Here is a 57,499-nt window from a genome sequence, read left to right on the forward strand (position 1 = left end):
TGCTGAGTAGGCTTTCATTCACCCTGATTTTACCGCCCCCGGACCATGTCTATAAGATTCAGATAACACGACAAGTAGTCTGACGCCGGGGGAGATTCCGAGGCGAACAGATGCGTGAAGATCTGTTTCTCCTCGAAAATATTTGAATCTGAATGCCGACCAACTGATTCGAAGGGCTCCTTGTCTCGCGGCGAAGCTTTGCCTCGCCAGCTCCTAAGCGGACATCTCCACAGGATCGGCCGTGGCGCCGCTTTTCTTTTGACAGCGGTATTCCGTCGCCGACATCGAGAATTGCCTCCTGAACACTTTCGAAAGCCGCTCGCCATTCGTCAGTCCAACCCTGCGAGCGATCTTGTCTATCGGCAAGTCGCTTCTGGCCAACAGTTCACAACTGAGATCGAGGCGCGCTCGCAAAAGATATTGCGACGGTGTCACTCCCATCTCGCGCTTGAACAGACGCAGGAAGTTCCGCTCGCTCATCGCCACCGTACGAGCCGCGTCGCCTATTGAAACCGGGCGTCCGCAATTTCGCTCGAGCCAGCGCGCGGATTCCTGTGCCTTTTCCGCCTGCGTGTTCGTTCCCATGGTGCTCAGCATGGTCGTCAAATTCTGATCTTTGGAGACGGTGAAGTGATCGGCAACTGCTGTCGCGATGTCGTATCCGAGGTCCCGCTTCACGAGCGCGAGCGAGTTGATCAGCGCATCGCCGCCTTCGGTCGACGCCGCGACGTTAGACGTCTCCGGACTCCAGATGCCCGGATCGACCGAAGCCCAATCGCGGCGAGAAATGCCCGCTGCCGCCAGCAGCAAGTCGCCGTTGCCGAGAGGGTTGACGACGCCGGTCTGCGAACATGCTATGGTCAATAACCCAATGAGCACCTCGTCGGCGGCTGCACGCTTTGCGCCGGGTCCGCCCGCAATATACAGTGCGTCGAAGCCTTGGAACCGCTGGCCGCCCAGGCGCTCGGTCCAAACGCAAACGGATGACGAACAGGCTATCATCCCACCGCAGGCAGAGACCAGACGGACGCTGTAAGTTGCGTTTCTTCTCAGACTGCGAGACTGAATCTCGTTGGCGATATGAAGCACCTCGGCAAGGGTGCCCGCTTCCAGCAGCGAAAAACCGTCGTACAACAAAATTCCTATGAGCTTGACCGCGCGTTCTTTAAATCGGTGGAAAATACCGTTATCTCCTGCATCGCCTAAGCTAGTAGCGTGGGACATGCCGTTACCTCCATTTTGCTTCGGTTCTAGATCGCTGCTCTGGCTTGCGTTGGAACGCTGTGGAAAGCGTATGACCTCGTGAGCTTAGTGCCATATTCGATCCACCATTGCCGTGGTGTCCGCCAAAAGCATGTTTCTGGCCGAGAACGTCGCTCCCAGTATCAACAAGACCAAAACATCGTCTCATTTCTTTAGCGCTGAAAGTGAAAACCATAAAGCCGCTCATCAGGGTTTCCCGACCCACTGGACTTGCTGAGCGATAGACCGATCAGACGGCGAATGCTTCAGCAAGGAAACGACCGGTCAACACCTTGCTGAAAACAGTCATGCATGTAGTCTGAAAATCCCCGCTAGATACCCTTTCTCATGAGCACCCTGAGCTTTGGCTTTGGCTTTGGTTGCCTTCGAATAAACAAAAGTGCGTTCGCGTCACGCGTGACTTCGCCACCGCCATACGACCAGACATGGAGTCGCTTCATGAGCTTCAGCACGAGATATTCGCAATACTATGATCTTTTCTATCATGACAAGAACTACAAGGCGGAAGCGTCGTTTGTCACCGGATTGCTCGGGCGGTACGGAATAGTTGGAGGTCACGTGATGGATCTAGGTTGCGGCACCGGACGCCACGCGGCGGAATTCGCAGCCGCGGGATTTTGTGTTTCTGGCGTTGACATGAGCGCCGATATGCTTGCCCGAGCCGCTGCCAGGTGTACCACTCTGCCAGGCGCAGTAGCGAAGCGACTGACGTTTCAGCAAGGCGACGCGCGGATCGTCCGCACGAATGAACTCTACGACGCAGTCGTCTCGCTCTTTTATGTTGCGAGCTATCAAACGACCAACTCCGATTTCATGGCGATGTGTCACACCGCTGCGACGCACCTGCGGCCATCAGGACTGTTCGTGTTCGATTGCTGGTACGGTCCCGCGGTCCTCGCCGCTCCGCCCGACGTACGCATCAAACGCGCCTCCAGCGAAGAAACCGCGGCGATACGAATCGCCGAGCCCACGATGCGTCCTCATGACAATACTGTCGCGTTCAACTACACCGTCCTGCTAACGGATTTGAAAACGCAGTCGGTCGAGACCGTCCTCGAGACGCATGTGATGCGCTACATGTTCAAGCCCGAGATCGAACTGATGCTGGACCTCAGCGGATTCGAGGTCCTGGACAGTTTGAAGTGCATGGGCGGCGAGTTGAGCGCTACCGATCTCTCAGCGACCTTCGTCGCGAGAAAACGGTGATGCTCGGAAACAGCCTGAGCGAGAAAACGTCGGAAAATACAACGAATGGCATGTCATAGCCAGCCTCGTCGATGAGTCGAGGCTGAACCGCCAGGCAGTCCTGCGCTGGCTAAGCGCATCGCGTCAAAGCGGCTCGCCGAAAGCCGCGTGCGACCACCTGCCACCCGGATCAAGTGTTTGTTCCGTTGCGTGACGGGCCATATTTGCTGCGGCGAGCAGTCGGTCAGCACCGCGCTGAACTTGACCTGCTGTTGCGGAAACTTCGCGAAAAGGCGGTGGCCAGCGTGTCGCGCACCACGTCCACCGTGTAGTCCTGCTGTGCTTCGGTGAGCGCGAGACCACTCGGCAGATACAATCCCCTGCGACTCATGCGTTCGGCAATCGGGAAATTCTCTCCCTTGAACATCCCTTGCTTGAGAAAAACCGGCTGTTCGTGCATCGGCCAGAAGAACGGCCGCGCGCTGACACCTGCCTCCGCCAGCATGGACCGGAGCTCGTCGGCATCAAAGGGCAAGCTGTCGTCCAATACCATACCGAAGACCCAATAGATATTCTCGGCATATGGCAATGCCACCGGCGCCATCCCGATTCCCGGCACTCCCCGCAAAAGGCTTTCGTAGCGGCGGCCCAACTCGCGCTTTCGCGCGACGTGCGCATCTAGCTTCTCGAATTGCGCTAGCCCGACAGCCGCCTGGAGGTTGCTCATCCGATAATTCCAGCCAAGCTCTTCGTGGACGAATCGCCTCTCAGGCTTGAAACACAGGTTTCGCAAACTTCTCGCGCGCGTAGCCAGCTCGTCGTCGTCGCAGACGATCATGCCCCCTTCCCCCGTCGTGATGTGCTTGTTGGCGTAGAAGCTGAAGCACGATATATCGCCGAAACTGCCGCACTTCGCTTCGTTATAGGTTTGTCCGATTGCCTGCGCAGCATCTTCGATCACAACGAGGCCGTATTTCCTTGCGATATCCAGCAACGGAGCCATATCCACCGGCAGACCGAAAGTGTGCACGGCCATGATCGCCCGCGTCCGGCTCGTGATAGCGCTTTCGATCTTCGTCACGTCCATGTTCCACGTATCCGGACTTGAGTCGACCAGTCTCAAGCGGGCACCGGTGCGAACAATGGCCGATGCGCACGATATGATCGTGTGCGTGGGGATGATAACTTCGTCGTCGGGACCGAGCCGCAGAGCCACCGCCGCCACGTCCAACGCAGCGCTGCCGTTCGCGACGGCAATCGCGTGTCTGCGGCCGACGTAACCCGCCATCGCACGTTCGAAACGCTCGACGAACGCCCCGTCCGAAGAAATCCACCCGCTTTCAATGCATTCGTTCAGATAGACGCGCTCCTTTCCGTCGAGCAGGGGTTCGTTGACCGGGATCATCGCGCGCCGTCCTTAACTTCAAGCTCGACGCCTGGGCCGTTACTCGCTTCACTGCATCGGCTCAGGTGTGCGGACGCGAAGCGCAATTTTTCCTGCTCTCCCATATAGGGCCCTTGTTTGACTTCGAAGAAAGACGCGTCCTCAAGCATCTCGAAGCCGTGACCACCCGACGCCAGCAAGATGACATCGCCCGCGTACAGTACACGGCTCGACAGGTAGTCCTTATCGGGCGTATAGAACTTCACCAGGACACGGCCACGCTTGACGAAGAGCACCTCTTGCGTCCATTCGATCTGCCGCACCAACTTGCAGTGAAGATGCGCGTCGATCACTTTTCCGGCGGGATGTTCCATGTACGCGAGTTGCTGAGGAAACTCCTTCGGAGTAAAGAAACTCACACCACTTCTCGAGAACGAATCCCGGATGATCATGGCGAGCGTTTCACCTTCGAACGAGACTACTTCGACATTCGAGTCATGAACGACCTCTGCGTTGCCCGTTATCGGTAGAGCTTCCATTTTTTTTCCTCGAAGAGAGCCGGTAGTATCCCGACACACCGAACCTTCCGGGAGCAGGGCCGCTTACGACATAAATTGGCCCACGGAGGTCCTTCATGCGTCCCCGAAGCATAGGATCGGTTCGGCGGTCACACGGTCAGATGGCCGAATACGGAATGAAGTTGGCTGACCGGGGTATTACGTTGCAGCGTCACCTCGCGCATCTTTATATCCTCGGCAACGACCGCGCAGAGGTGCACACGGACCGCGCCAATATATTGGCACCGTCCGCCATGACCTTGAATGGTCCATATGCATTGCTAAGCTGATGAAACCGCACGTCGTAGCCCTTTGAATCAAGTGGCGGGGCAACTCACGTTCCGACCGACGTGTCTCTCTCGACTATTGGCCATTCACATGAACAGAAACTCTCGCATCTATGTCGCCGGACATAAGGGAATGGTCGGCTCGGCTCTCCTTCGGCGCCTTGCCAGTTCCGGATATGATCACGTGATCACGGCCTCGAGACAGTCGCTCGACTTGCTGGATCAGCGCGCCGTGATGGATTTTTTCGCTCGAGAGCATATAGACGTCGTCCTCCTGGCCGCAGCCAAAGTCGGCGGAATTCATGCCAATTCGACTCAGCCGGCTTCGTTTCTCTACGAGAACCTCGTCATCGAAACCAATGTGATTCATGCAGCATTCAAGAGTCACACGCAGAAGCTCGTCTTCTTCGGTTCATCGTGCATCTATCCAAAGCTTTGCCCTCAGCCCATAAAAGAGGATTACCTGCTCACGAGCGCTCTCGAACAAACCAACGAAGCCTATGCCATCTCAAAGATCGCGGGTCACAAGCTTTGTGAAGCGTATAACAAGCAATACGGAACGCGCTTCATATCGGTGATGCCTACGAATCTTTATGGCCCCAACGACAACTATGATCTTCAAGGCAGCCATGTGCTGGCCGCGCTCATCCGCAAGGCGCACGAGGCAAAGCTGAACGGACTCGAATCGCTCCCGGTATGGGGCTCCGGATCGCCGAGACGGGAATTCCTTCATGTAGACGATCTGGCGTCCGCGGTTCTCGTCCTGCTGAGCAACGACCTGGTCGAGGGCATGTTCAATGTCGGATATGGAAAGGACATAGCGATTGCCGACCTCGCACGACTGATCTGCGATGTCGTCGGTTTTTCTGGATCGCTGAGATTCGACTCGTCGAAGCCCGATGGGACGCCGCGAAAGTTGCTCGACGTATCGAAGCTCGCCGCTCTGGGTTGGGCGCCCACGATTACGCTCAGAGAGGGCATCGCATCAACCTACGCCGACTTCGAGAATGACGTGCAGCGTACCGGGCTCGCCAGCGCCTGACGAATTCACGCGGCGTGCGCGATCCTGCACCACGGATTGAAGTCCCGCCCCTGGTATCCAGGGTACCCGTCTGCCGACTGCGGTTCCTGTCCCTCGATGCCAGCAAATCATGTCACTTTCAAGGCCACGACAGGTCATTCCGGTTAGAGCGGCTTGATCAACGCATCGGCCTGGTCCGTTGAACCGGATGAATTGCACCGGATTCGCCGCGATGGATCGGAGTACTTCCATTTCAATGGGCGCGCCTGCTTGTTGTATTGACAGATATAACGCATGAGCTTTTTGTTGAGATCCTTGGTGCTGGTGAACACGCCAAGCGCAATGTCGTCGCGCTGGATGCGTGCAAACCAGTTCTCGACCTGACTCAGCCATGACGAATACGTCGGGGCGTAATGTATCGACACTTTCGGATGGTCAACCAGAAATGTTTGAACGGCGTTGGTTTTGTGGCTGCTCACGTTGTCGCAGATCACGTGAATCTCCTTTCCGCGCGGCTGTGCCCATACCACCTCCGTGAGGAACGCAACAAACTGGGCACTGGTATGGCGTGGCGCGGTTTTGCCCAGCACCTCGCCGGTGGCAACGTTCAATGCGGCGAACAGGCTCAGGGTGCCGTTGCGTTTGTATTCAAAGCCATGGCTCTCGGCGCGTCCAGGCGAGAGCGGCAACATCCGGTCCTTGCGATCCAGCGCCTGGATGGCTGTCTTCTCGTCCACGCAGAACACCACCGCATGCAACGGCGGATTGAGGTACAGCCCGATCACGTCGGCTGCCTTCGCCTCAAAATCGGGATCGTTGGACACCATGTGGGTATCGAGACGATGTGGCCGAATGTCGTGCTTGCGCCAAATACGCTGCACCGTCACGAAGGCCATGCCCAACTGTGCCGCCAGTTTGCGGCTGCTCCAGTGTGTCGAGCCGTCGGCCGGCTTACGTCGCAGTGTGTAGTCGAGCACTCTCGCTTCAAGGACCGCCAGGTCAGGTCGCGGTGCCCGGCCTGGATGTCTGCCGTACAACCCAGCCAAACGCTCACAGGTGAAACGCATTTGCCATGTTGTAATGAAACGCGAATCGCAACGCAATTCCGCCATGATCGCCGCACGCGAGGCTCCTTCGTCGAGCAGCAAGATCAACCGCGCACGCCTCACCTGGCCAACGGCCATCGTGCGGCTGCGCTGCATCGACATCAGCTCTTCGCGCTCGGTTTCACTCAGATTCATTTTGCCCATGCACTATTAGCTCAGTGCAATTTCATTGGTTCAATGGACTAGTCCTTGATTCGACTGCTCAAAGCCCGGGATATCGACCTTTCTAGCGCGTCTCGCGTCAGAAGTTGGGCGGCTGCTTTCATTGCCCGCTCGATGCTCATGCGTTTGCGGCGATACGTCTGCTCTGCGTTTGCCAACGCATCGGCGATGGACCTTACATCCGCGGAAACAAAGCATATGGCGTCGTGAATCTCCGTCATGCTCATCGGGGGAAGTTCGGTGGAAATGACCAATCTTCCCGACGCGACATATTCGACAACCTTGAAAGGAAAGACCCCGTTACCCATTTTCTCTATCGAAACATGCGGGTTCACCAGCACGTCACAGTCGGAAATCAATTTGAACAAGACTCTTTCGTCCACCCGACCGTGGAAGTGCACCGGGTAATCTTCGGCGGACAGCCTGACGAACTCGCGTGCCAGCGGACCCGTTCCGCAGACGTGAAACATGAGGCGTCCGCCGGACTTCCGGATCAGGTCGAGAACCACGTCAGCACCCTTCTCGACGCTCAGCCCACCGAAATAGCCAACCATCGTTCTAGCATCTGCCGTTCGCGAGAATGGACGACGCTGTCCACAAGCTTCAATGAGATCGTCCGACACCACGCCCGGACACAGCACCACGGGACAACCGCTGCGTTGATGTTCGCGTGTCGATAAGTGATCGTTAACCGCAAGACATAACGATGGAGCGGGTAACACGTATCGCCATGCGATGAAGTCGAGCAACGGCTTCGGATGCCAGCGGCGACGAGAAAGCAGCCAATCTTCGAACTGGAGGATCAGACGCGCACCGAACCGGTGCGTCAGCACGCGAGCGAGCATCGACTCGAACGCGTACGCGTTATAGATCCATACGGCTTCGGGCTTGCCGACCTTCGCTATCTCATCGCTCAGCGCCAAGACTTCGAAAAGGTTCAGCAGCTTGCCGATGGGCCTTACAGGGTAGCAGCGAAGCGAAATCTCCCGAATGCGTTGCGTGCCGATGACGGAATCCCGACATTTTCTACGTGACCATCCTGCCTCTATGTGGCCCGTATTGATCAAAAGAACATCCTCGGAAAGTTGCGATGCCAACGCCAGAAAAAACTCCACCTTGCGTGCGGCGCCCAGATTCACATTCGCCCCACGGTTAGAGGCGCTGTAAGGCGCTATGAAAACAAGCATTTCTGCTGCTCCACGTCAGCGACTCCTGCTTCAGTGCCAGGCAAGTCAACGCCACGTGATCGACGCGTGGACAAATAGGCGCCGAGAGAGCACCCGTAGATGTCCCCAAAGCAGAGCATCAGAGTCGTCACCAGTGGATACTGCTCGAACAGGTTGACGTCCATGCAGGCTGCAATCGTGATCCCAACGAACACCACATAGCGAACCGACTGACGCCTCGAATGACGCGGACGGATGCGCCAGAAAAACGCCGTCGCACCCGTCGCGAAAATTAGCATACCCACAATTCCGATTTGAAACTGCATCGTCACGAAGGCGTTATCGATGAGCAGATTGAACCGGTATTGCTCAGGGTCGACGCCCGCACGCTGGAGGAGCATGACGGCTGTGTTCGTGCCTACGCCGAGGCCCCGCCCCAAAAAGAGTTCTCCCGGAGTTGCCTCTGACAACTGCTCCGCTATCTTCCCGAGGTTGGATAAACGACCGCCTTCGTCGAGTTGATCAGTCAGCACATCACCGCGGCCGACCGCTTCCACCATGTGAGAATAGCCAACGATTGCGAGCAAAATAGCAATCGGTAGCGCAGTCACCACCAGCAGCATCCGATCATTACGGCTCAGCCGTCCCCCAAGCGTTTCCCAAACTACTACGCCGACGATGGACGCGATACTGAGCATAGCGAATCGCGTGCCCGAAGAGACGGCAATCGCGACTGCGAGGGAGAGCAATATAAGCCGATACAACAGCCGGGCGCGGTCCAGAACGAGCACCATGCTTGCAAGCGAAATCGCATACATGCCTGCTAGCGCCGCGTTACTGAACAGGCCCGTGTACCGATCCTGCATAAATAGAACTTGTTGTATTTGTCCGAGTTGTATCCATTGTCGCAGGACAACGTAAAAGTCCAATGCGGCAAGCGCGAGCAATGCGAGGACGAGGGCCGTTTGTCCCTGCTTCTCGGCCGGCAGCAAACTCGCGAACAAAAACAGGCCGAATGACGCATGAATCAGCAGAACCCAGCGCAATCCCGCAGGTAGGAAGAACAATGGCGTCCAACCTGCGATGAACGGCACGAGTCCCACCGATACGATGCAAAGAATCCACGTGAAGAACATCAGAATAAACGTACGCATTCCCCCCCGAAAGCGATTCAAACCGAGCGCAAGAGGCCACCCGACTCCGATCAAGGCGATGCTCGCGTCCTTCACGTACTTGACAGCACCTGCGTCATCCATGGCGGCCGAATTTAGGTTCCAGACGTTGATTGCTCCGGTGCCGAGCGCGCCAAGCGCCTGATCCGCGTATTGAGCCAAGCCTGCCGCGAAGACCGTAAAGACTGCGAGTGAAAATACGAAACGCGGCGACATTCCACACGCTCCTGAGTTACATGCCGACTCGGCCAAACTTCGTCCTTACTCGTGATGCTCCAACGCCCTGTAGCCAGCCAGCGTGATCAGCGCATCCCGCTTGGCGATCTGATAGTCGGACAACACCATTTCCCTCACAAGAGCGCCGAACGTCACGGTCGGTGCCCATCCCAGCTTCGCGTGGGCTTTCGACGGATCGCCGAGCAAGGTCTCGACCTCTGTCGGTCGAAAATAGCGAGGATCCACTCGCACGATGACCGTCCCGGGCGCGACCCGGCATTCCCGGCCGCTCACACTTTCGACGATCCCGACTTCATCGACTCCGCTTCCGTCAAACCGAAGCTTGATACCGAGTTCGCACGCCGCCTGCTGAACGAATTCGCGCACGCTGTATTGCACGCCAGATGCAATGACAAAGTCTTCCGGCTCGTCCTGTTGCAACATGAGCCATTGCATCTGGACGTAATCGCGCGCGTGTCCCCAGTCGCGTTTCGCCGACAAATTGCCAAGGTAAAGGCAATTCTGCGAACCGATTGCAATACGTGCGAGGGCGCGCGTAATTTTGCGCGTAACGAACGTCTCGCCCCGAACGGGCGATTCATGATTGAACAGAATGCCGTTGCAAGCGTATATGCCATACGCCTCGCGATAGTTGACCGTGATCCAGTACGCGTACATCTTCGCTACCGCATACGGACTGCGCGGATAAAATGGCGTGTTCTCCCGTTGCGGCACTTCCTGCACGAGTCCGAACAACTCCGATGTCGACGCCTGATAGAACCGGGCGGTCTTCTCGAGGCCCAGAATTCGCACGGCTTCCAGCATGCGCAGCGCACCCAGGCCGTCCGCGTTCGCCGTGTACTCAGGCTCTTCAAATGAAACCGCAACATGGCTTTGCGCGGCGAGGTTATAGATCTCATCCGGTTGCACCCGCTGAATAATTCGCAAGATGCTCGACGAGTCGGTCAGGTCACCATGGTGAAGATGAAAGCGGCGCTGCGATGCATGGTCATCCTCGTATAAATGGTCGATGCGATCCGTGTTGAAGAGCGAGGTGCGCCGCTTGACGCCATGCACTTCATATCCTTTGTCGAGCAGGAATTGAGCAAGATAAGAGCCATCCTGGCCTGTGATACCGGTGACCAGTGCAACCTTGTTCGACATGGTTCCTTCTCCTTGTTTTGATACTTCGCTGTGTGCGTGATACTTCTTGCGATTCGTTCAGGCTGTCCTGACATTGGACTCGCCGCCGCTTTTGCCGTACCCGTCCGACCTGCCGTAGCCTGAACCGTATCGCGCCTTGTCGAGCGGAACGTCGGTAAAGAGAGTTCCTGCCACGTTCACGCCACTACTGCGCAACCGGTTGAGCGCCTCATACAGTTCGTCCACCGGATGCCGACCGTGCCGAACGACCAGCAGCGTTGTACCGGCCTGCCGGCCGATCAGCGTTGCATCGGTGACAGCAAGCACAGGCGGCGTATCGACGACGACAGCGTCATACCGCCGCGATGCAACATCGAGTATCTCGCTCAGTCTCCGGGTCGTAAGCAAGTCCGCGGCGTTTGGCGTCTCGCCCCCGCGCGGGATCAGGTCGACGCCATTCATGACATCGCGCACGACCACGTCGTCAAACGCCGCACCTTTTAGCAACTCGGTCAAGCCGGGGCCGCCAGCCGGGTTGAAGGATCTGTGTATGTCGCCCATGCGCATGTCGGCATCGATCAGGAGCACCTTTTTCCCGCCTGTCGCCAACACGATTGCAAGATTGGCCGCGACAAACGACTTTCCTACCCCAGGACGGGAACTTGTGATCATCACGACATTGTTCCTGACTTCCGATCCGATCGATTGCAACGCTGTTCGCAAGCTTCGCACGCCTTCGACCGCGACATCCCCCGGCCATACCGCAGCAAGCACATGTATGCCCGGAGCCTTGCGGCGTATTGCCTCCTGCAAACGAATTTGCCGTTCGCTGTGCGGCACGACAGCGCAAACGGGTATTCCAAGGGCTGCCTCGATCTCGGCGCTTCGCTCGATTCCACCAGACACCGCCTTGCGAAGGAACGCGGTGACGATTCCCAGTACAAGCCCAAGCACGGCAGACAACGACAATAGTACCTGCCAGTTAGGCTTGCTCGACTTCTCGGGGGGCACCGCGAGATCGACAATGCGCACGTTGCCTACGTTGCCCGCCTTGACGACACGAAGCTGTTGCGCACTGTTCAGGAGATTCGTATAGAGGTCTGTGTCGACCTGAACGTTGCGCATCAGACGCACTGCGTTTTGTTCCTTATCCGGCAAACTGGCAACACGCTGGCTCAGCGCTTCGCGGTCTTGTTGCAATCGGGCGATCTTCGAGTCCACCGCCGTAAGTAGCGGGTAACCCTCCTTGTAATGCTGCGAGATGTCGTCGCGCTGCTGCAAGAGGCCGCGCAAGGCGGTATCGAGATCGACAACCTGTTGCAGCAACAACCGGCTTTCCACACTCAGATCGACGGTTCCATTGCTATTACGAAAAGCGTTGTACTTATCCTCGGCTTGCTGTAATTCGTCCCGCAGCTTCGGCAATTGACCCTCGAGGAAGAGAAGCGAGTGTTCGGCCTCGGACGTACGCCTTGCGAGATCCTGAGCGAGATACTGCTGAGCAACCGCATTGACGATGTCCGCAGTGCGCACCGGGTCGGGTCCCTCCAGGGCAACACCGATCATGCCAGTTTGCGACTTTCTTTCTGAAATGACCAAAGCATCTTTCAGCGCGAGGATCGTGGCCTCTATCGAACTTGACTTCAGTGTAAATTCACCGCCGGGAGAAGCGGATAACTTATTGACGAGAAGATGCACCTTGCCGTCGCCGAAAGGCACCACCAGCTCGTGGCCGACTTCTCCTGTTCCAAGCGTTTTGCCGTCAGGTGCAATCAACTTGAAGTACGGGGCCTGTCTCGCCTTTACGATGAATTCGTGGCCGATTGCAGCATGAGGAACATCGAATTTCGATACTTCGATCGACTCGTCGCTCCAGGCGAACTGCCGCAGTCCAAACAGGGGTTTCATGCTGGCGGATCCGCTGCGCAGTCGCGCGATCCAACGGCCAATAAGTGGGAAGTACCGAGGTTGCGCCGTAGTTTGGAGATTCAGTTGCTGCACCGCCTCGCCGACCACCATGCGTGAGCGAATGAGTTCCATCTCGGCGTCTGCACTGGCTTTCACCCTCGAATCGAATATCGAGGCAAGCCGGCCCAACGCTTCGGCTTCGGGAGAGCTGGACGCGGGTGTGCCAATCTGTATGAGCGCATCGGCCCGGTACAAGGTCGGATGCATCAGGCCGTACAACGATCCCAGCGCGAGAACGCCGAGCGCAATCATGCCGATTAGACGCCAGCTCTCGCCGATTGTGCGAAGGTAATCCGAGATGGAGATCTCGTCGCCCTGCAGCGGACCATCGCGCGTGATCTGTTTCCTTGAGGCCATGGTTTCTCGGGTGGAGTGCTTTGCGCCCGCCAGCGGGATAACGCCAGGGGCAACCAGTTACGGGAGCGACGACGCGACGCATTGACCGTGCGTCCATTTCGACAGGTACTCTGCTACGACTTCAATGACTGAAATTCGAGAATGCGGAACATTCGCCGCCGCAGTCTATTTTAGATAAGCCTGCTGCTTGCGCCGTGTCGAGACCGAAATCGCCAAGATGTTGTCGGGCTCGATAGGACGGTCGTTTAGAATGAAACGATCCACTGGCCAGTAGCGTGACCCCTGGTGTCGTGAGTTGGAATTTCGTTTCATTAATTGGTTTTGCTGCCAGCGGTGACGAAGTGCTGCTTGAAGAGGCGTTCAGATTCTCGCAGGCCGTCCTTCGTCAGCACCACGGATTTCGCTTTGTTGACCGGATCGGCAATGAGCCCTCGTTCATGCAGTCGGTTGAGAGTCTGCGGTGGACTTGATCAGCTTTGCCCCAGATGCGGGGTCGGTCCTAAGTCTCGAACGGCCGGTTGCCGATCATCACGACGTGGTGTGCGCCATGGACAGTAGCTCGTAGTTCCAGCATGTTCCGCGGACTTACAGCAAAACGCAGGACATCGCTTCCCGACACGAGCGTTCCAACCGGAGCGCTCGTACTATTACGCGAAAGCTGCAGCAGATAGAGACCGGACGACGCGCTCTCTACGCGGTTCGCATCGCGTGACACCAGCACCATGACTGCATGCCCTTCTTCGTCCTTCGGGCAGGAAATCTCAGTGTCGAAACTGCCGCCATCGAAATGCACGGTGTAGAGGCCCAATCCACCGATCCGATGCCTGGCATCCTCCAATGCGCGAAGCGCTCCACTGCGTATCGTCACATCGTCGGTGAAAGTGGTGGCAGGCAGGGTGTAGCGAGGCTGCGGTTCTTTGAAAACACAGTCCGATGACTGGACGGATCCGACAGGGCCGTCAGATCGAACGACCGAAACGCCGAAAGACTGCTGGATGTTGACACCGGAAACGCAGGACGAGACGTCGAGTTCTCCTATGAACGCCGGGACGAGGACGCCATGACCAAGATAGGGATCGTCCCATCCGGCGCCAACGGCACCGGTTCGCTTGCGATGGTCGCGATAGCCGACGCGTTCCATATAAACGCCGTTGAAGACAGCCGATTGGCATGCATCAACCAGCACCGCTGGACGCGGCGAGTAAGCGTGCGTTATTTGCATGAAGACATTGCTATTCGAAGGGCGCGCATAGCGCGCCATGACGCGTATGCAGAATCCGCAAATGCCCCGATAGGGATACGCCCTGGCCGGTGAGGCGGCATTAGTCGGCGCGCTGAGTCTGCGCTCGCTGTTGATTGACTTGAAGAACGTGGCATCGAACCATTGATCGATCTTGCGCTCATCGTCGCCATAGACGCGGTCATAGATGTTACGTACGTTGATGATGGTGCACTTGTCCGCGAAGCCGCCTCGTTCGTTGTAGTCGTCGTTGCGATCGACCCATTGCCCTCCGACAAGAACAGGGACGCCCGTGCGCAGCGCCTCGATATTGCTGAACGTGCACTGTTCCAGCACAGCCGCATAGATACCCACCCCGCAGCCGATAAAGTGAAGTCTGTCAAAGATGCAGCCTGCGAGCGTCGCGGACAGGGCGCCAAAAGCCATGAAGCAATCCACGCATGTCAGATTCTCGAGCCCTGCATCCATCGCCGTGTCGAATTGATCGAGCAAGCCGAAAGTGACTGGCTGCGACGCGTCCGCCATGCCGTAGCGATAGTTGCCCTTCACCACGGCGTTATGTCCATATAGTTTGACCCCCGGCCATACGCCTACGCAATAGGGCTGTCGCATGGCAGGCTCAGACGGGAGTCTGCTGCCTTTTCCCTGCTTAACCGTGCCATCGTCGTGACAAGGGATGGCCAGCGTTCCGCGCGCGGCTGCAAGGTAGAACGTGCCGTTATCAAGCACAACGCACTGAGTCCGGCCCGTCGATGCATAGAGCGATCCTGCGAATGCGACGGCGCGATTGATCGCGTCACCGTCATCCGTCGTGCCGTCACCGCGTGCACCGAACCATCGGGCATGGATGTCGCCCTCGAATACGCGCTTCCAACGCTTTCCGCTCTTCGAAACCAGCACTGTGCCACCATTGTCCCGGCTCAAGACGTCGGTAGGATCGAGCCAATAATATGCAGCATCCAAATCGCGTTCGCCCGCAGCGTGCTGAAAAACGAGCAGTCTCGTAAGCGGTCCGCCGTAGTCACGCAAGCTGGCGTAGCCCTGAATCGGACCTTGCGCAAGCACAAATTCAGCGAGGTGTCGGATTTCGGTGTATGCGAGCGAAGACCTGCTGACTATCACCCTGTCGTCGGGCGACAAGTCGCTCACGGGCTGCATCGAGGTCGAACCACTCTGCGTGTGCGACGGCTGCAGTCCCGATGCCTGCCGCTGCGCCGCTTGTGCAGATGCGCCAGACAGGCCGAAGCAGGCGGCCACGATTCTCCTCAAGGCTCCACGTCTGTTTTTGAGCGCGTCTCCCGCCAACCGCAACTTTTCCTGGAAGTCGGCCATACGTTCAGAAGGTGGGTGTGAGAGTCACGAAAGCGGACCGAGCGACGCGTGCGCAAGAATCTGCTTCCTGCAGAGGCCGATATAGACGCCATAGTCGGCGATGATGCTCGCAATGATGGACGACCAGACCACCCATTCCACTGTGCCGAACTTCAAGAGCAGACATACCTTGAGCGGAATGGATACCGCGCTAAAGATCAGCACGGCAAGCAACTGGGGGCGTAATTCGCTCATTCCATTCAGAAAGATGGTGAAAGCGTTTCCCATTGCTTCGACCACCGCCAGCATCCCCGCCGCGCACAGCAATGGGAAAGGTACAGTCAGGTGATTGCCCGTCCAAACCTTCAGAAGCCAGGGGGAAGCTGCCAGAATCAGCGCGCTTGTCAGCACCGCGATGCCGCCCGTGACGCCCATGGAGACCTTCAGCGTGTGCCTGATGAACATCTTCTCACCGCGCGAGTGTGCGTCGGCATAGAGACCCCAGAGCGGCCCCGACAGCATGGCCATCCCGACGGTGATCGCCTGGAACAACCGCTGCGCAACGGCCAGTCTCGCCACTTCCTTCGCGCCGAGAATGTTTGAAACGATCAGGGGATCGCATGCGCTGCCGCATATCATGCCAAGTTGAAGAATCAGGAACATGCCGCTCGTCCGCAGTAGCAGCCTCGAGTCTTGCCACCCCGTTCCCAGCCATATGCCACGATGAACGCGAAAAATCCGCTCCCGGCGAAGACGCCAAACGAGAATCAACGTCGTGCCGACCTGCATGCCATAGGTAGAAAGCACGAGATACGGCAACGGTGCGCGATAGCGGTTGCAGAGATAAAGAAGCGGTAGCGAGAAAAAGTATCCGATCGCAGCAGCGATATGTGGCTCCCATGCTCGCTGAAGACCATAAAAAACCTTTCTCACGCCGCTTAGTGGGATGTTCACGCAAAACAGCGTGATGAAAACCACGGTTGACTCCACCGCTTCTCTTGTGACGTCTGCCGATTCGATCTTGAGCAGCCTTTGGAAGTCCAGCAACCTCACGGCACCAACGAGCACAGCCCCAGCGGCTGCGCCGATCACCACGAGCAGCAGTACGCCGCGAGTCGCAATCGTCTGCAGTTTCTCTTGATCGCCGCTCGTTTTCGCGTCCGCAACCAGGTTGACGAGGCCATTCGCCACGCCAAGGTCAAGCACCGACAACATCACTGCGAGGCTTGATATTGTCATCCAGATGCCAAAGCGCTCTTGCCCGAGATACGGAAGCGTCAAAGAGACCGAGAGCAGCACTACCGCAAAGCCCATCGCGGCACTCACCGCATTGCATGCAGCGGAACGCGCGGCGCGCACATAGCGATCCCTGTCGCGCCCTTCCGAGGCTCCGATACCAAACGGCAAGCGACGAAAACAGAGCCGCAGGATGGAGACCGGTGCGCGCACGAAAAAATTATCTGCAAGCGGCATTGGAGCGTGTGATCCTCTGACGCTGCTCTTCCGCGAATGAGATGTCCCGGAAAGGGCAGCAACGGTTGAGCGTAAAATCGCGCTGACGAACTCAACTTCCTGCGACAGCCATCCTGCACGCGTATGCTAAAGCAGAAATGCTTACGCGACCTGCTTGCTCATCAACGCGATATAGTTCTGCGCGACTCTGGAGATATGAAACCGATTGTTGAAACACTGCTTTGCCGAACATTGCATCGCAACCTTCTCGTCGTCCGACAGCATTGCCCATTGCGTCAGAAGGCGGGTGATACCCTCTCGCGTGTCGTCGTCCACGAACCCGGCTCCATCGGCAACGACCTCTTGCCAGATTCCGACCTTGTCGGTCAAGAGCACCGGCACGCCGCACGCTAGTGCTTCGGCCACCACCACGCCGAAGTTTTCCTGATGCGAGGGCAAAACCATGACGTCGGCAGCGCGCAGCAGGGACCACTTGTGCGCCCCCGTTACCATGCCAGGCCAGCTAACACGATCCGCGATGCCGAGCCGCACGGCCTCGCGACGCAATCTCACCCCGAGTCCATGATCATCGGGGCCTGCGACGACGAGGCGATAGTCGGTGCTCAAGTTCTGGAGATCGTGAAACGACTGGATTAGCAAGTCGCAGCCCTTCTTCTCGTGAATTCGCCCGAGAAAAAGGATAATCTTGCCCGGCGTCGCTAGCGAATGCCGCTGCGCAACGTCCAACGTTTCCGTCGAAGGTGGCGGTGCCGTGCCAATCATCATCATCAGCTCTTTCGCCCTGTACAGCGGAAACGCCAAGCGCGCCAGTTCGCGCTCACTGTCGGTGGTGAAGAGAACCCCCTTCGCATTGCTGATGACATGACGCTCCACAAATATCCAATAGACTAGCTTCTTGGCATGTTTCAACGGGCGGCCGATGTTGAACCACGGATCGAGCATGCCGTGCGGCATCACGAAATATGGGATCTTTTGCGGAAGAAGCGAGAGAACGGCCGCCGCGCTGTGGAACTGCCATATGCCGTCTACGATAATTGCATCGTACCGGTTTGCATGCTGTGTCAGCCACCCAACAAGCCTGAAGTTGAGCGCGTATTTTCCAGCGTGGTGGCCTAGCCTCACAACCAGATCGAAAGCATTGTCGTCCGATTTGTCAGCATCAATAGATGAGTCAAGACAGACAATGTCGATAGTGTGTCCGGAAAGCCGGAGCTCCGTCGCGAGCCGTTTGAGCGCCTCAGCAGGACCACCATACCTTCGCTCGATTGACGAGATAATGTGAAGGGTTCTCAACGCGGGATCTCCGGCTGACACTGACATTCATCATAACGCGCATGCGCGGTTCAACTCTTCAATTCTTCGCTTAACGTAGGGCGATCGACTTGCGTTCTCGCCGCCCTCATCTTCTCCCTGACTTTCAGAACGATGAAGTACTCATAGACCGACTGCAGCGTCGCATACACCAAGCCCGGGTGTCCGTCGAGGAAGCCTCGACGAACCAAGTAAAGTAAAACGAACTTGATCACCGGGCGGCATGGAAGTTGGTAGAACAGGCGCTTTTGATGATAGCGGCGAGTCTGGAAATCGGCCGCAAACAGCGCCTTGGAAAGGCTGAACTTGTTGCCGTTCGCCTTATTGCGAAGGAACTGATCTGCTTCCAGCGAACTGTAGGCGTTATGCCGTGAAAGCCAGTGCGATAGCCCCTTGCTGAAAGGGAAGTGATCGAGATAGCCGTCGAGCCGGCCAGTCTTGCCATCCACCACGGTGACGGGATTGACGAGCCGTTCATAGTGGATATGCTGGGGCCTGAAAAGCCGAACGAAGTACGGTGAAGCCTGCACGTGCCTGAGCCACCTGTCATTGAAGAAGTCGCGGCGTCTAATCTGAAACGCCACCGCATCGCCGGCGTTCGAGACCGCCTTTTCAATCTCCGGCACGAGCAATGGGGGAACGCGCTCGTCGGCATCCAGATACAGCACCCATTCGTGCTTGAATGGGATGTTTTTCAATCCCCAGTTCTGGTGAGTGGACCAGTCGTCGAATGGTCTGGAGATCACGTTCGCGCATACCGAGCGAGCGTACGCGACGGTCCCGTCTGTGCTGAGCGAATCAAATACGTGGATGTCGTCGGACCACCCGATGACGGTCTCAAGACAACCGGGCAAATCCTGTTCTTCATTCTTCGTCAGCACTAGTACAGACACTTTGCTCATTGGGCTCTCCGTGCTTGACTCTAAGAGAAATCTTCCTTGCTGGCATGCCGGCATACACAGTCCACTCATCCAGCAGACTCCGCGTTACCACTGATCGCGCGCCTACAACCGCTCCCGGCGCGATATGAATGCCAGGGCAAACGAAGACTTCAGAGCACACCCACGCGTCCGATCCCACAATAATCGGCTTTGCAGTTAGCTGAAACGTCGGATGGTTGTAGTCGTGACTTCCTGTACAGAGCTGCGCGCCCTGCGATATCGTGCAACGCTCACCTAAGGTGATGCGTTCGATGGAATACAAGTTCACTCCATTGGCAACGCCTGTAAAGTCGCCGATCGAAAGATTCCATGGCGCCCAGATGCGCACACGCGGATAGACGTGAACACCTGCGCCTATAGTGGCCCCGAATAGTCGCAGAACCCAGCGACGCCACGCATGAAAGACACGCGGCGTCGGCACGAAGAAAACGATATAGATGACGCCCCAAAGAACCCTCAGAAATCTGTTCGACAACGAAAATGAAGGTCCCTGTCTCGAATTCACGCCTTTCAGGATTATGCTCGGACGAACGCCTTGCCGGTTGATTGCATCTTTAGGCATAGACTCCTCTCTCAACGGACCATCGTAGCGTCCACACGGCTCAATACCCGCGGTTGGCGGAAAGCATCAAGCTTTTGGCGGGGTGCTGCCGGCAGCGTGCTGATTGACACATCGCATCCCCAGCAGCAGGAGCATCATAGTCGGATTCGCCCCACCTCCCGTCGGCAAGACTGACGTGGCAAGCAGTTGGACATTCGCGACACCGAAGAGGTTGAGGTTTTTGTCCACCACGCCATCGGCGGGGCAAGCACCCATGCGAGTCGAACCTGTCGGATGGAAGATGCCTTCTGCGTTATCGATGTTGGCCCAGATTTGCTGTGGCTCGATCGATTTCCATACGCCAAGCGAGGCGAATTTGCTCGTTCTCCAGGTTCTTCTAAATAGTTCTGATGTCTCGATTACGTTTTCCTTGTCTTCCTTGGACAACCTCCAGTTGATCTCAGCGAGTGGCAAGCCAAAGCGGTCGCAGCACGTATCGCTGAGAGTGATACGATTGTTGGGAGATGGAAGCTGCTCAACCACCGCATGGACAATCAGGCGCGAGTGGGCGGGAAACAGTAGACGTTTGTTCACGAGCCTCCACCACATGGCGCGCGCAAGCCAGGGGGTATTCGCAATCAAATCGAAGATTACTCGTGGCGGCGGTGACTTACGACGCTGTACATTCCGGAATATCTCCCGTAGCACATCAAAGCCACCGGGTTTCTCAACCTCGAACCCGATGTGGCAGAAACCTGGCGGCAGATGCCGCCGCGCCTCCGCTTGTGGCGCTAGCTCGAAACGAATATTGCGCATTGAACCGGCGGCGCCGAATCGAAAGCCGACGATCTTATTTAGCAAAGCGGTTTCGGAGGCGACGATTTCCGCTACTTCTGCGGAAATATGATCCGTGAAGTTATGACCGAGCGCAGACGTAAGGGCGGAGACGGCTCCATTGTTCTGACGGTCGATTAGCAATGCCAGACGGGTTGTTTCGATCGCGCCAGCGGCGACGATGAGCTTCCTCCCCGAAATAGCTAGCCTGTCACCATTTGGCGATACCGCTTCCAGTCGGACGCCTTCAGTCTGAGTTTTGATTTTGACAACGTGAGCATTCAACCAGACCTGAAGGTTGGCTGCCGCAGCGACGTCAGCGTCCAACAACGCCGCTACATTGCGCTTCCGGAATTCTGGCCACTTGGCGAGACGATTGACATGGGTCCCACCGAGCTCGAACGGAAAGGAGACGTCGGAATACGGGCCCGGTTCCAGGGAGAATAGCCGCTCGACGTCATCGATGAAAGGGGTTAGTTCATCGAGTGAGATCGGCCAGTGGGCATTGCAGAGATCAGAGTTTTGGAAGGGAATGAGGGCACCGCCCCATCGCATCGAGGTACCGCCCAGGCATCGGAAACGTCCGTGCGAGGCACCCTTGTAGAACATCCCCTGCTGGACGACTTCATTGAGCGGATGCGTGTCCTCTTCCTGGCGCAATCCGCCGGTTTCCAGGCAGATGACGGTTGCGCCTGTCTTCCGCGCCAGTAGTACGCTGATCGGTAGGCCGACGGTTCCCGCGCCGATGACTATGAAATCGGCTGCCCGCGAAATCGCGCCCTGCCCGCCCAGGTCATTGAGCATCGGCCGTTTCCTCCACGAGCCGGGCATATTGCTGCAGCCTGGCCAACTGCTTCGTGCTCACGATGATTGCGCCATTGGTATTGCGAAGTAGTGCCCGACGCAGAACCTCTGTCACTGACAGCGGCGACCCCTCCTTGCGGGACGCGGAGACATAACCATAAGTGATCTGGAAGGGCTTGCGGTAGCAGGTCAGTACGTCGGCCTCGCGACCGGTGAGACTGTCGTGGACCTGAATGAAGCGGGTCAGTTCGGAGCCGGCAGCGAGGAACGGTTCGACCTTATCCGTAGTTAGCGCGAGGCCGAAAGTACGGACCGTTCCGTCGCGTAGGAGACTCTCGAGCCATTTCAACCATTCATCAGTATTGAGCAGGGAAAGTTCAGGCTCGTGCAGCGCGTAGATGTCGATAGAGTCACGCTTCAGACGACGCAAACTGCCCTCGAGTGTTCTCTTCGCTCGGGCGACTGAGAAATCCACCGTTGGACCCGAGATGGTCTTTATGAAGCGCCCTGTCGCCTTGCGAACAAAAACAGCGGCTCCGCTTTGCTCCTCGCCGCCGGGCGAATAGATACCGACTTTGGTGGTGACAGTGACCTCCGGTCGTGCTTTGAGAACGTGGCCAAGATCGCGCTCGGCCAAGCCAAAGCCATAGTAGGGGGCCGTGTCGAAATGGGTGAACCCGGCGTCCACCGCTGAGAATAATAGTCGTCGTCTTGCTTTTTCGGAGCCACAGTTGAAAAGACTGGCGGTGCCGAATATGAATCTCGAAAGTACGATGGGAGTCCCGGTCAACTGAACGCTTTGCACGATTAGCTCCCGCTGAATGCTGGTCAAGCCCGCGCCTTGAATTGAATGACGAGAATGTTCTACCCACGATCAGCGTTACCCGCGGCAATAAGACGTCAGTTCCTTAGTAAGGTCTGTGCGTAGTCCGCCAGATTAACCGTGTCAGTATCTATGGCATGGTTGTACGAGCTCTCCGTCAAAGCCGCTGTATACCGAGCACTATGGGTTAGCACAGCGTGTTCACGCGATTGCATGTAGCGAACTTGAATCTGGTCGACGTGAAAGGAATATAAGCGCTGCGCCCTGATGCCCCCGGCCAAGACGGAAATTGGCAAGAAGTTGTCGGCTTTCGCCCACCGCGAGTGGCAAGAGACCGGCATCAGGCCTCCTGCGCCCACACGACTTGCGATCATATGTCCTGGCTGGCGAAGCCCATCTAGGCGAGGCACGACAAGCATTTGTCCGACCGGGCAATTTGATATCTGCGATCTTCGAATCAAAAGGCGAACGCGCAGCTTTGACACAACGCGAATACGAATGCGACTGCGAGCAAGCCACGGAACGATAGCCTCGATCAGAGTCCGAACGCATGGGTCGTACATTCCCGTGCCCAACGCAGACTTGATCTTCTTTTTCCCAGGATGTGGATTACTCAATGAAAGTGCTGATAATCTCGCTCAACTATGCCCCAGAGGTGACAGGGGTGGGAAAGTACTCCGCGGAGCTTGCGGAGTGGCTCGCATTACAGGGGCACACGATACGCGTGATAACCGCGTCTCCATACTATCCTGAGTGGCGCATCAAGGCTGGCTATAACGCGTTGACGTACTCGACTGAGCAAATCAACAACGTTTCCGTCATACGCGTTCCCTTCTGGTGCCCCAAGCGCCCGTCGGGTCTGAAACGCGTGCTACATCTGATGAGCTTCGCGGTCTTCGCGAGTCCGGCCGCTCTGTGGCAGATCGCGTGGCGTCCGCACGCCGTGTGGCTCGTAGAGCCACCTTTGTTCGCGTCTCCCGTCGCGTTGTTCGCCGCCCGCGTCGCCAGCGCCTCATGTTGGCTTCATGTACAGGACTACGAAGTCGACGCAGCGTTTCGACTGGGCATACTGAAAGGCCATGTCGCAAGAAAGCTGGCTTTGCGCGTGGAAAGATGGTTGATGTCACGCGCCGACGTCGTCTCGACACCCTCCGCTGCGATGACACGGCTCGCCGTGCAGAAGGGGGTCTCCTCGGAAAAAGCTTTCACCTTTCCCAACTGGGTCGATACTCAACACGCGCATCCAAACAGCACGGACAACCCCTATCGCGCGCAACTCACCATCGGCCACGGAGCGCTGGTCGTCCTCTACTCAGGCAATCTCGGACTTAAGCAAGGTCTGGAAATCATTGTCGACGCTGCAAAGCTTCTCACGTGGCGCGCGGACATCATGTTCCTGATCTGTGGCGCTGGACCAGCAAAAGATGTCCTGCTCGAAAAGGCCCGTGACGTACCGAACGTCAAGTTTCTCGGGCTGCAACCTAAAGAGCGGTTCAATGAATTGCTATCGGCTGCGGACATACACGTCCTTCCGCAGCTTGCGGGCGCCGCGGATCTCGTCATGCCTTCGAAGCTTGGCCCAATGCTGTCGAGCAGCCGACCGGTAATTGCGACTGCGAATGAAGGTACCGAGTTATGGAGCGTCATCAACTCGGTCGGCGTCGCAGTCGAGCCCGGCTCTTTCACGGCATTGTCACACGCCATCCTTCGTCTCGCCGACGACCCGTCGCTTCGTGAGCGCCTTGGCACCCTCGGACGGCAATACGCCGCATCCAATTTCTCGAAAGAAACGATTCTCCTCCAGTTTGAGGCACGGCTTCGCAGCTCAGTCCTCGGCAAACGAGACCTCGGAGACCGCGCGACGACGTAGGCCCACTTAACAGTCTTCGGATCCGGTGCTAGCGCAAATGAGCGAGATCCAGCTTGCTTCGTGGACCTCACAAGGTATCCTAAGGAGGCAGGGATGAATTCAGAAGGGCTTAGTGCTGACCTTCCCGTAGACTGGACGGATGAGGAGTCGGAGTTCTTTATGCGTGCAGTGGAGGCGATCGCACTGGCCTACAAAGAACAGACCATCACGCTTGAAGAGGCCGGAGACCGGATTTGTATGGTTGCGGTCACGAGACTCGGTGAAGCAATGGGCATGGATGATTCAATCAGATGTATGAGCCGGGACTAGATCTGAAGCGGCTTCGCCTTGCAGCGCGTTTCGTCCACCCTGACGTCAACGCCAGGACTTTTGCAGACCTTCCCTACTAATTCACCAGGGTATGCGGCCAGTTGAACGCGCCGTAGTTTCATTAAGTCAAAACTTAGTTCTGTCCGGCCGATAAAGGTTGAAAGTAATTGGTGGGATTTTTTTTCACGCGGTAAGTTATGGCGTGTAACGATATTTACGTGGCACGACTGCTTATTATCTCGCCAGTTTACCTTCAAAGTTTACTATATGAAGAATACGCTTGAACCAGGAATACCGATATATGGGAACCTCGCTGATTCTCATTGCTTGTTATTACTATTTTCTTTCTGATTACCGGGTTGCTGCCCATATTGCAGTGACGCCTCCGCTATTTTGAGGCGGACACCTTGCATCTCGACACTGAGGCAAGGCCGCTGCATTTTCCGCTGACAGTCGTTTTTATCGCGCGCCGCGACCTGGATGCCGGGCTTGCACCACCGCCCTTCGGCAACGTATTTTTCTCGCCTGAAACCTTGTCGATTAAAACGGCGAGAATAAATCTGAAAACGCGAGAATCGAAGTCCGACGACACATGGAAATCCTGTCTTCTTTCCGTGTGACGAATAGAAACCTGCCGAACTGGAGGCCGCATGACGCCAATCTTATCTGACGCGCTAGCACCGCCTGATTGTCCGAGACAGGACATTCGGTCTGTTCAGTGTTCGACAATCGTGAAGCACGTGGCGATTATTTTGTATGACGGATTTTCGTTGCTGGACGCCGGCACGCTCGCCGAAGCTCTGCATGTCGCTAATGAATTACAATCGCAAAGTTCGAATCATTCCGTGACATATCGCGTGAACCTCATTTCGGCTGGCGGTGGAGCGGTTGCATGCTCGTCATCGATGATGGTTTGGACAGAGCATTTTTCCACGCGCGATTTCGATCGTCTCGACAACCTCTTCGTTCCCAGCGGAAGTGGTGTCGCGCACGCCTCCGTCGACGACAACCTCATTGATCTGTTGCGACTGGTTTGTGCAAGAGGCGTCCGTGTCACCGCGATCGGGAATGGGCACATGGTTTTGTCGGCTGCCGGCGTGGCGCGGCGCGATTGGCCTTCGATGAAGCATGATATCCGTCTCCGATCGTTATCCGCGAGCGCTGCGGAGCATGATCGCGATCAGGCTTTGGTGACCTCGCTCGCACTGCTCAAGATGGATCTGGGAGCGGAGTTGGCCGCGCGCGTGGCGGACCGTCTCGGCTCGGATGGCGGGCGTACATTGGCCCCCGCGTTCGAAGAGATGGATGCAAAGACGCTCGCCGAGAAAGCACGTGCGTCGGCGCGTTGGATCGTCCAGAACTGCGCGAAGCCCATATCGGTGGGCGATGCGGCGCGCACGTCTTCGATGAGTGAGCGCAATTTCCTGCGTCTGTTCAAACGGGAGCTCGGTGTTACGCCTTCAAAGTACCTTCTTGGTGCGCGGCTCGATCTTACGTGCAAGCTGCTCGCCAACAGCGATCTTCCGGTGGACAAGATCGCTCGTAGAACCGGTCTTAGCAACGGAGAGAGACTGTCGAAGCTTTTCCGTAAAGAGCTCTCGATGTCGCCTACTGAGTTCCGGACGCAGAGTCGACGAAAGAGTTGACGTACGAACAGCAATCCAGATGCGCAAGTGGGGAGTCACGTCAAGCGCCGCGCTTACTTATGCCGTGAAGGCTTACCTTGCCACCCGAACCGGTCTGCTTCGGCACCGACGCCCGTCCTTTAGCCGTAACTTCCCCGTACTCGGTTAGCCGTCCGCGCAAGCCGTTGATTTGCATGGTCCGGAACTTCACAAGTTGCTCGCGCATGCGATGCAGCGCCAGCATTGCCTGCTGCATTCGATGCCTATCGCCCCATCCGCAGTAGTGTTTTCACCAATATCGTTAAGTTCCGATATATGATTCGTTCTGTAGCGATGCATGTCGCGCACGCCATGCGGCGTGCCGGTTGCCGAATCACCTGAAAACCATCCACATGACGCCCGATTTCGACGCGATCCACAAAGCGCTGGCCAACCCGGTCCGCCGGGAGATTCTCGGCTGGCTGCGCGAGCCGCACGCCCATTTTGCCGATCAGGAGTTGCCGCTCGACCACGGCGTGTGCGCGGGCAAGATCGACTCGCGCTGTGGCCTGTCGCAGTCCACCGTGTCGGCGCACCTGGCCGCGTTGCAGCGCGCGGGGCTCGTCACGTCGAAACGGGTTGGTCAATGGGTGTTTTTCAAACGCAACGAGCCCGTCATTCAGGCGTTCCTCGAATACATGAACGCGAAGCTCTGAGCGCCGCATTCGCATCGCCGCGCTTCCTTTTTCACGCAGTTTTTTGAGGCTCGGGCCTTGCCCGCCGCCAAAGGTGAACTCTTATGCCGACTCTTTTCGATCCGCTGCAAATTGGCGATATCACGCTGCCGAACCGCATCATCATGGCGCCGCTCACGCGTCAGCGCGCCGAGGAAATCCGCGTGCCGAACGCGTTGATGGCACGCTACTACGCCGAGCGCGCGAGCGCCGGTCTGATCCTCAGCGAAGCGACATCGATCACGCCGCAAGGCGTCGGCTACGCCGAAACGCCGGGCATCTGGTCGCAGGAGCAGGTCGAAGGCTGGAAGCTCGTCACGCAGGCCGTGCACGAGGCGGGCGGCAAGATCTTCCTGCAGCTCTGGCACGTCGGCCGTATTTCGGATCCGCTGTTCCTGAACGGCGAGCTGCCGGTCGCGCCGAGCGCGATCGCGGCGGGTGGTCACGTGAGCCTCGTGCGTCCCGAGCGTCCGTTCGTGACGCCGCGCGCGCTCGAGCTCGATGAAATCGCCGGTGTCGTCGAAGCGTTCCGCAAGGGCGCGGAAAACGCCAAGGCCGCGGGCTTCGATGGCGTTGAAGTGCACGGCGCGAACGGCTATCTGCTCGACCAGTTCCTGCAGGACAGCACCAACAAGCGTACCGATGCCTACGGCGGCCCGATCGAAAACCGCGCGCGTCTGCTGCTCGAAGTCACCGACGCGTGCATCAGCGTGTGGGGCGCAAACCGCGTCGGCGTGCATCTCGCGCCGCGCCGCGACGCGCACACGATGGGCGATTCCGATCCGGCCGCAACGTTCGGCTATGTCGCGCGCGAACTCGGCAAGCGCAAGATCGCGTTTATCGCGGCACGTGAAGCGCTCGGCCACGACCGCCTCGGCCCGCAGTTGAAGGAAGCGTTCGGCGGCCCGTATATCGCGAACGAGAAGTTCACCAGGGAAAGCGCGCAGCAGGTGCTCGACTCCGGTGAAGCGGATGCGGTGGCCTGGGGTCAGCTGTTCATCGCGAATCCGGATCTGGTGCGCCGCTTCGCTGAAGATGCGCCGCTGAACAAGCCGGTCCCGGCGACGTACTATGCGCGCGGCGAAGTCGGCTACACCGATTATCCGGCGCTCGAAACGGTGTAATCGGTAGCGACAGCGGGCTCATGTCCGCTGTATGAAATGACAAAGCGGCGGGCGTGACTGAATTCCAGTCACGCCCGCCGCTTTTTGTGCGCTAGACAAGCTCGCGCCGCATAAACACCCGTTTCGATTCATCGAGTCCGCGCGCGATATGCGCGTCGCGCCGAGCGAGCAACGCCGCGTCGAGTTCCGACGTGTCGAGATCGCAAAACCCGAGCCGCCGGTAATACGGCGCATTCCACGGCACGTCGCGATACGTCGACAGCACCAGCTGTGTCAATTGTCGCGCGCGCGCGATTCGCGCGACCTCTTCGATCAATGCGGCGCCGATGCGCCTGCCCGCGTGCGAGCTCAGCACATCGAGTTCCTGAACGTAGATGCGCGTCGGCTGCGGCTCGAACATCACGAAGCCCGCGCAGATCGTCTGCTGGTCGAGCGCGACGATGATCTCGCGCGCCTCGATCTTGCGCTCGACGACCTCGCGTGCCATAGGCGGCGCGTCGGCAATCCCGGTCATGCCGACGCTGACGAAACGCTGGCCCGCTTCGAATTCGATGGCACGAATCGTTTCGGCTTCGTGCAAAGAGGCAAAACGGAAAGTGATGGCGGAATCGTGCGACATGGCGTTGCGTCCGATGAAGACCGCCCGAGTTTGACATCGGCACCGCCACATCGACAAGCGGCATATGGCATAAACTCGCGCAAGCGCCCTGCACGCACGCTCGCGGGACTACACTCATCACATCCGAACGCCACCCGAGGCCACGCCAAGATGAACCTGATGAATGTGCTGCAGATCGCGCTGCACCTCGACCAGCACCTGAGCGCGCTGATCGTGCAGTTCGGCACGGCAATCTACGCACTGCTGTTTGTCGTCGTGTTCGTCGAATACGGTTTTCTGCCGCTGTTCTTTCTGCCCGGCGATCCGCTGATCTTCATCTGCGGCGCGCTCGCGGCCACCGGCGCATTGAACGTGTGGATCATCGCGCCCGTGCTGTTCGTCGCGACGGTGGCCGGCAGCAGCGTCGGGTACGCGATCGGCCATGCGGTCGGCGACAAGGTCTATACCCGCAACTACTACTGGCTCAATCGCGATGCGCTGCGCCGCGCCCACGTGTTCAGCGAGACGCGCGGCCGCCTGACCTTCCTGCTGTCGCCGTACATCGCCGTGGTGCGCACGTTCGCACCGTTCGCCGCGGGCGTGTCGCGCATGACGTTCTCGCGCTTCGTCACGTTCGTCACCGCCGGCGCGGCGCTGTGGGTGGTCTCGCTGATCGCGGGCGGCTATCTGTTCGGCAACGTGCCGGTGGTGCGCGAGCATCTGAGTTCGCTGGTGTTGCTGGGCCTCGCGCTCGGCGGTGCGATGCTCGTCGGCGGAGCGGTATGGCGCTTTTTCAACCGGCGCATGCGGGCGCGCTGAGGCCATCGTGGCGACGTTTCGGCGTACGGCCTCCCGCCACCTCAAAACTTGACCCGGGCGAGATACGAAGGTAACCTTATCAGGAAACCTTCACATCATGTCATCGCACGAGTTCACCGCATGACCCAATCCCCTCCCGCAGTTACGCCGGAAGAACTTCATACGCTCGCCGAAGATCTGCGCGTGCTGGCGGGCAAGCTGCGCCGGCGTCTGCGCGAAGAGTCGCATGTCGGCGACTTCACGCCGTCGCAGGTGCAGGTGCTGAACTTGCTGGAACGCGAAGGCCCGGCCACCGTCACCTCGCTCGCGCGTGCGCACGGCATGCGGCCGCAGTCGATGGGAGAAACGCTCGCGGTCCTGAAAGCCGCGGGGCTCGTCAGCGGCACGCCCGATCCTAACGATGGACGGCAGACGGTTCTGTCGCTGACACCCTCCTTTCGCAAGAAAATCAAGGCAAGCCGCGCGGCACGCGAAGACTGGCTGTACCGCACGATTCAAACGCGTTTCACGGCAGCCGAACAGCAACAACTCGCGACGGGCGTCGACTTGCTGAAACGCCTCGTCGATTTGTAACTCGCGATTCGCGCACACGCGTCCCGCCACTCGCAGGAGCACTTCATGGCACTCACGACTCTCGACGCCAAAACCGCACTGGTCGTCGTCGACCTGCAGCGCGGCATCGTCGCGCTGCCCACCGCCCCCCATCCGGCCCGCGAAATCGTCGAACGCTCGGTTACGCTGCTCGACGCGTTCCGCCGCCACGGCCTGCCCGTCGTGCTCGTGAACGTCACCGCCGGCGCACCGGGCCGCACCGACCAGGGTCGCCGCTCCGCCGACTTCCCGCCCGGCTTCGCCGACCTTCTGCCCGAACTGAAGCAGCAGCCGTCGGACCATCTGGTCACGAAGCGCACGTGGGGCGCCTTCACGAACACGGACCTGGCCGCGTATCTGCAACAGCAAGGCGTCACGCAAGTGGTGCTCGTCGGTGTCGCGACCAGCATCGGCGTCGAATCGACCGCGCGCTTCGCGAGCGAGGCGGGCCTGAACGTCACGCTCGTCGTCGACGCGATGACCGATCTGAACGCCGACGCGCACAGCAACAGCATCACGCGCATCTTCCCGCGCCTCGGCGAAACCGGCACGACGCGGGAAGTGCTCGATCTGCTCGAACGTTCGCGCGCTGAAAGCCTGAATTGAAGCGGGCCGCTACCCGCATGCGCCCCACCCCGCGTTGAGGAAACCCCTGCCGTGAGCACCACGTTCCGTTCGCTGCGCATATTCAACTATCGTGTCTGGGCGAGCGGCGCGATCGTCTCGAACATCGGCACATGGATGCAGCGCACGGCGCAGGACTGGCTGGTGCTCACCGAGCTTACGCATCACAACGCGACGGCGGTGGGCATCGTGATGTCGCTGCAGTTCGGGCCGCAGATGCTGTTGCTGCCGCTCACCGGCTACGCGGCCGATCACTTCGACCGCCGCAAGCTGCTGTTCGCGACCCAGGCGGCAATGGGTACGCTGGCGCTCGCGCTCGGTCTGCTCACGGTCACGGGGCTCGTGCAGCTATGGCAGGTCTACGTATTCGCGGGCCTGCTCGGCTGCGTGACCGCGTTCGATTCCCCCGCACGCCAAACCTTCGTATCCGACCTCGTCGGCGAACGCGATCTCGCGAATGCCGTCGCGCTGAACTCCACGTCGTTCAACGCCGCGCGCATGCTCGGGCCAGCGGTCGCGGGTCTGTTGATCGCGTCGGTGGGCAGTGGCTGGGTGTTTCTGATCAACGCGCTTTCGTTCGTCGCCGTGCTCGGTGCACTGCGCATGCTGCGGCTGGACCAGTTACATATCAAGCCGCGCAATGTGCGCTCGCGCGGCAGCTTCGTCGAAGGCTTCAAATATGTCTGGACACGCCCCGATCTGAAGGCGGCGCTCCTGATGCTGTTCCTGATCGGCACCTTCGGCCTGAACTTCCCGATCTTCATCTCGACGATGTCCGTCACCGCGTTCCGTGCGGGCGCGGGCGAGTACGGCGTGCTCAGCTCGACGATGGCGATTGGCTCGGTCACCGGCGCTCTGCTCGCCGCGCGCCGCGCGCGGCCCACCATGGGGCTGCTGCTCGGCGCCGGCGCGATGTTCGGCGTCGGCTGCACGGCGGCTGCGTTGATGCCGAACTACGTGCTGTTCGGCATCGTGCTGATCGCGATCGGCGTGTCGACGCAGACCTTCACCACCTCGACCAATAGCCTCGTGCAACTGACCACCGAACCGGCCATGCGCGGCCGCGTGATCGCGATCCTGCTCGCGATCGCGCTCGGCGGCACACCGCTCGGCGCGCCGGTGGTCGGCTGGGTCGCCGACCGTTTCGGGCCGCGCTGGGCGCTCGGCGTCGGCGCTGCATCGGGCTTCGGCGCCGCGCTCGTCGGACTTGTCTATCTGATGCGATACCGGCAACTGCGTTTCTATCGCGAAGGCTGGCGCCTGCGTTACAGCATCGAAGATCCGCGGCCCGTCACGGCCACCACGGTCATTCCCGACTCCGTAACGACGGTTCAGCGTAGCGAGCTGGACGAGGCGGAAGAGGATACGGCTTCGAGCGTGTAAAAGCGCAAGCGTGTGAGCACCGGATCCGGGCAGGCGCAGCTCAGAGTCCGCCCACGCCGCGCGTCACCAGTGCACACGGTCCGCGCGTCAGTTGCTCCCCGAGAAACTCGATGCACACCTGAATCCGCGCCGACGACGACAAGCGCTCGGCCGTCACCGCCCACACTCCCGTATCCCTCCTTCGCCCACTGCACGACGATGTCGCTCAGATTCGACGCGACCGTGCCCGTCACCTTCACGCTCCTTTCGCCATGCGGCCCGCTCAGGCGCCAGACCCCGAAGCGGTCGTCGCGGCCGCGAAACAGTGGGGCAAGGGGCAGTCGTTTGAAGCCGGTTTGAATGCAATGCCCGGCGCACCCAGGCCGTGGTTAACCCGGAGTGCGCCGCGCCAGCTCGTGACACGCGTCGATCCATCCCGTCGTGCCGCACCGCGGCAACGAGACCAGGAAAATCCTGGCTTGCGCGGCGCCCGTTTAAAGGCGCCAATGATTCAGCCGTAGAAGCTGACAAAAACATTTCCCATTCAGGAGGCGTCATGCAAACGAACGCATCGGCAAGCAGCGGGCATAGCTCGCAGGCGCGCAAGGCTACCGCCAGCGGCTGGATCGGCTCGGCACTCGAGTACTACGATTTCTTCATCTATGCGCAGGCCGCCGCCCTGATCTTTCCTCAGCTGTTCTTCCCTTCCGGTAATCCCAAGATCGCGATCGTCGCATCGCTCGCAACCTACGGCGTCGGCTACGTCGCGCGGCCGATCGGCGCGGTCGTGCTCGGGCACTGGGGCGATACACACGGGCGCAAGAACGTATTGCTCGTCTGCATGTTCCTGATGGGTCTGTCGACGATGGCGGTCGGTCTGCTGCCGACCTATCAGCACGTCGGCTTTCTCGCGCCGGTGCTGCTCGTCGTGCTGCGACTGATCCAGGGTTTCGCGGTCGCTGGTGAAATCTCGGGCGCCAGTTCGATGATCCTCGAACACGCGCCATTCGGGCGACGCGGCTTTTACGCGAGCTTCACGCTGCAAGGCGTGCAGGCCGGCCAGATTCTGGCCGCCGCGATCTTCCTGCCGCTCGCCTATTTCATGAACGACGCCTCGTTCAATGCGTGGGGCTGGCGCATTCCGTTCCTGCTCAGCGCGGTCGTGCTGATCGCCGGGTACATCATCCGCCGCGAAGTCGAGGAAACGCCCGCGTTCGAGAAGGAGGACGCGAGCGGCGGCGTGCCGCGCTCGCCGATCGTCGAAGCGTTCAAGTACAACTGGGGCGACATGCTGCGCGTCGTGCTGTGCTCGCTGATGAACGTGATCCCGGTCGTCGCGACGATCTTCGGCGCGGCGTACGCGGTGCAGCCGTCGTACGGCATCGGCTTTTCGAAGAGCCTGTATCTGTGGATTCCGGTGATCGGCAACATCGTCGCGGTGCTGGTGATTCCGTACGTGGGCAATCTGTCCGACCGGATCGGGCGGCGTCTGCCGATCATCGTCGGCGCGCTCGGCGCAGGGCTGCTTTCTTTCGCGTATCTGTACGCGATCAGCATCCACAACGTGCCGCTTGCGATGGTGGTGTCGATCCTGATGTGGGGCGTCATCTATCAAGGCTACAACGCGATCTTCCCGAGCTTCTACCCGGAACTGTTCCCGACCCGTTCGCGCGTCTCCGCGATGGCGATCGGCCAGAACATCGGCACGACGATCACCGCGCTGCTGCCGGCGCTGTTCGCCTACGTCGCGCCGCCGGGATCGCACAACGTGCCGCTGACGATCGGCGCGATCACGTTCGCCATCACGATCGTCTGCGCGATCGCCGCATGGAGCGCGCGTGAGAACTTCCGTGTGCGGCTTGGCGACCTCGGCGAAAAGAACGTCGTGCCGCTCGACAAGCTCAGCTACGACGCAATGCGCGCGCAGAGCATGGCCGACGCGAAAAAGGCCGCTGCTTGAGCCCGCTTGCCCTTTAACGCGTCTTGATCAGGACTTTCAGGGAACCCGCTCATGAACCGCACCCGGATCGCCGTCGCCGGCGCGGGGTACATCGGCCGCGCCCATCTGGCGGTCGCACAGCAAAGCGACTCGTGCACGCTGTCGGCGATCGTCGACCCGTCGCCCGCGGCCGCCGCGCTCGCAGCCGAGGCGGGCGTGCCGCTCTGGTCAAAGGACAGATTTGCGGCTTCGGTGTGGACAGCTATCTGCTCGGGCTGCGCGCGGCGGAATCGGCGGCGGGCTAGCCACGGGAACGCGCCGCGCGGCGCTGGCCTCGCACGGCTAGCGCCATGTTTCGGTCAACTCGTTGGCCAGCACCATCTTCTGGCGCACCACCTCGACGAAGGCCGCGTCGAGGCCCGCCTGCGCCTTCAGGAATTTAAGCGCGGCGGAATGCACGGCGCGCAACGCGCCGCCGTCGATGCCCGTCATACGCGCCGCGCCGCGGCGCGTTTCCTCGACCAGATCGCGCGCGCTCGTGAAGTCGGGCGACAAGCCGCATTGCGCGTCGAACGCGGCGCGCAGGCCGGCCGCGTAGTCGCGCGACTCGCCGAGCCGCTCCATATCGATCAGCAAATCGACGCCCTCGCCCATGCGCAGCGCGCAGAGGATCCACAACGCAATGAACGCGCGATACGCGTTGTCGCTGTCCACCGTGCGCGCGAATTGCTCGCAGGCGACGGCATACGCGTCATCGGGCATCGACGGTAGCGGCGGCAGGCGTACGCCGCACACGCCGATCGCTTCGCGCACCAGCGGGTCCATCTGATTCAGACCGAGCACGCGAAACGGCGCGGCGACAAAGAACGCATTGCTCCACTGCTGCCGCAGCATCCAACCCGATGCGAACTGCGACGCGGGATTGCGCAGCACGCCCACGTGCAGCGCCTCGGCAAACCCGCGCTTCAGCCACGGCAGACGACCGCCCGTGCGGCAAAACTTGAAGACGGGCACGCGGCCCTGCTCGATCGTGTGCTCGCTCAGCGCGCGCAGATAGGCCTGCAGTGAAGGGAATGTCGCATCGGGATCGCGCGTAAAGCGATCGATGCTGAAGCGCCGGTCGTAACCCGCCACGCCGCGCGCATCTTCGCGCAGAAACGGGCGGTATTCGTCGAAGTAGGGTGCGGCGAGCGGCGGGTGCCCCGAGGTCAAGGTCGGCCGCGAGGCGGGCACGTCGGCGGGTTTGAGATCGGCGAGCACATTGCTGAGCGGCTCGTAAAAACCGGCCGCGCGCTCGTGTTCGCGCAGCCGCGACCACACCCATGTGCCCGCGCTGCGCCAGCCCGTGTGCAGAAAAACCGCCTGTTTCAGCGGAGTATTGGGCGTGGCGTCGTACGCGGACGACTCATGAGGCAACGGCATGGGACTTCTCTTCCAATGGTTGGATCAATAGACTGGAAGCGCCACTTTACCCTGTGATCGATCCGGACGCATTATGCTGCGAGATTCCCCGCTCGCGGCATTGCACCCAGCTCGCATCCATGAACGATTCGGCCGATATCCGCTTCCTGCTCACGCTGCGCGCGAGCGGCAGCCTGATCGCCGCCGCGCGCCGACTCGCGCTGTCGCCGTCGGCGGTCACGCAGCGCCTGCAGCAACTCGAAAAGAAGCTCGGCATGCAGCTCGTGAACCGCAGCGCGCGCCGCCTGCAATTCACCGACGAAGGCCTGCTGCTGTGCGAGCGCGGCGCCGAACTGATCGAGCAGTTCGACGCGTTGTTCGACGATCTGCAAACGCGCCGCGGCGGCCTCGTCGGCACGCTGAAGATCAATGCGCCGCTCGGTTTCGGACGACGCCATCTGGCGCCGCTGATCGGCGAGTTCCAGCAGCAGAACCCCGACATCGACGTCGCGCTGACGCTGTCCGACCGGCCCTTGACCGAAACGCTCGATCGCTTCGATATCGTCGTGCATATCGGCGAGCTGCCGCCGTCGAACCTGGTCGGCTATACGATCGCGCCGAACGCGCGCTTGGTCTGCGCGGCGCCCGCGCTCGTCAGGCGAATCGGCCAGCCCGAATCGCCGGATGCGTTGAGCCGGCTGCCGTGCATCGTGCTGCGCGAAAACAATGAGGACGTGTCACTGTGGCAGTTCAGCAAGGGCCGCACGCGCCGCGGCGTGCGCGTGTCCGCGCATCTGAGTTGCAACGACGGTGACGTGATCCGCCAATGGGCCTGCGAGGGACGCGGCGTGATTCTGCGCTCCGAATGGGACGTCGCCGACGATCTTGCGAATGGCAAACTCGTGCGTCTGCTGCCGGGCTGGAAAGCGCCGGACGCGAACGTGATCGCGCTCACGCATCAGCGGGCGGGACTGCCCGCGCGCACGCGCCATTTCATGCAGTATCTGCAAGGCCGCTTCAGGCCGTTGCCACCGTGGCGGCGGTGATTCAGTCCATCTGAATCTAACAGTCAATCTATCTGAACGCTGAAGTACTATCGAAAACCTATAATTGACTCATCCTCAACAGCCGGCCCCATGCAATCATGACTGCCGCCGCCCATTCCACCGACACTCCCGCCTACCCCGACGCGGTCCTGTTCGACCTGCTAACCGCCCTGCTCGACTCGTGGACCTCATGGAACCGTGCGGCAGGCTCCGACGAAGCGGGCCGCGCATGGCGTGCCGCCTATCTGCGTCTGACATACGGCTGCGGCCGCTACGTTCCCTACGAACAACTGGTGCGCGAGGCCGCCACGCAAGTCGGTTTGTCCGAATCGGCCGCGAACGCGCTCGAGGCGAACTGGCTGAACCTGACGCCGTGGCCCGGCGCGCTCGGTGCGTTGCGCGCGCTCGCGCCGTACTGCAAGCTCGCTGTCGTCACCAATTGCTCGACGCGGCTCGGCTCGCAGGCGGCCGCGCTCTTGCCCGTGCGCTGGGACGCGATCGTGACCGCCGAGGAAGCTGGCGTCTACAAGCCGGACCCGCAACCGTACCGCCTCGCGCTCGACAAGCTCGGCGTCGAGCCGCGCCGCGCCGCGTTCGTCGCCGGCTCGAGCTACGACATGTTCGGCACCGCGGCCGTCGGCTTGCGGACTTACTGGCACAACCGCGTCGGCCTGCCGCTCGTCACGGGAACGCAAGCGCCCGAGGTCGAGGCGGCCTCGCTCGATGGGCTGGTGCCGTGGCTCGCAGGCTTTGGCCGCGATCGTCGTCACTGAATCTCCAACCTCACCTCGCTCCTCAGGTGCAAACATGAAACTCGAACAGATCGAAACCCCGGCCGCGCTGATCGACGTCGCGCGGATGCAAAAGAACATCGCGCGGATGCAGGGGCTGATGAATGCGCTCGGCGTCGCGTTCCGGCCGCACGTGAAGACCACCAAGTGCATCGACGTCGTGCGCGCGCAGATCGCCGCCGGCGCGCGCGGCATTACGGTGTCGACGCTGAAGGAAGCGGAAGCGTTCTTCGCAGCCGGCGTCGACGACATCCTGTACGCCGTGAGCATGGTTCCGTCGAAGCTGCCGCGCGCGCTCGCGCTGCGCCGCCAGGGCTGCGAACTGAAGCTCGTGGTCGACAATCCGACCGCCGCCACGGCGATCGCCGCGTTCGGCGACCAGCACGGCGAAACGTTCGAGGTCTGGATCGAGGTCGATACGGACGGACATCGCTCGGGCATCCAGCCCGAACAGCAGACGCTGCTCGACGTCGGGCGGATTCTGCACGAGAACGGCGTGAAGGTCGGCGGCGTGATGACCCATGCGGGTTCGAGCTACGAGTTGAATACGCCTGAGGCGCTCGCCGCGCTCGCGGAGCAGGAGCGCGCGGGCTGCGTGCGCGCCGCCGAACGGTTGCGCGAGGCAGGCATCGCGTGTCCGGCCGTCAGCGTCGGTTCGACGCCGACCGCACTCGCCGCGCGGCATCTCGAAGGCGTCACCGAGGTGCGGGCCGGCGTCTACGTGCTGTTCGATCTGGTCATGCACAACGTGGGCGTTTGCACGCTCGACGACATCGCGCTTAGCGTACTCACGAGCGTGATCGGTCATCAGGAAGACAAAGGCTGGGCGATTCTCGACGCGGGCTGGATGGCGTTAAGCCGTGATCGCGGTACGTCGCGGCAGTCGCACGATTTCGGCTATGGGCAGCCGTGTTTGCTCAATGGCACGTTGCTGCCGGACTATGTCGTGAGCGGCGCCAATCAGGAGCATGGGATTCTTGCGGCGGTTCCGGCCGATGCGCGAGCCGATGCACGGACCGAAGACATCGCGCAGCGCTTTCCGATCGGTATGAAACTGCGCATCCTGCCGAACCACGCTTGTGCGACCGGCGCGCAGTTCCCCGAGTATCACGCGGTTGCGCCGGACGGCAGCAGCGTCGAATGGCAGCGATTTTACGGCTGGTAAGTCAGCGCGTCACTCATCCTCTTCCGACAACCCCGCCAACAGATCGTCGACCGCGCGATACACGCGCTCGACGATCTCCGGTCCCACCTTGCGCTCGAGCTCGCGATAGTGCGCCTCGAGATCCTTCGAAATCACGCGCACCAGGTCGACGCTCGTATCGGTCAGCGACACGAGCACGCGCCGCTGATCCTCCGCGAAACGTTCTTTCGTCACGAGTTCCATGCTCTCCATGCGCGCGAGCACGCCGGCCATGCTCGGGCTCGAAATCGTGCAGATGTCGGAGATGTGGCGCGGCTCCATCGGGCCGTGCTCGTTGAGCGCGCGAATCACTCGCCATTGCTGCTCGGTGAGTCCATGCGCGGTGATCAACGGACGAAAACGCTCCATCATTTTTTCGCGGGCGCGTAACAACAGCATCGGCAAATTGCGGTGCAAAACTCGGGTGGACGCAGCGGACATGGTGGCAAGGAATCAGAAAAAAACAGCTGTCGAAGCTTACGGGAAAACCCGCGATCAACCGGCAGCCTATTGACCGTCGATGATATCAAGCGGGATACTACTAACATCTTAGTGTTTTCGCCATACTTTCGCCACGAGGCTGCGCATTTATGTTTGCCCTTGCCGATCATCTGCTGCATCCCGAAGGCGACGCGCTGCCTCGCGACGTGGACGCGCACACCGCGGCCGCGTTGCTGGCACGCGGCGTTGCGTGTCGCGCGCCGGTCAGCGGCGTCGTGTATGGCGCCTTGCTGAACGATCGCGCCGCCTTGAACGCGCTGGGCGACGCAGTGCATGCGGCACCGTACAAGGCACCGCCGAAAGCGCCGATTCTGTATCTGAAGCCGCGCAACACGCTGGCCGGGCATCGGGCGCGCGTGGTCGTGCCGGATAACACGCTCGGCGTCGAGGTCGGCGCGTCACTCGGCATCGTGATCGGCCGTACCGCGACGCGCGTCGGCGTCGAGCGCGCGGCGGACTACATCGCCGGCTATACGCTGGTCGGCGATCTGAGCGTGCCGCATACCAACGTGTATCGCCCGAACGTGCGACTGCGCGCACGCGACGGCTTCTGCGTGATCGGACCGGCGCTCGTCGCCGCGCGCCACGTCGCCGCGCCGGATCGGCTCGACATCGCCGTCTCGCTGAACCGCGCCGAACCGTTCACGGCAAGCACCGCAACCTCGGTGCGCAACGTCGCGCAATTGCTCGCCGACGTCACCGATTTCATGACGCTGAACGCGGGCGACGTGCTCACGCTCGGCGTCCGGCACGGCTCGCCGGTCGCGCACGTCGGCGATACGGCCACGCTGTCGATCGGCACGCTGCCGCCCTTGACCATATCGTTCATTGGCATGGATCAACGAAACGGAGAACTGTCATGATGCGCGGTCGCGTCGCCTATGCGGGAGCGATTCACGAAGCGTATCCGCACGAGCAGGGTGTGCGCCTAGCCGACGGCCGCGTGCGTCGCGAGGACGAAGTGGTCTGGCTTGCGCCGATCGAAGTCGGCACGATCTTCGCGCTCGGTCTGAACTACGCCGAGCACGCGAAGGAATTGCAGTTCAGCAAACAGGAAGAACCGCTGGTGTTTCTGAAGGGGCCCGGCACGGTGCTCGGCCATCGCGGCGTCACGCGTCGCCCCGCCGACGTCACGTTCATGCACTACGAGTGCGAGCTCGCGGTCGTGATCGGGCGAACCGCGCAAAACGTCGCGCGTGAAGACGCCATGCAGCACGTGGCGGGCTACATGATCGCGAACGACTACGCGATTCGCGACTACCTCGAAAACTACTATCGCCCGAATTTGCGCGTGAAGAATCGCGACGGCGGCACGGTGCTCGGCCCCTGGTTCGTCGACGCCGCCGACATCGCCGACGTCACGCAGCTCGAGCTGCGCACGTTCGTCAACGGCACGCGTCAGCAATGCGGCAATACGCGCGATCTCGTCACGGGCATCCGCGCACTGATCGAATACCTGAGCGGCTTCATGACGCTCGCGCCCGGCGACGTGATCCTGACCGGCACGCCCGAAGGCATCGTCAACGTCAACACGGGCGACGAAGTCGTCTGCGAAATCGACGGCCTCGGCCGGCTCGTCAACACGATCGCCTCGGACGCGGACTTCGGCCGCGCCTGATCGACAGCAAAAACCCACCGAACAGCGAAAGGACAAGGCAATGCCGATCGACCATCTGATCAACGGCGAGGCGTGCACCTCGAGCGACTATTTCGAAACCGTCAATCCGGCCACCCAGGAAGTGCTCGCCGAGGTCGCACGCGGCGGCGCGAAGGAGATCGATGCGGCCGTGCAAGCGGCCAAAGGCGCCTTCCCCGCCTGGGCCGCGAAACCCGCCGCGGAACGCGCGAAGCTGATTCGCAACCTCGGCGAGCTGATCACGAAGCACGTGCCGGAAATATCGGAGACCGAAACGAAGGACACCGGCCAGACGATCTCGCAGACCCGCAAGCAACTGGTGCCGCGCGCGGCCGACAACTTCAGCTATTTCGCCGAGATGTGCACGCGCGTCGACGGCCACACGTACCCGACCGACTCGCATCTGAACTACACGCTGTTTCATCCGGTCGGCGTGTGCGCGCTAATCTCGCCGTGGAACGTGCCGTTCATGACGGCCACCTGGAAGGTGGCGCCCTGCCTCGCGTTCGGCAACACCGCTGTGCTGAAGATGAGCGAGCTGTCGCCGCTGAGCGCCTCGATGCTCGGCAAGCTCGCGCTCGAAGCGGGCATCCCGGCGGGCGTGCTGAACGTCGTGCACGGCTATGGCAAGGAAGCGGGCGAGCCACTCGTTGCGCATCGCGACGTGCGCGCGGTGTCGTTCACCGGGTCGACCGCGACCGGCAATCGCATCGTGCAGACCGCGGGCCTGAAGAAGTTCTCGATGGAGCTTGGCGGCAAGTCGCCGTTCGTGATCTTCGACGACGCCGACTTCGAACGCGCGCTCGACGCCGCGGTGTTCATGATCTTCTCGAACAATGGCGAGCGCTGCACCGCGGGCTCGCGCATTCTCGTGCAGCGCTCCATTTACGCGCGGTTTGCCGAGCGCTTCGTCGAGCGCGCGGAGCGCCTGACGGTTGGCGATCCGCTCGCGGACAGCACGATCGTCGGCCCGATGATCAGCCAGGGGCATCTCGCGAAAGTGCGCAGCTATATCGAGCTCGGCCCGAAGCAAGGTGCCACGCTTGCGTGCGGCGGGCTCGATACGCCCGAGTTGCCCGACGCCTTGCGTCACGGCAATTTCGTCACGCCGACCGTGTTCGTCGACGTCGACAACCGTATGCGCATCGCGCAGGAAGAGATCTTCGGACCGGTCGCGTGCCTGATTCCGTTCGACGATGAAGCCGAGGCGATCCGTCTCGCCAACGATATTTCGTATGGTCTGTCGAGCTATATCTGGACCGAGAACACGGGCCGCGCGTTGCGCGTGGCGGCCGCCGTCGAAGCCGGCATGTGCTTCGTGAACAGCCAGAACGTGCGCGATCTGCGCCAGCCGTTCGGCGGCACGAAGGCGTCGGGTGTCGGCCGTGAAGGCGGGACGTGGAGCTACGAAGTGTTCCTCGAACCGAAGAACGTCTGCGTGTCGCTCGGCTCGCATCATATTCCGCGCTGGGGCGTTTAATCGCGACGTCAAACGAAATTGCTAAAGCATGGGACCGGAGTAAGAGCTGACGCTCTAACTCCGCTCGACACGGGAGACCGCGATGGGCAAACTCGCGTTGGCAGCAAAAGTTACACATGTGCCGTCGTTGTATTTATCCGAGCTCGACGGTCCGCACAAGGGTTGCCGTCAGGCCGCGATCGACGGACACCATGAAATCGGCCGACGCTGCCGCGAACTTGGCGTCGATACGATCGTCGTGTTCGACGTGCACTGGCTAGTGAATAGCGAATACCACATCAATTGCGCGCCGAAGTTCGAAGGCGTGTACACGAGCAACGAGCTGCCGCATTTCATCAGGAACATGCCGTATGCGTATCCGGGCAATGTCGGGCTCGGTCAGCTGATCGCGGACGTCGCCAACGAAATGGGCGTGAAAAGCCGCGCGCACAGCGAGACCACGCTCGAGCTCGAATACGGCACGCTGGTGCCGATGCGCTATATGAACGGCGATCAGCACTTCAAGGCGGTGTCGGTGGCGGGCTGGTGCATGTGGCACGACCTCGCGACCAGCGCGCGTTTCGGCCTCGCGGTACGCAAGGCCATCGAAGAACGCTACGACGGTACGGTGGCCATTCTCGCGAGCGGCTCGCTGTCGCATCACTTCGCGAACAACGGCACCGCCGAGCAGTTCATGCACAAAGTCTGGAGCCCGTTCCTCGAACAGATGGATCGCAGCGTGGTGCGCATGTGGGAAGCCGGCGACTGGAAGACCTTCTGCGACATGCTGCCGCTCTACAACGAGAAATGTTGGGGCGAAGGCGGCATGCACGATACCGCGATGCTGCTCGGTGCGCTCGGCTGGGATCGTTACGACGGCAAGGTCGAAGTCGTCACGCCTTATTTCGGCAGTTCGGGCACCGGCCAGATCAACGCGATCTTCCCGGTCACGCCGCTACCCGTCTGACACTCGCGAAGGAATCGCCATGCCTCACTTGACACTCGAATACAGCGCCAACCTCGCGGACGCGCAACGCCTCGGCGAACTCTGCAAAGACCTCGCGCAGTGCCTCGACGCGCAGCGCGATAACGGCGAGCGCGTCTATCCGCTCGGCGGCATCCGCGTGCGCGCGCTGCGCTGCGACCAGTACTGCATCGCCGATGGGCGGCCCGACGCCGCGTTCCTGCACGCGAATCTGAAGATCGGCGCGGGCCGCCCGGAGGCCGTCAAGAAGGCGACCGGCGACGCGCTGTTCGCGCTGATCAAGCAGCGCTTCGCCACTGAGTTCGAACGGCAGGGGCTCGCGTTGTCGCTCGAAATCAACGAGTTCAGCGAAGCGGGCACCTGGAAGCACAACAATCTGCACGCGCGGTTCAAGGGCTGACATCATCATGCTAGACGAACAAACCATTCGCGACCTCGCCGCGCAACTCGATCACGCGGAAAAGACCCGCACGCAGCTGCGCCATTTTTCCGCGCAGTATCCAGAGATGACCGTACTGGACGGCTACGCGATACAACGCGAGTGGGTCAAGCTGAAACTCGCCGAAGGCCACGTAATCAAGGGCAGGAAGATCGGCCTGACGTCACGCGCGATGCAGCGCTCGTCGCAGATCGACGAACCGGACTATGCGCCACTGCTCGACAGCATGTTCATCGAAAGCGGCCAGGACATTCGCGTGGATCGCTTCATCGCGCCGCGCGTCGAAGTGGAACTCGCGTTCGTGCTGAACAAACCGCTGAAGGGCCCCGGCGTCACGCTGTTCGCTGTGCTCGACGCGACCGCGTACGTAAGCCCGGCCGTCGAAATCATCGACGCGCGCATCGAGCAGTTCGATCGCGAAACACGCGCGCCGCGCAAGGTCCATGACACGATCTCCGACTTCGCCGCGAACGCGGGCGTCGTGCTCGGCGGCCGGCCGGTGCGTCCGCTCGACGTCGACCTGCGCTGGGTCGGCGCGCTGCTGTACAAGAACGGCGCAGTCGAGGAAAGCGGGCTCGCGGCGGCGGTGCTCAACCATCCGGCCACCGGCGTCGCGTGGCTCGCCAACAAAATTGCTCCGCATGACGAATCGTTGAATGCGGGCGACGTGATCCTGAGCGGCTCGTTCACGAGCCCGGTTCCCGCCCGCGCGGGCGACACGTTCCACATCGACTATGGCCCGCTCGGCGGCATCGGTCTGAATTTCATCTGAACGCATCAATATGTCCTTGCCGAACAACCCCTTCAAGCGCGCGCTCGCCGAAGGCAGACCGCAGTTCGGCCTGTGGGCCGCGCTCGCCGATGCCTACGTGACCGAGCTGCTCGCCACCGCCGGCTTCGACTGGCTGCTGATCGACAACGAGCACGCACCGAACGACGTACGCAGCACGCTGTCGCAATTACAGGCGGTCGCCGCGTATCCGTCGCATCCGGTCGTGCGGCCGTTACGCAGCGACGCCGCGCTGATCAAGCAGTTGCTCGACATCGGCGCGCAAACGCTGCTGCTGCCAATGATCGACACGGCCGCGCAAGCGCTCGATGCGGTCGCGGCCACGCGTTATCCGCCACAAGGCATTCGCGGCGTCGGCAGCGCGCTCGCGCGTGCGTCGCGCTGGAATCGCGTGCCCGACTATCTGGACACCGCCGCCGACGAACTGTGCGTGATCGTGCAGGCGGAGACCGTGCAGAGCCTCGACAACCTCGTGGAGATCGCGCATGTGGATGGCGTCGACGGCGTGTTTTTCGGGCCGTCGGATCTGAGCGCGTCGATGGGATTGCTCGGCAAGCCGGGCGACGCGCGCGTGCGCGACGCGATTCGCCACGGCATCGACACCGTGCGCACCGCTGGCAAGGCAGCGGGCGTGCTCGCCCCTGATCCCGCGCTGGCGGCCGAATATCTGGCGGCGGGCGCGACCTTCGTCGCGGTCGGCACGGACACCGGCTTGCTGAGCCGCGCGGCCGCGGACCTCGCCGCGTCGTACAAGAGCCTGGCGGCGAGCGCGCCGCAGGTCAAAGGCGGGTATTGAAGCGAAAGCCTTTCACTTCCCCTACTCGCCCGCCGGCCAAGGCAAGCCTCGCGCCGACCAATCCAGCTCGACCCCCAACACACAGCGCCCGCTCGCCAGCTGCACGGCAAGTGTCACTGCGATGCACGGCCGCCCGCTCGCGAGCGACAGATAAGGATTACTGGTGACCGCCTCGCCGGGCAGCAGCACCGCATTGCGGAAGTACGGCCGATGATCCCAGCGCGCATCGCGCGGATTCGCGACCGGCTGCAGCGACGCCGCGTCCTCGCACCACGCCGGCCCGCGCACCTCGTGACCGATCTGGCGGCCGGTGTCGTCGAGGATGAAACAGCTGATGCAACGCTTGAAGGTGGCGAGCAGCGCGAACGCGTCGTCCATCATGGCGCCGGCGCGCAAGCCGTCGGCCGCGCGCCGCAGTTCGAGCCGGTACGGCTCCATTTCGGATTCGAACAACGCATGCTGATGCGCACGGCCCTGCGCGATCACGTCGAACGCATCGTCGATCTGGCGATGCACCGAGTCGGGCGGCGCGATCTCTGCCGCGGGCCGCCCTAGCAGATAGCCCTGCGCGAAATCGACATTCGACTCGACCGCGAGAATCAGCTCGTCGGCCGTCTCGACGCCTTCGACGACCACCAGCATCCCCGCCTGGTGCAGCAGCGACACGAGTTTCGGCAGGATCGGCTGCTGCGTGCCGTGCGTGGTCGCGCGAATCAGCTCGCCGTCGAGCTTGACGAGGTCCGGCCGGATCCGCAGCAGCCGGTCGAGATTCGACTGGCCCGCGCCGAAGTCGTCGACTGCGATCAGGAAGCCGTGCTGCCGATAGCGCGCCGCCGCGCGCGACATCTCGTCGACGCTGCCGCCATGCGATTCGAGAATCTCCAGAATCACGCGCTCGGGTTCGAGCCCCGCGGCGCGCACGATCTTCGTCAACTGGTCGGCGTAGCCTTCGGCGACGAAGGTGGACGGCAGGATGTTCAGGAACAGCCACGCGTCGCCGGGCAGCGCGCGACGCGCGTTGCCGAGATGCACCGCGTGGCTCGCGCGGTCGAGCGCGCCTTCGTCGCTCGACGGCTTCGGCGCGAACATCACGACCGGCGGCACCAGCGTGCCGTCGTCATGCTCTCCGCGCAGCAGCGCCTCGAAGCCGACCTGCTTCTGATGCGATAGGCTGTAGAGCGGCTGAAAGTGCGAGATCAGATAGAAGTCTTCCCAGCGGTAACGCGCCGGGTCGGCGCTCGGGTCGCCGAACGGTGACTGCAGCGCGTCGAACGGCAGCGCGCGCTCCGCGCAGACACGGTTGCGGCCCGTCTGCTTCGCGCGCAGCAAGGCTTCGTCCGCGCGATCGAGCAGCATCATGAAGCTTTCGCCGCGCCGATGCTCGGCGACGCCGAAGCTCGCGGTCAGATGGCCGTCCGGCCGTTCGATCGCGGCGATGTCGAGGCGCAGCCGCTCGGCGATCTGCAGCGCGCCGGTGAGATCATTGTCGAGCAGCAGCGCGAATTCCTCGCCGCCGATGCGGCTCACGCTTGGGTAGAGCGCAACCGCGTCCTTCAGCACCTGCGCGACCTGGAACAGCGCATGGTCGCCGACCGCGTGACCGAAGCGGTCGTTGAGCGACTTGAAGCTGTCGATGTCGAGAAAGATCGCGCTGATCTGCGCCCCTGGCGCCAGCGTCTCGAGGCGTCCCTGCGCGTGCTTGACGAACGAGCGACGATTTTGCAGGCCGGTCAGCGGATCGGTCGCCGCGAGTTGCGCGAGCTGGCTCTCGAGCAGAAAGTGATTGCGCCGGAAACGGTAGAAGCCGAAATGGAATACCACCGCCGTCGGCGCACCGATCGCGATGAGCCACGTCCACACGGCCGCGTCGACCTCGGGCGTATGAGCTTTGCCGCGCAGCAGCGCGATGGCCGCCGCGTAGAACACCACGCTGCCGGTGACGAAATGCGCGGGCGTGAGCCATAGCGGCGCCGCGCAGATCGGTATCACCACGAATGCGGGCAATAGCCACGGCAACGGATGCGCGAGGCCCTTCGCATTCAGCACGAGCCCGGCGATCAGCACCAGTTCGTACGCGACGCCGATCGCGCCGAACAGCGCCGTCGACTTCGCGCGCGGGATCGCCAGCACCAGCAGCGCGAGCAGGAGCGCGCATAGCAGCCGGTACGCGAGCGGCCCGGCCGGTGCGCCGACCAGTTCGCGCGCCGTTACCGTGCACAGGAACGCAACCACCGTGAAGCCCATCGTCACGAGGGAAAGCGGCCGCTGATGGTCGAGCGAGCGCTGGTGAAAGCGCTCACGCATGCTTGGCTCGGGCAGGTGCTGCGTCGGGATGGCAGACATAGATGGTTGATCAGGGTTTCCGGTCACTCGCCAATAGTTATCGGCAAACGTTCGATAAACATTTATGGCTAACGTAACACGACGTATAAATTCGGCGCCTGCGTGCCGAACGACGCCGCGCCGATCTTTCGCGCGACTCACCATCCGCCGAATGCATGATTAAAAGACTAAAGCTCAAAGCAGGCCGGATTGCCGGCTAATACACCTATGGTTCCGCAAGCCTTTTCGCGCGCCAGGCGAAGATTAACCTTTCAATTTCTTTTAAGCAGCAAAAATTACGCAATTCATGTGGCTCGATTGCGCGCTTATTACCGTATAAGCCGAGCAATGGAAAGTGGCTAAAAGCGTGTGTCTTAAGTAGACTGCTTGCAATGTGTGCCGGACACCCTAGACAACCCGGTAGAAATGACGTAATCGGCGCCCCGTTGCCGAACGACTCCAATGCTCAATGGCTGTCACGTCCGCAATGTGCAACGGGCCGCGACCACTTCCGGAAAACATGGTCCCAATCCTCAACTATCTCCTCGAACGCCAAATCTCGCCGCAATGGCGCGGCATGCTGAGCGCGCTGGCGAGCGAGTTCGAAGCGCAAATCGGACACGACGAGCTGCGCCAGCTGATGCATCGCGTCGGCAGCCGTTTCGCGCTCGCGTATCCGCTGCCCGCCTGCGCATCGACGGCCGAGCTCGAGCAGGTGTTGAATTCTTACTGGCATCAGATGGATTGGGGTTACGTCGCGCTCGCCGATGAGGCGGAGTCGCTGCGCATCATTCACTATTGCGCGCCGCTGCCCGCCTTCGGCGAATCGGCGCTCGCCTGGACGCCGGCATTTCTCGAAGGCGCCTATCAGACGTGGCTGAGCGCGTTGGGCGCGCAGGGTTTGTCGGTCGTGCAGACGAGCGCGTTCGGCGAGGACAGCTCGCTCGAATTCCGCCTCGGCCGTCACCCCGCCTGAGCACCAGCGGGTGCTGCACGCATACGTGCGAACGAGCGCGTGCGACGGCGATACAGCCGCCACGCAGAATCAGGGAAGGCAGTTCAAATAAACAGCACCCCGAGCAGTCGGTTTGGGGCCATGCACGGTATGTAAGAGACGACGGCATCATGAGTTCATCGAGCGACATCGAAAAACTGTTCGAGCAATTTGGCGGCGACGCCAACGCGTACCAGGAGATCGGCCGCGAGAACGACGCGCGCACCGCGCGCACTCGTTGGCCGCTGCTCGTGACGCTCGATCTGACGCAACCGGCCATTCCGGCAATCGGCCAGCTTCGCGACGCGAAACCACAGCCGCCTATAACCGTGGCGCCACGGGCCGCCGTCCACGAGGACACGACACCGAAGGACATGGCATCCGTGACGCGCGCGAAGGCACCGCTGTTCACGCGCCCGCACCGGCGTGACATTCCACCGGTACCTGTGGCCGCAGCCCAGCCCGCGGCGCCGAGCGGCGCGTCACGCTTCCGCACGGCTGACGAACTCGACGAGGCGGCCGCGCAAACGATTGCGCCTGTCGCGCCAGGCAGGACACGCCCCGCCGCGCCCGCTCATGGCAGAGCGAGCACGGCACCGGCATCGTCGATGCCACCGCCACCAGCGCCGCAACCCACCTATACGGCCCAACCCGCGCAACCGGCCCAACCGCCGTCGATCCTCGGCAAGATGTTTGCAGCGCAAACCCCGAGCGCGCCGCCGCAAGCGGCCGCGGCCGCGTCGCTGAACTCGGTGTTCGACCGTCTGCGCGGCACGTCCGCCCGAGGCACGCAAGCACCCGCCGGCACCGCGCGCGGCGGCTTCGCCTCGTGGCTCACCAACGGTCCGCGTCGCTCATGAAGGTCATTGCCGTGGTGTCCGCCAAAGGGGGGGTCGGCAAGACCACCCTCGCCGCCAATCTCGCCTCCGTGCTCGCCAACAGCGGCCGGCGTGTGATTGCACTCGATCTCGATCCTCAGAACGCCCTGCGGCTGCACTTCGGCGTGCCGCTCGACAGCATCGACGGCCTGTCGCGCGCGACTCTCTCGGGCAACCCGTGGCAAACGGTGATGTTCGACGGTATCGACGGCGTGACCGTGCTGCCGTACGGCGCGCTGCTGGAGGACGACCGCCGCCGCCTCGAGGCACAGATCGACCAGCATCCGCAATGGCTCGCGCAGTCGCTGCAGCACCTGCGGCTCGATGCGTCCGACATCGTGATCGTCGATACGCCGCCCGGCTCGTCGACCTACGTGCGAACCGCGCTGAGTGCGGCCACCTTCGCGTTGAACATCGTGCTCGCCGACGCCGCGTCGTACGCGGCGATCCCGCAGATGGAGCGGCTGATCGAAACCTACGCGGCGCCGCGCGCGGACTTCGGCGGCGTCGGCTACGTGATCAATCAGATCGACCAATCCCGCCAGTTGACCAAGGACGTGCTGAAGGTGCTGCGTCAGATGCTCGCCGGCAAGGTGTTCCCCGGCGTGATCCATCTCGACGAAGGCGTCAGCGAAGCGCTCGCCTGCGACACCACGCTGATCCATTACGATCCGCTGAGCCAGGCCGCCGCCGATTTCCGCGCATGCGCCGCGTGGCTCATGGCGGCGCTCGACGCGATCGCCGCCCGGCCAAGGAACGTCGCATGAGCAGTCCAGCCTCCTCGCGCGAGCCCGAGGGCGGCGAGCCGTCGCGGTTCCAACGCTTCATCGACGCAAGCTTCTGGAACAGCCGCATCGTCACCGGGCTCGTCACGATGCTCGCGCTGTACATGCTGTACTTCGTGTTCACGGTGCCGCTCGAGTTCTATCAGCAGCTGACCTTCGCGACCCTGTGCTTCGTGCTCGCGCTGCTGTTTCGCCGTCGTCCCGGCCGCTACGCGACGATGGTGATGATCATGCTGTCGATCGTCGCGTCGGGCCGCTACATGTACTGGCGGCTGACCGAAACGACCTACTGGGAGCATCCGCTCGACGCCGCCTGGGGTCTGCTGCTCGTGTCCGCCGAGCTCTACGCGACGATCGTGCTGATGCTCGGCTACTTCCAGACCGCGTGGCCGCTCAAGCGCAAACCAATGCCGCTGCCCGCCAATCGCGACGAATGGCCGACCGTCGACGTGTTCATCCCGACCTACAACGAGCCGCTCGCCGTCGTGAAGCCGACCGTCTACGCGGCGCTCGCGCTCGACTACCCGGCCGACAAGATGTCGATCCACGTGCTCGACGACGGCCGCCGCGCCGAGTTCAAGGCGTTCTGCGAGGAAGTCGGCGTGAACTGGACGATCCGCACGCACAATCGCCACGCGAAGGCCGGCAACATCAACGAGGCGCTGAAGATCACGAGCGGCGAGTACCTCGCGATCTTCGACTGCGATCACATCCCGACCCGCTCGTTCCTGCAGATCGGCCTCGGCTGGTTCCTGCGCGACAAGCTGCTGTCGATGCTGCAAACGCCGCACCACTTCTTCTCCGCCGACCCGTTCGAGCGCAACCTCGGCACTTTCCGCAAGGTGCCGAACGAAGGCGAGCTGTTCTACGGCCTCGTGCAGGACGGCAACGATCTGTGGAACGCGACGTTCTTCTGCGGCTCGTGCGCGCTGCTGCGCCGGAGCATGGTCGACGAGATCGGCGGCATCGCGGTGGAGACCGTCACCGAGGACGCGCACACCGCGCTGAAGCTGCACCGCCGCGGCTACACCACCGCGTATCTGGCGATTCCGCAGGCCGCCGGCCTCGCGACCGAAAGCCTGTCGGGCCACATCGGCCAGCGCATCCGCTGGGCGCGCGGCATGACGCAGATCTTCCGCATCGACAATCCGCTCACCGGCAAGGGGCTGAAGATCGGCCAGCGGCTGTGTTACCTGAACGCGATGATGCACTTCTTCTACGGCGTGCCGCGTCTCGTGTTCCTGACCGCGCCGCTGTCGTATCTGTTCTTCGGCGCGCATGTGATCGAGGCGGCGGCCAGCACGATCGCGATCTACGCGCTGCCGCACATGATGCACGCGAGCATCACCAACTCGCGGATGCAGCGCCTGTTCCGCCATTCGTTCTGGGCCGAGGTGTACGAGTCGGTGCTGGCGTCGTACATCACCGCGCCGACGCTGCTCGCGCTGATCAACCCGAAGCTCGGCAAGTTCAACGTGACGGCCAAGGGCGGCGTGATCGAGAAGAGCTACTTCGACTGGTCGATCTCGCGACCGTATCTGTTCCTGCTGCTGCTGAACCTGCTCGGTTTCCTCGCGGGTCTCATGCACATCTACATGAACTGGCACGTGCGCAGCATCGTCGAGACCACACTGCTCAATCTCGCGTGGACCAGCTACAACATGCTGATCCTCGGCGCGAGCGTGGCCGCCGCGAGCGAGCGCCGCCAGATCCGCGCGGTGCCGCGCGTCGCGATGAAGATGCCGGTGATGCTGAAGTTCTCGACCGGCCGCACCCTCGCGTGCGAAACGATCGACTACTCGGAAGGCGGCGTCGGCGTCGCGCTGCCCAGCACCATCGAAGTGCCGATGCAGGAGCGCGTGACCGTGTCGCTGTTCCGCGGCGACGAAGAGTACGCGTTCCCCGCCACCGTCAGCTTTACCGAGCCGGGACGCGTGGGGCTGCGCTTTTCGTCGATGTCGCGCGAACAGGAGTACGAGTTCGTCAAAACCACCTTCGCCCGCGCGGACGCGTGGACCGGCTGGGCCGAGGGACGCGAGACGGACACACCGCTGCGCGGCCTGTCGCACGTGCTGAAGGTCGGCGTGCGCGGCATCGCGGGGCTGTTCGAACATCTGTACGACGACTTGCGCAGTTCGATCAAAAGCCGTCCCGCAGACGTCAAGAAGCTAAAAGCGAAAGACTGATCTATGGGCTACCGGATGGCCACGGACAATATCGAACGCCCGGCACACGGGCGCAACAGCATTGGACCCCAATCGCGCCTGTTTGCTTGTCACGGCTTGCGACACTCGCGGCGAATCATGCGCGGCGTCGCCTGCTGGCTCGCGCTGCAGACCGCGCTGGCGTCGTTCGTGCCGCTCGCTGAAGCGGCCAGCCCTGCCGCCGCCGCCGCCAAACCGGCGTCGGACGCGGCGGCACCCGCCGGCGCGCCGCAAACCCCGCAAGTCGCGACCGGTGTCGGCAACGTGCCCGCGCCGAGCGCGGCGGTGCCGTTCGATCCGAACGCGATCGCCCAGGGCCAGCTCGCCACGCCGACGCCCGCGCTCGCGGCGGCGTCGGTGAAGGCGCTCGGCGCGCGCACGCCGACCACCGCCGAGCCCGGCACGCTGGTGCCCGGAGGCCGCCGCCAGACGCTGACGTTCGCCGACTTCGGCGCGCTCGACCCGTTGCAATTGCGCGGCGTCGACGGACAGAACGGCATCGCGTTCTCGGTGCGCGGCGACGAGGTCGTGACCGGCGCGACGCTGCATCTCATCTACAGTTATTCGCCCGCGCTGTTGGCGAACCTGTCGCAGCTGAAGGTGCTGGTCAACGGCGAAGTCGCGGCGACGCTGCCGCTGCCGCACGAGCAGGCCGGCATGCTGGTCGCGCGCGAGATCACGATCGATCCGCGCTTCATCACCGACTTCAACCGCCTGAACCTGCAGCTGATCGGCCACTACACGACGGCCTGCGAAGACCCCGCCAACTCGTCGCTGTGGGCGACGATCAGCAACGCGAGCTCGCTCGACCTGACCTACTCGTCGCTCGCGACGAAAGCGGAGCTGGCCGCGCTGCCGCAGCCGTTTTTCGACCGCCGCGACGTGCGCCGCCTCGAGCTGCCGTTCGTGCTCGCGCAGAAGCCGGGCAACGGCACGCTCGAAGCCGCCGGCATCGTCGCGTCGTGGTTCGGCTCGCTCGCCGGCTACCGCGGCGCGGTGTTTCCCACCCAGCTCGACAACGCGCCGCTGTCGGGCAACGCGGTCGTGTTCGCGACCAGCGACCAGCATCCGGCCGGCGTGACGATTCCCGAGATCACCGGGCCGACCATCGCGGTGGTCGAGCGCAACGCGAACGCGCGCGGCAAGCTGCTGCTCGTGCTCGGCCGCAACGAGGCCGAGCTGAAGACCGCCGCGAAGTCGCTCGGGATCGGCCATAGCGCGCTGTCCGGCGCGAGCGCCACGATCACGTCGCTGCACGAAATTACGCCGCGCGTGCCGTACGACGCGCCGAACTGGCTGCCGACCGACCGCGCGGTGCGCTTCGGCGAGCTCGCCGATCCGAAAGACCTGACCGTGTTCGGCTACGACGCCGACGCGGTGCGCATCAACATGCGGGTGCCGCCCGATCTGTTCATGTGGCACACGCGCGGCGTGCCGATCGATCTGCGCTACCGCTACACGGTGCGGCCGGCGCGCGACCGCTCGTCGCTGAACATCAGCGTGAACAACGGCTTCGTGCAGGCGCTGCCGATTCCGGCGCGCCCTGCGTCGGTGTTCGACCTGAGCCGCTACTTCAACCTCATCATGCCCGACGGCACCGCCGATGCGCGCCGCAACATCCGCATCCCGCCGCTGCTGATGACGCCGCGCATACAGCTGCGGCTGCACTTCTACTACGACATCCCGAACACCGGCGAATGCGCGGGCCGCCTGCTGCAGAACGTGGTCGGCGCGATCGATCCGAACTCGACGATCGACCTGTCGTCGTTCCCGCACTACATGGCGCTGCCCGATCTGGCCGCGTTCGCCAACAGCGGCTTTCCGTTCACGCGGATGGCGGACCTCTCCGAGACCGCCGTCGTGCTGCCGGACGACCCGGACGCGAGCGACTACAGCCTGTATCTGCTGACGATGGGCCGGATGGGCGAATCGACCGGCTATCCGGTCTCCGGCGTGACCGTCACCCATGCGGCCGACGTCGAGCGCCTCGCCGACAAGGACCTGCTGGTGTTCGGCGCGCCTGGCAAGCAGCCGCTGTTGCAGCGCTGGTCGAAGTCGATGCCGTTCTCCAGCGACGGCGCGGCGCACACGTTCCAGCTCACCGACCTGGTGTTCAAGCTGCGGGACTGGTGGCACGGCGAGCACGGCGTCGAGCGCACGCCCGCGCGTGCCGATCTGACGATGGTCAGCTCGAACGGCGCGGCGCTGCTAACCGGCTTCGAGTCGCCGCTGCAGCGAGGCCGCAGCGCGGTTGCGCTGATCAGCGCGGCCGGCCCGTCGGATGCCGATCTGTCCGCCGCGCTGCTCGACGCCGACGTGCTGCCGAAGATTCAAGGCGCGATGGCCGTGATCCATGGCCGCGCCGTCACCATCACGTCGAACGGCACCGCGTACTACGTGGGCAGTCTGTCGCCGCAGGAGTATCTGCGCTGGGCACTGTCGTCGCATCCGCTGCTGCTGTTGCTCGGCGGCGTGCTCGCCGCGCTGATCATCGCGGCCTTGTGCTACCGGACGCTTCGCGCGATCGCCGCGCGTCGACTGAAGGACTGATGGAACGGATATGACTCGAATGCGGTTTCGGATCAGCAGAAGAACCTCTTTTACGCTCGCGCTCGGTATCGGCATGACGGCGTCGGCCAGTCTGGCGGGTTTGAGCGGCGCCGCTCAGGCCGCGCAGAACGGCGCTGCATGCGGCGACTGGGGCGCCTGGCAAAGCTTCGTGCAACGCTTCGTCCAGGCCGACGGCCGCGTGATCGATTACTCGACGCCGGCCCAGCAGACCACCTCGGAAGGCCAGTCCTACGCGCTCTTTTTCGCGCTGGTCGCCAACGACCGCGCGACCTTCGACAAGCTGCTCGGCTGGACCCGCGCGAATCTCGCGGGCAACCAGTTCGACGCCCAGAACCTGCGGCTGCCCGCATGGCAATGGGGCAAGAAGCCGGACGGCTCGTACGGCGTGCTCGATCCGAATTCGGCGTCGGATTCCGACCTCTGGATCGCCTACGATCTGCTGCAGGCCGGCCGCCTGTGGCACAACCCCGCCTACACGCAACTGGGCCAGTCACTCGCCGAGCGCATCGCGCACGACGAAGTCGCGAATCTATCTGGCCTCGGGCCGATGCTGCTGCCGGGGGCGCAGGGCTTCAGGAACGGCAACGTCACGCGTCTGAATCCGAGCTATCTGCCGCTGCCGGTGTTGCGCGCGCTCGCGCACGAGGTGCCGGACGGCCCGTGGGCCACGCTCGCCGACAACGCTTATCAGTTCGTCAAAACCGTGTCGCCGCAAGGCTTCGCGCCTGACTGGGCGGCGTGGCAGAACGGTCGGTTCGTCGTCGATCCGAAGAACGGCGACGTCGGCAGCTACGATGCGATCCGCGTCTATCTGTGGGCCGGCCTCGCTTCGCCCGCCGATCCGCTCGCGAAGCCGTGGCTCGGCGCGCTCGGCGGCATGCGCGCGAAGGTCGCGCAGAACGGCTTCCCGCCGGAGAAGGTGTCGTCGACCACCGGCGCGGCGAGCGGCGAAGGCCCGCTCAGCTATTGGGGCGCGCTCGCGCCATACTTCAAGACACTGGGCGACGAGCACGGACTCGGCCTCGCGCGCACGCGGCTCGCCGCGCTCGGCGCGAACGTTCCGGGCCGTGAACCGGTGTACTACGATCGTGTGTTGGGTCTGTTCGGCACGGGGTTCATCGATGGCCGCTATCGCTTCGATGAAGCCGGCGGTCTCGTGCCCGCCTGGAGGACCGCATGCGATTGAACGCCCTCGCCGGGTCGCTGCATATCGCGCTGTCCGTCGGCGCGCTCTTGTGCGCGGCCGCGGTCGCGCCCGATGCGCTCGCGCAGGCGAGCAAGGATCCGCTGACCGTGCTGATCGATCAGGGCAAGTACTGGCAGTCGCATCAGCGCGGCGACCTCGCCGAGCAGGCCTGGCAGAAGGTGCTCAGCATCGATCCGAAGCAGCCCGACGCCCTGTTCGGCATGGGCATGGTGCTGGCCGACCGCAAGGACGGCGCCGGCGCGCAGCAGTACCTCGCGCGGCTGAAGGCGGCCGCGCCGAACTATCCGAATCTCGATGAACTCGGCCGCCGCCTTGGCGAAACGAGCCCGCGCGACCAGACCATCAGCGAGGCGCGCCGGCTCGCGCAAGCCGGTCAGAGCGCGAGCGCGGCGCAGGAGTATCAGCGCGCGCTGGCCGGCAAGCCCGCAACGCCCCAGTTGCAGCTCGAGTATTACCAGGCGCTGTCGGCGACGCCGCAGGGCTGGGACGAAGCACGCCGCGGCCTCGAACAGCTCGCCCACGACAACCCCAACGACCCGCGTTTCGCACTCGCGTACGCGCAGCATCTGACCTATCGCGACGTCACGCGGCGCGACGGTATCGCGCGGCTGCAAAAGCTCGCCGGCGACACCTCGGTCGGCGCGGCGGCGAAAAAGAGCTGGCGCCAGGCGCTGCTGTGGCTCGACGCGCGGCCCTCGGACGCCGCGCTGTACGAGTCGTACTTCCAGACCGCTGGTGAAGATGCCGCCGTGAAGGCGCGCTTCGAATCGATGGTGCAGCAGGACAGCGCGGCGCGCGCCCGCGCGCAGGAAAACGCCGCCGCCGACGCGCGCGGCCGCGTGATCGCCGACGGCTTCGCCGCGCTCGACCGCGACGACATCGTGAGCGCGCGCGCCAGGTTCTCGTCGGTACTCGCGAACAGTCCTAACGATACCGACGCGCTCGGCGGCATGGGCATCGCCGCGCTGAAGCAGGAGCGTTTCGCCGAGGCGCGCAACTACCTCGAGCGTGCATCGCGCGGACCGAATCCGGCGCGCTGGAAAACCGCGCTCGACAGCGCGACCTACTGGACCTACACGAGCGAAGCGATCGGCGCGCGCAGCAATGGCGAGTTCGCGAAGGCGAAGGCATTGTTCGAGCGCGCGATCGCGCTGAATCCGTCCGACGTGACTGCCCAGGTGCAGCTCGGTGAAATGCTGCTCACGACCGGCGACCCGGCCGGCGCCGAGCAGGCATACCGGATGGCACTGCGCCGCCAGGCCGACAACCCGGACGCGATTCGTGGCCTCGTCGGTGCGCTCGCCGCGCAGGGCCGTGCCGACGAGGCGCTGCAGTTCGCCAATCAGCTGAACGCGCAGCAACAGGCGAAGGTCGGCGGCATCGACCGTTTGCGCGGCGACGCGCAGGCAGCGCAGGCGCGCGCGGCCGAAGCGCGCGGCGATCTCGGCAGCGCGCGCAGCCTGTTCGAAGACGCGCTGCTGAACAAGCCCGACGATCCGTGGCTGCGGCTCGACCTCGCACGCATCTACGTGCGCCAGGGCGCGGTCGCGAATGCGCGCAGCATGATGGACGGTCTGCTCGCCACGCATCCGGACATGACCGATGCGCTGTACGCGAGCGCGCTGCTGTCGGCGGAAACGCAGGACTGGTCGACCGGTCTCGCGCAGCTCGA

The 57,499-nt window shown here is 61.9% G+C and carries 49 protein-coding genes and 5 pseudogenes (1 of these 54 cut by a window edge); 32 read left to right on the forward strand and 22 right to left on the reverse strand.

The window, feature by feature from the left end:
• Nucleotides 1–213: 213 nt before the first annotated feature.
• Nucleotides 214–1,224 (reverse strand): GlxA family transcriptional regulator, encoded by a 1,011-nt coding sequence (locus tag HWY30_RS21200; RefSeq protein WP_090806262.1) that lies wholly within the window; start codon nt 1,222–1,224, stop codon nt 214–216.
• Nucleotides 1,225–1,701: 477 nt separating this feature from the next.
• On the opposite strand from HWY30_RS21200, the gene HWY30_RS21205 reads away from it, so the two are divergent.
• On the forward strand, nt 1,702–2,469 hold the full coding sequence (locus tag HWY30_RS21205) for a class I SAM-dependent DNA methyltransferase (RefSeq protein ID WP_090806264.1): 768 nt from the start codon (nt 1,702–1,704) through the stop codon (nt 2,467–2,469).
• Between the two features lie 223 nt (nt 2,470–2,692).
• Here the strand turns inward: HWY30_RS21205 and HWY30_RS21210 are convergent, their stop codons facing one another.
• On the reverse strand, nt 2,693–3,853 hold the full coding sequence (locus tag HWY30_RS21210) for a DegT/DnrJ/EryC1/StrS family aminotransferase (RefSeq protein ID WP_090806266.1): 1,161 nt from the start codon (nt 3,851–3,853) through the stop codon (nt 2,693–2,695).
• On the reverse strand, nt 3,850–4,371 hold the full coding sequence (locus tag HWY30_RS21215) for a cupin domain-containing protein (RefSeq protein ID WP_090806268.1): 522 nt from the start codon (nt 4,369–4,371) through the stop codon (nt 3,850–3,852). The genes HWY30_RS21210 and HWY30_RS21215 overlap by 4 nt, the downstream gene beginning before the upstream one ends.
• 396 nt (nt 4,372–4,767) lie before the next feature.
• Here HWY30_RS21215 and HWY30_RS21220 point away from each other — a divergent pair, with 396 nt between their 5' ends.
• Nucleotides 4,768–5,718, forward strand: coding sequence for a GDP-L-fucose synthase family protein (locus HWY30_RS21220; RefSeq protein ID WP_090806270.1), 951 nt, complete (start codon nt 4,768–4,770; stop codon nt 5,716–5,718).
• Nucleotides 5,719–5,861: 143 nt separating this feature from the next.
• Here HWY30_RS21220 and HWY30_RS21225 read toward each other — a convergent pair whose 3' ends face one another.
• The 13 genes and pseudogenes from HWY30_RS21225 to HWY30_RS21280 form a co-directional block, all read right to left on the reverse strand.
• Nucleotides 5,862–6,947 carry an IS630 family transposase gene (locus HWY30_RS21225; protein WP_090806272.1) on the reverse strand — a complete coding sequence of 362 codons (1,086 nt, stop codon included), beginning with the start codon at nt 6,945–6,947 and terminating at the stop codon, nt 5,862–5,864.
• A 38-nt stretch (nt 6,948–6,985) separates the two neighbouring features.
• Nucleotides 6,986–8,152, reverse strand: a complete 1,167-nt coding sequence (locus HWY30_RS21230) for a glycosyltransferase (protein WP_090806274.1) — start codon at nt 8,150–8,152, stop codon at nt 6,986–6,988.
• Nucleotides 8,137–9,519 (reverse strand): hypothetical protein, encoded by a 1,383-nt coding sequence (locus tag HWY30_RS21235; protein ID WP_143037196.1) that lies wholly within the window; start codon nt 9,517–9,519, stop codon nt 8,137–8,139. Before HWY30_RS21235 ends, HWY30_RS21230 begins: the two co-directional genes overlap by 16 nt.
• A gap of 45 nt (nt 9,520–9,564) precedes the next feature.
• Nucleotides 9,565–10,683 carry a GDP-mannose 4,6-dehydratase gene (gmd, locus tag HWY30_RS21240; protein WP_090806278.1) on the reverse strand — a complete coding sequence of 373 codons (1,119 nt, stop codon included), beginning with the start codon at nt 10,681–10,683 and terminating at the stop codon, nt 9,565–9,567.
• Nucleotides 10,684–10,740: 57 nt separating this feature from the next.
• On the reverse strand, nt 10,741–12,987 hold the full coding sequence (locus HWY30_RS21245; protein WP_090806280.1) for a polysaccharide biosynthesis tyrosine autokinase: 2,247 nt from the start codon (nt 12,985–12,987) through the stop codon (nt 10,741–10,743).
• Between the two features lie 311 nt (nt 12,988–13,298).
• A pseudogene (locus HWY30_RS41750) lies at nt 13,299–13,439 on the reverse strand (DUF6429 family protein); the annotation flags it as partial.
• 47 nt (nt 13,440–13,486) lie between these two features.
• Nucleotides 13,487–15,559, reverse strand: coding sequence for a pectate lyase family protein (locus HWY30_RS21250; RefSeq protein ID WP_090806282.1), 2,073 nt, complete (start codon nt 15,557–15,559; stop codon nt 13,487–13,489).
• 24 nt (nt 15,560–15,583) lie between these two features.
• Complete coding sequence (locus HWY30_RS21255) at nt 15,584–17,011, reverse strand: lipopolysaccharide biosynthesis protein (RefSeq protein WP_090806284.1); 1,428 nt, start codon at nt 17,009–17,011, stop codon at nt 15,584–15,586.
• Between the two features lie 141 nt (nt 17,012–17,152).
• Nucleotides 17,153–18,304 carry a glycosyltransferase gene (locus HWY30_RS21260; RefSeq protein ID WP_208524319.1) on the reverse strand — a complete coding sequence of 384 codons (1,152 nt, stop codon included), beginning with the start codon at nt 18,302–18,304 and terminating at the stop codon, nt 17,153–17,155.
• Between the two features lie 50 nt (nt 18,305–18,354).
• Nucleotides 18,355–19,224, reverse strand: coding sequence for a glycosyltransferase family 2 protein (locus tag HWY30_RS21265; protein ID WP_090806289.1), 870 nt, complete (start codon nt 19,222–19,224; stop codon nt 18,355–18,357).
• Nucleotides 19,187–19,825, reverse strand: a complete 639-nt coding sequence (locus HWY30_RS21270; RefSeq protein ID WP_244144954.1) for an LbetaH domain-containing protein — start codon at nt 19,823–19,825, stop codon at nt 19,187–19,189. Before HWY30_RS21270 ends, HWY30_RS21265 begins: the two co-directional genes overlap by 38 nt.
• Nucleotides 19,826–19,891: 66 nt before the next feature.
• Nucleotides 19,892–21,442, reverse strand: a complete 1,551-nt coding sequence (locus tag HWY30_RS21275; protein WP_167368688.1) for a GMC oxidoreductase — start codon at nt 21,440–21,442, stop codon at nt 19,892–19,894.
• Nucleotides 21,432–22,274, reverse strand: coding sequence for an aldo/keto reductase (locus HWY30_RS21280; protein ID WP_167368689.1), 843 nt, complete (start codon nt 22,272–22,274; stop codon nt 21,432–21,434). The genes HWY30_RS21275 and HWY30_RS21280 overlap by 11 nt, the downstream gene beginning before the upstream one ends.
• 607 nt (nt 22,275–22,881) lie before the next feature.
• Here HWY30_RS21280 and HWY30_RS21285 point away from each other — a divergent pair.
• The 4 genes from HWY30_RS21285 to HWY30_RS21300 all read left to right on the forward strand — a co-directional run bounded on the left by HWY30_RS21285 (nt 22,882) and on the right by HWY30_RS21300 (nt 26,090).
• A complete protein-coding gene (locus HWY30_RS21285) occupies nt 22,882–24,135 on the forward strand; it encodes a glycosyltransferase WbuB (RefSeq protein ID WP_090806297.1) in 1,254 nt (417 codons plus the stop codon).
• Nucleotides 24,136–24,228: 93 nt separating this feature from the next.
• The gene (locus tag HWY30_RS21290) at nt 24,229–24,444 is read left to right on the forward strand and encodes a hypothetical protein (protein ID WP_090806299.1); all 216 of its coding nucleotides are present in this window, start codon (nt 24,229–24,231) and stop codon (nt 24,442–24,444) included.
• A 407-nt stretch (nt 24,445–24,851) separates the two neighbouring features.
• Nucleotides 24,852–25,064: a hypothetical protein gene (locus tag HWY30_RS21295; RefSeq protein ID WP_143037197.1), complete on the forward strand. Its 213-nt coding sequence runs from the start codon at nt 24,852–24,854 to the stop codon at nt 25,062–25,064.
• 120 nt (nt 25,065–25,184) lie between these two features.
• Nucleotides 25,185–26,090: a GlxA family transcriptional regulator gene (locus HWY30_RS21300; RefSeq protein ID WP_244144955.1), complete on the forward strand. Its 906-nt coding sequence runs from the start codon at nt 25,185–25,187 to the stop codon at nt 26,088–26,090.
• A 94-nt stretch (nt 26,091–26,184) separates the two neighbouring features.
• Here the strand turns inward: HWY30_RS21300 and HWY30_RS21305 are convergent.
• Nucleotides 26,185–26,322: pseudogene (locus HWY30_RS21305) on the reverse strand (IS110 family transposase); the annotation flags it as partial.
• A 139-nt stretch (nt 26,323–26,461) separates the two neighbouring features.
• Between HWY30_RS21305 and HWY30_RS21310 the strand changes: the two are divergent.
• Complete coding sequence (locus tag HWY30_RS21310; RefSeq protein WP_090806305.1) at nt 26,462–26,764, forward strand: ArsR/SmtB family transcription factor; 303 nt, start codon at nt 26,462–26,464, stop codon at nt 26,762–26,764.
• An 83-nt stretch (nt 26,765–26,847) separates the two neighbouring features.
• Nucleotides 26,848–27,906 (forward strand): alkene reductase, encoded by a 1,059-nt coding sequence (locus HWY30_RS21315; RefSeq protein WP_090806307.1) that lies wholly within the window; start codon nt 26,848–26,850, stop codon nt 27,904–27,906.
• A gap of 91 nt (nt 27,907–27,997) precedes the next feature.
• On the opposite strand, the gene HWY30_RS21320 is transcribed toward HWY30_RS21315, so the two are convergent.
• Nucleotides 27,998–28,525 carry a GNAT family N-acetyltransferase gene (locus HWY30_RS21320; RefSeq protein ID WP_090806309.1) on the reverse strand — a complete coding sequence of 176 codons (528 nt, stop codon included), beginning with the start codon at nt 28,523–28,525 and terminating at the stop codon, nt 27,998–28,000.
• A 150-nt stretch (nt 28,526–28,675) separates the two neighbouring features.
• Between HWY30_RS21320 and HWY30_RS21325 the strand changes: the two genes are divergently transcribed.
• From HWY30_RS21325 to HWY30_RS21340, 4 genes are all read left to right on the forward strand, one after another.
• On the forward strand, nt 28,676–29,323 hold the full coding sequence (locus HWY30_RS21325) for a VTT domain-containing protein (protein WP_090806311.1): 648 nt from the start codon (nt 28,676–28,678) through the stop codon (nt 29,321–29,323).
• 120 nt (nt 29,324–29,443) lie between these two features.
• A complete protein-coding gene (locus HWY30_RS21330; protein WP_090806315.1) occupies nt 29,444–29,896 on the forward strand; it encodes a MarR family winged helix-turn-helix transcriptional regulator in 453 nt (150 codons plus the stop codon).
• 45 nt (nt 29,897–29,941) lie between these two features.
• Entirely contained in the window at nt 29,942–30,520 is a 579-nt protein-coding gene (locus HWY30_RS21335; protein WP_090806317.1) for an isochorismatase family protein, read from the forward strand.
• A 51-nt stretch (nt 30,521–30,571) separates the two neighbouring features.
• Nucleotides 30,572–31,921 carry an MFS transporter gene (locus HWY30_RS21340; RefSeq protein ID WP_090806319.1) on the forward strand — a complete coding sequence of 450 codons (1,350 nt, stop codon included), beginning with the start codon at nt 30,572–30,574 and terminating at the stop codon, nt 31,919–31,921.
• Nucleotides 31,922–31,961: 40 nt separating this feature from the next.
• Here HWY30_RS21340 and HWY30_RS21345 read toward each other — a convergent pair.
• Nucleotides 31,962–32,226, reverse strand: a pseudogene (locus tag HWY30_RS21345) (LysR family transcriptional regulator); the annotation flags it as partial.
• Nucleotides 32,227–32,456: 230 nt separating this feature from the next.
• On the opposite strand from HWY30_RS21345, the gene HWY30_RS21350 reads away from it, so the two are divergent.
• The 3 genes and pseudogenes from HWY30_RS21350 to HWY30_RS41755 form a co-directional block, all read left to right on the forward strand.
• On the forward strand, nt 32,457–33,860 hold the full coding sequence (locus HWY30_RS21350) for an MFS transporter (RefSeq protein ID WP_090806323.1): 1,404 nt from the start codon (nt 32,457–32,459) through the stop codon (nt 33,858–33,860).
• A 51-nt stretch (nt 33,861–33,911) separates the two neighbouring features.
• A pseudogene (locus HWY30_RS21355) lies at nt 33,912–34,067 on the forward strand (Gfo/Idh/MocA family oxidoreductase); the annotation flags it as partial.
• Nucleotides 34,058–34,144 (forward strand): annotated as a pseudogene (locus HWY30_RS41755) (type II 3-dehydroquinate dehydratase); the annotation flags it as partial. The pseudogenes HWY30_RS21355 and HWY30_RS41755, both read left to right, overlap by 10 nt.
• A 37-nt stretch (nt 34,145–34,181) precedes the next feature.
• Here HWY30_RS41755 and HWY30_RS21360 read toward each other — a convergent pair.
• Nucleotides 34,182–35,261 carry a hypothetical protein gene (locus tag HWY30_RS21360; RefSeq protein ID WP_090806325.1) on the reverse strand — a complete coding sequence of 360 codons (1,080 nt, stop codon included), beginning with the start codon at nt 35,259–35,261 and terminating at the stop codon, nt 34,182–34,184.
• Nucleotides 35,262–35,380: 119 nt separating this feature from the next.
• Here HWY30_RS21360 and HWY30_RS21365 point away from each other — a divergent pair, with 119 nt between their 5' ends.
• The 3 genes from HWY30_RS21365 to HWY30_RS21375 all read left to right on the forward strand — a co-directional run bounded on the left by HWY30_RS21365 (nt 35,381) and on the right by HWY30_RS21375 (nt 38,242).
• On the forward strand, nt 35,381–36,286 hold the full coding sequence (locus HWY30_RS21365) for a LysR substrate-binding domain-containing protein (protein WP_090806327.1): 906 nt from the start codon (nt 35,381–35,383) through the stop codon (nt 36,284–36,286).
• A gap of 98 nt (nt 36,287–36,384) precedes the next feature.
• Complete coding sequence (locus HWY30_RS21370; protein ID WP_090806329.1) at nt 36,385–37,059, forward strand: HAD-IA family hydrolase; 675 nt, start codon at nt 36,385–36,387, stop codon at nt 37,057–37,059.
• 34 nt (nt 37,060–37,093) lie between these two features.
• Entirely contained in the window at nt 37,094–38,242 is a 1,149-nt protein-coding gene (locus tag HWY30_RS21375) for a DSD1 family PLP-dependent enzyme (protein WP_090806331.1), read from the forward strand.
• Between the two features lie 9 nt (nt 38,243–38,251).
• Here HWY30_RS21375 and hpaR read toward each other — a convergent pair whose 3' ends face one another.
• Nucleotides 38,252–38,659: a homoprotocatechuate degradation operon regulator HpaR gene (hpaR, locus tag HWY30_RS21380; RefSeq protein WP_090806334.1), complete on the reverse strand. Its 408-nt coding sequence runs from the start codon at nt 38,657–38,659 to the stop codon at nt 38,252–38,254.
• A gap of 191 nt (nt 38,660–38,850) precedes the next feature.
• Between hpaR and HWY30_RS21385 the strand changes: the two genes are divergently transcribed.
• The 7 genes from HWY30_RS21385 to hpaI all read left to right on the forward strand — a co-directional run bounded on the left by HWY30_RS21385 (nt 38,851) and on the right by hpaI (nt 44,866).
• Nucleotides 38,851–39,624 carry a fumarylacetoacetate hydrolase family protein gene (locus HWY30_RS21385; RefSeq protein WP_090806336.1) on the forward strand — a complete coding sequence of 258 codons (774 nt, stop codon included), beginning with the start codon at nt 38,851–38,853 and terminating at the stop codon, nt 39,622–39,624.
• Complete coding sequence (locus tag HWY30_RS21390; RefSeq protein WP_090806337.1) at nt 39,621–40,379, forward strand: fumarylacetoacetate hydrolase family protein; 759 nt, start codon at nt 39,621–39,623, stop codon at nt 40,377–40,379. The genes HWY30_RS21385 and HWY30_RS21390 overlap by 4 nt, the downstream gene beginning before the upstream one ends.
• 40 nt (nt 40,380–40,419) lie before the next feature.
• Nucleotides 40,420–41,877, forward strand: coding sequence for a 5-carboxymethyl-2-hydroxymuconate semialdehyde dehydrogenase (hpaE, locus tag HWY30_RS21395; protein WP_090806339.1), 1,458 nt, complete (start codon nt 40,420–40,422; stop codon nt 41,875–41,877).
• A gap of 82 nt (nt 41,878–41,959) precedes the next feature.
• Nucleotides 41,960–42,823 (forward strand): 3,4-dihydroxyphenylacetate 2,3-dioxygenase, encoded by an 864-nt coding sequence (hpaD, locus tag HWY30_RS21400; RefSeq protein WP_090806341.1) that lies wholly within the window; start codon nt 41,960–41,962, stop codon nt 42,821–42,823.
• Between the two features lie 19 nt (nt 42,824–42,842).
• Complete coding sequence (locus HWY30_RS21405) at nt 42,843–43,241, forward strand: 5-carboxymethyl-2-hydroxymuconate Delta-isomerase (protein ID WP_090806343.1); 399 nt, start codon at nt 42,843–42,845, stop codon at nt 43,239–43,241.
• 7 nt (nt 43,242–43,248) lie between these two features.
• Nucleotides 43,249–44,052 carry a 2-oxo-hept-4-ene-1,7-dioate hydratase gene (hpaH, locus tag HWY30_RS21410; RefSeq protein ID WP_090806345.1) on the forward strand — a complete coding sequence of 268 codons (804 nt, stop codon included), beginning with the start codon at nt 43,249–43,251 and terminating at the stop codon, nt 44,050–44,052.
• A gap of 10 nt (nt 44,053–44,062) precedes the next feature.
• Nucleotides 44,063–44,866 (forward strand): 4-hydroxy-2-oxoheptanedioate aldolase, encoded by an 804-nt coding sequence (hpaI, locus tag HWY30_RS21415; RefSeq protein ID WP_090806347.1) that lies wholly within the window; start codon nt 44,063–44,065, stop codon nt 44,864–44,866.
• Nucleotides 44,867–44,887: 21 nt separating this feature from the next.
• On the opposite strand, the gene HWY30_RS21420 is transcribed toward hpaI, so the two are convergent.
• On the reverse strand, nt 44,888–47,209 hold the full coding sequence (locus HWY30_RS21420) for a bifunctional diguanylate cyclase/phosphodiesterase (RefSeq protein ID WP_090806349.1): 2,322 nt from the start codon (nt 47,207–47,209) through the stop codon (nt 44,888–44,890).
• Nucleotides 47,210–47,708: 499 nt separating this feature from the next.
• Between HWY30_RS21420 and bcsD the strand changes: the two genes are divergently transcribed.
• The 7 genes from bcsD to HWY30_RS21455 form a co-directional block, all read left to right on the forward strand.
• Nucleotides 47,709–48,164, forward strand: a complete 456-nt coding sequence (bcsD, locus tag HWY30_RS21425; protein ID WP_090806351.1) for a cellulose biosynthesis protein BcsD — start codon at nt 47,709–47,711, stop codon at nt 48,162–48,164.
• A 149-nt stretch (nt 48,165–48,313) separates the two neighbouring features.
• Nucleotides 48,314–49,042 carry a cellulose biosynthesis protein BcsP gene (bcsP, locus tag HWY30_RS21430; RefSeq protein WP_090806353.1) on the forward strand — a complete coding sequence of 243 codons (729 nt, stop codon included), beginning with the start codon at nt 48,314–48,316 and terminating at the stop codon, nt 49,040–49,042.
• On the forward strand, nt 49,039–49,827 hold the full coding sequence (gene bcsQ, locus HWY30_RS21435; protein ID WP_090806355.1) for a cellulose biosynthesis protein BcsQ: 789 nt from the start codon (nt 49,039–49,041) through the stop codon (nt 49,825–49,827). The genes bcsP and bcsQ overlap by 4 nt, the downstream gene beginning before the upstream one ends.
• Nucleotides 49,824–52,031, forward strand: coding sequence for a UDP-forming cellulose synthase catalytic subunit (gene bcsA, locus HWY30_RS21440; RefSeq protein ID WP_090806357.1), 2,208 nt, complete (start codon nt 49,824–49,826; stop codon nt 52,029–52,031). Before bcsQ ends, bcsA begins: the two co-directional genes overlap by 4 nt.
• Before the next feature lie 3 nt (nt 52,032–52,034).
• The gene (gene bcsB / locus HWY30_RS21445; RefSeq protein ID WP_090806359.1) at nt 52,035–54,599 is read left to right on the forward strand and encodes a cellulose biosynthesis cyclic di-GMP-binding regulatory protein BcsB; all 2,565 of its coding nucleotides are present in this window, start codon (nt 52,035–52,037) and stop codon (nt 54,597–54,599) included.
• Nucleotides 54,600–54,618: 19 nt separating this feature from the next.
• Nucleotides 54,619–55,806, forward strand: coding sequence for a cellulose synthase complex periplasmic endoglucanase BcsZ (gene bcsZ / locus HWY30_RS21450; protein WP_090806361.1), 1,188 nt, complete (start codon nt 54,619–54,621; stop codon nt 55,804–55,806).
• Nucleotides 55,797–57,499, forward strand: the 5' end (the start) of a protein-coding gene (locus tag HWY30_RS21455) for a cellulose synthase subunit BcsC-related outer membrane protein (protein WP_090806363.1). 3,013 nt of this gene lie beyond the right edge of the window; only the first 1,703 of its 4,716 coding nucleotides appear in the window; the start codon lies at nt 55,797–55,799; its stop codon lies off the right edge, out of view. The genes bcsZ and HWY30_RS21455 overlap by 10 nt, the downstream gene beginning before the upstream one ends.

The sequence above is a fragment of the Paraburkholderia tuberum STM678 genome, assembly GCF_902833905.1.
Taxonomy (GTDB): Bacteria; Pseudomonadota; Gammaproteobacteria; order Burkholderiales; family Burkholderiaceae; genus Paraburkholderia; species Paraburkholderia tuberum.

Coding starts and splice junctions, on each gene's coding strand:
- HWY30_RS21200 (WP_090806262.1), bottom strand. CDS start 1,224: ATGTCCCACGCTACTAGCTTAGGCGATGCAGGAGATAACGGTATTTTC.
- HWY30_RS21205 (WP_090806264.1), top strand. CDS start 1,702: ATGAGCTTCAGCACGAGATATTCGCAATACTATGATCTTTTCTATCAT.
- HWY30_RS21210 (WP_090806266.1), bottom strand. CDS start 3,853: ATGATCCCGGTCAACGAACCCCTGCTCGACGGAAAGGAGCGCGTCTAT.
- HWY30_RS21215 (WP_090806268.1), bottom strand. CDS start 4,371: ATGGAAGCTCTACCGATAACGGGCAACGCAGAGGTCGTTCATGACTCG.
- HWY30_RS21220 (WP_090806270.1), top strand. CDS start 4,768: ATGAACAGAAACTCTCGCATCTATGTCGCCGGACATAAGGGAATGGTC.
- HWY30_RS21225 (WP_090806272.1), bottom strand. CDS start 6,947: ATGGGCAAAATGAATCTGAGTGAAACCGAGCGCGAAGAGCTGATGTCG.
- HWY30_RS21230 (WP_090806274.1), bottom strand. CDS start 8,152: ATGCTTGTTTTCATAGCGCCTTACAGCGCCTCTAACCGTGGGGCGAAT.
- HWY30_RS21235 (WP_143037196.1), bottom strand. CDS start 9,519: ATGTCGCCGCGTTTCGTATTTTCACTCGCAGTCTTTACGGTCTTCGCG.
- gmd (WP_090806278.1), bottom strand. CDS start 10,683: ATGTCGAACAAGGTTGCACTGGTCACCGGTATCACAGGCCAGGATGGC.
- HWY30_RS21245 (WP_090806280.1), bottom strand. CDS start 12,987: ATGGCCTCAAGGAAACAGATCACGCGCGATGGTCCGCTGCAGGGCGAC.
- HWY30_RS21250 (WP_090806282.1), bottom strand. CDS start 15,559: ATGGCCGACTTCCAGGAAAAGTTGCGGTTGGCGGGAGACGCGCTCAAA.
- HWY30_RS21255 (WP_090806284.1), bottom strand. CDS start 17,011: ATGCCGCTTGCAGATAATTTTTTCGTGCGCGCACCGGTCTCCATCCTG.
- HWY30_RS21265 (WP_090806289.1), bottom strand. CDS start 19,224: ATGAGCAAAGTGTCTGTACTAGTGCTGACGAAGAATGAAGAACAGGAT.
- HWY30_RS21270 (WP_244144954.1), bottom strand. CDS start 19,825: ATGCCTAAAGATGCAATCAACCGGCAAGGCGTTCGTCCGAGCATAATC.
- HWY30_RS21275 (WP_167368688.1), bottom strand. CDS start 21,442: ATGCTCAATGACCTGGGCGGGCAGGGCGCGATTTCGCGGGCAGCCGAT.
- HWY30_RS21285 (WP_090806297.1), top strand. CDS start 22,882: ATGAAAGTGCTGATAATCTCGCTCAACTATGCCCCAGAGGTGACAGGG.
- HWY30_RS21290 (WP_090806299.1), top strand. CDS start 24,229: ATGAATTCAGAAGGGCTTAGTGCTGACCTTCCCGTAGACTGGACGGAT.
- HWY30_RS21310 (WP_090806305.1), top strand. CDS start 26,462: ATGACGCCCGATTTCGACGCGATCCACAAAGCGCTGGCCAACCCGGTC.
- HWY30_RS21315 (WP_090806307.1), top strand. CDS start 26,848: ATGCCGACTCTTTTCGATCCGCTGCAAATTGGCGATATCACGCTGCCG.
- HWY30_RS21320 (WP_090806309.1), bottom strand. CDS start 28,525: ATGTCGCACGATTCCGCCATCACTTTCCGTTTTGCCTCTTTGCACGAA.
- HWY30_RS21325 (WP_090806311.1), top strand. CDS start 28,676: ATGAACCTGATGAATGTGCTGCAGATCGCGCTGCACCTCGACCAGCAC.
- HWY30_RS21330 (WP_090806315.1), top strand. CDS start 29,444: ATGACCCAATCCCCTCCCGCAGTTACGCCGGAAGAACTTCATACGCTC.
- HWY30_RS21335 (WP_090806317.1), top strand. CDS start 29,942: ATGGCACTCACGACTCTCGACGCCAAAACCGCACTGGTCGTCGTCGAC.
- HWY30_RS21350 (WP_090806323.1), top strand. CDS start 32,457: ATGCAAACGAACGCATCGGCAAGCAGCGGGCATAGCTCGCAGGCGCGC.
- HWY30_RS21360 (WP_090806325.1), bottom strand. CDS start 35,261: ATGCCGTTGCCTCATGAGTCGTCCGCGTACGACGCCACGCCCAATACT.
- HWY30_RS21365 (WP_090806327.1), top strand. CDS start 35,381: ATGAACGATTCGGCCGATATCCGCTTCCTGCTCACGCTGCGCGCGAGC.
- HWY30_RS21370 (WP_090806329.1), top strand. CDS start 36,385: ATGACTGCCGCCGCCCATTCCACCGACACTCCCGCCTACCCCGACGCG.
- HWY30_RS21375 (WP_090806331.1), top strand. CDS start 37,094: ATGAAACTCGAACAGATCGAAACCCCGGCCGCGCTGATCGACGTCGCG.
- hpaR (WP_090806334.1), bottom strand. CDS start 38,659: ATGCTGTTGTTACGCGCCCGCGAAAAAATGATGGAGCGTTTTCGTCCG.
- HWY30_RS21385 (WP_090806336.1), top strand. CDS start 38,851: ATGTTTGCCCTTGCCGATCATCTGCTGCATCCCGAAGGCGACGCGCTG.
- HWY30_RS21390 (WP_090806337.1), top strand. CDS start 39,621: ATGATGCGCGGTCGCGTCGCCTATGCGGGAGCGATTCACGAAGCGTAT.
- hpaE (WP_090806339.1), top strand. CDS start 40,420: ATGCCGATCGACCATCTGATCAACGGCGAGGCGTGCACCTCGAGCGAC.
- hpaD (WP_090806341.1), top strand. CDS start 41,960: ATGGGCAAACTCGCGTTGGCAGCAAAAGTTACACATGTGCCGTCGTTG.
- HWY30_RS21405 (WP_090806343.1), top strand. CDS start 42,843: ATGCCTCACTTGACACTCGAATACAGCGCCAACCTCGCGGACGCGCAA.
- hpaH (WP_090806345.1), top strand. CDS start 43,249: ATGCTAGACGAACAAACCATTCGCGACCTCGCCGCGCAACTCGATCAC.
- hpaI (WP_090806347.1), top strand. CDS start 44,063: ATGTCCTTGCCGAACAACCCCTTCAAGCGCGCGCTCGCCGAAGGCAGA.
- HWY30_RS21420 (WP_090806349.1), bottom strand. CDS start 47,209: ATGTCTGCCATCCCGACGCAGCACCTGCCCGAGCCAAGCATGCGTGAG.
- bcsD (WP_090806351.1), top strand. CDS start 47,709: ATGGTCCCAATCCTCAACTATCTCCTCGAACGCCAAATCTCGCCGCAA.
- bcsP (WP_090806353.1), top strand. CDS start 48,314: ATGAGTTCATCGAGCGACATCGAAAAACTGTTCGAGCAATTTGGCGGC.
- bcsQ (WP_090806355.1), top strand. CDS start 49,039: ATGAAGGTCATTGCCGTGGTGTCCGCCAAAGGGGGGGTCGGCAAGACC.
- bcsA (WP_090806357.1), top strand. CDS start 49,824: ATGAGCAGTCCAGCCTCCTCGCGCGAGCCCGAGGGCGGCGAGCCGTCG.
- bcsB (WP_090806359.1), top strand. CDS start 52,035: ATGGGCTACCGGATGGCCACGGACAATATCGAACGCCCGGCACACGGG.
- bcsZ (WP_090806361.1), top strand. CDS start 54,619: ATGCGGTTTCGGATCAGCAGAAGAACCTCTTTTACGCTCGCGCTCGGT.